This is a genomic window from Bradyrhizobium genosp. SA-4 str. CB756 (assembly GCF_000473125.1).
Classification (GTDB): domain Bacteria; phylum Pseudomonadota; class Alphaproteobacteria; order Rhizobiales; family Xanthobacteraceae; genus Bradyrhizobium; species Bradyrhizobium arachidis.
In genome coordinates this window covers 1,528,587-1,583,533 of record NZ_KI421499.1, presented here as the reverse complement: position 1 = coordinate 1,583,533, position 54,947 = coordinate 1,528,587, and the positions used below count along the sequence as shown (strand labels likewise).

Annotated in this window: 57 protein-coding genes (2 of these 57 cut by a window edge); 27 read left to right on the top strand and 30 right to left on the bottom strand. The window is 65.4% G+C overall.

The window, feature by feature from the left end:
* From adhP to BRAGE_RS0107610, 11 genes are all read right to left on the bottom strand, one after another.
* Positions 1-599, bottom strand: partial view of an alcohol dehydrogenase AdhP gene (adhP, locus tag BRAGE_RS0107660; RefSeq protein ID WP_027560179.1) — the 5' portion only. The gene continues 427 nt to the left of window position 1, outside the view; the window shows 599 of its 1,026 coding nt (coding positions 1-599); it begins with the start codon at positions 597-599; its stop codon lies beyond the left edge, outside the window.
* Positions 600-740: 141 nt separating this feature from the next.
* A complete protein-coding gene (locus BRAGE_RS0107655; RefSeq protein ID WP_027560180.1) occupies positions 741-1,151 on the bottom strand; it encodes a DUF2000 family protein in 411 nt (136 codons plus the stop codon).
* 119 nt (positions 1,152-1,270) lie between these two features.
* On the bottom strand, positions 1,271-1,660 hold the full coding sequence (locus BRAGE_RS0107650) for a DUF4189 domain-containing protein (protein ID WP_027560181.1): 390 nt from the start codon (positions 1,658-1,660) through the stop codon (positions 1,271-1,273).
* A gap of 226 nt (positions 1,661-1,886) precedes the next feature.
* Entirely contained in the window at positions 1,887-3,491 is a 1,605-nt protein-coding gene (locus tag BRAGE_RS0107645; RefSeq protein WP_027560182.1) for an NTP transferase domain-containing protein, read from the bottom strand.
* Positions 3,488-4,189 (bottom strand): XdhC family protein, encoded by a 702-nt coding sequence (locus BRAGE_RS0107640; protein WP_027560183.1) that lies wholly within the window; start codon positions 4,187-4,189, stop codon positions 3,488-3,490. Before BRAGE_RS0107640 ends, BRAGE_RS0107645 begins: the two co-directional genes overlap by 4 nt.
* Before the next feature lie 2 nt (positions 4,190-4,191).
* Positions 4,192-4,515, bottom strand: a complete 324-nt coding sequence (locus BRAGE_RS0107635) for an XdhC family protein (RefSeq protein WP_008564652.1) — start codon at positions 4,513-4,515, stop codon at positions 4,192-4,194.
* A 10-nt stretch (positions 4,516-4,525) separates the two neighbouring features.
* A complete protein-coding gene (locus BRAGE_RS0107630) occupies positions 4,526-5,728 on the bottom strand; it encodes a vWA domain-containing protein (protein WP_027560184.1) in 1,203 nt (400 codons plus the stop codon).
* A gap of 142 nt (positions 5,729-5,870) precedes the next feature.
* On the bottom strand, positions 5,871-6,794 hold the full coding sequence (locus BRAGE_RS0107625; protein WP_027560185.1) for an AAA family ATPase: 924 nt from the start codon (positions 6,792-6,794) through the stop codon (positions 5,871-5,873).
* A gap of 60 nt (positions 6,795-6,854) precedes the next feature.
* On the bottom strand, positions 6,855-7,661 hold the full coding sequence (locus BRAGE_RS0107620) for an FAD binding domain-containing protein (protein WP_027560186.1): 807 nt from the start codon (positions 7,659-7,661) through the stop codon (positions 6,855-6,857).
* Between the two features lie 29 nt (positions 7,662-7,690).
* Positions 7,691-8,176, bottom strand: a complete 486-nt coding sequence (locus BRAGE_RS0107615) for a (2Fe-2S)-binding protein (protein WP_027560187.1) — start codon at positions 8,174-8,176, stop codon at positions 7,691-7,693.
* A gap of 134 nt (positions 8,177-8,310) precedes the next feature.
* Positions 8,311-8,757: an SRPBCC family protein gene (locus tag BRAGE_RS0107610; protein ID WP_027560188.1), complete on the bottom strand. Its 447-nt coding sequence runs from the start codon at positions 8,755-8,757 to the stop codon at positions 8,311-8,313.
* A 184-nt stretch (positions 8,758-8,941) separates the two neighbouring features.
* Here BRAGE_RS0107610 and BRAGE_RS0107605 point away from each other — a divergent pair, with 184 nt between their 5' ends.
* The 3 genes from BRAGE_RS0107605 (at position 8,942) to BRAGE_RS0107595 (ending at position 11,636) form a co-directional block, all read left to right on the top strand.
* A complete protein-coding gene (locus BRAGE_RS0107605; protein ID WP_027560189.1) occupies positions 8,942-10,297 on the top strand; it encodes a 3-carboxy-cis,cis-muconate cycloisomerase in 1,356 nt (451 codons plus the stop codon).
* Positions 10,298-10,393: 96 nt separating this feature from the next.
* Complete coding sequence (gene pcaD, locus BRAGE_RS0107600; protein ID WP_027560190.1) at positions 10,394-11,176, top strand: 3-oxoadipate enol-lactonase; 783 nt, start codon at positions 10,394-10,396, stop codon at positions 11,174-11,176.
* 67 nt (positions 11,177-11,243) lie between these two features.
* Positions 11,244-11,636 (top strand): carboxymuconolactone decarboxylase family protein, encoded by a 393-nt coding sequence (locus BRAGE_RS0107595; RefSeq protein ID WP_027560191.1) that lies wholly within the window; start codon positions 11,244-11,246, stop codon positions 11,634-11,636.
* Here BRAGE_RS0107595 and BRAGE_RS0107590 read toward each other — a convergent pair.
* Together BRAGE_RS0107590 and BRAGE_RS55730 are read right to left on the bottom strand one after the other, a co-directional pair.
* Complete coding sequence (locus BRAGE_RS0107590; RefSeq protein WP_027560192.1) at positions 11,598-12,134, bottom strand: hypothetical protein; 537 nt, start codon at positions 12,132-12,134, stop codon at positions 11,598-11,600. The genes BRAGE_RS0107595 and BRAGE_RS0107590 overlap by 39 nt on opposite strands.
* Before the next feature lie 217 nt (positions 12,135-12,351).
* On the bottom strand, positions 12,352-12,519 hold the full coding sequence (locus tag BRAGE_RS55730; protein WP_167336489.1) for a hypothetical protein: 168 nt from the start codon (positions 12,517-12,519) through the stop codon (positions 12,352-12,354).
* Positions 12,520-12,796: 277 nt separating this feature from the next.
* On the opposite strand from BRAGE_RS55730, the gene BRAGE_RS0107580 reads away from it, so the two are divergent.
* The 5 genes from BRAGE_RS0107580 (at position 12,797) to BRAGE_RS0107560 (ending at position 17,894) form a co-directional block, all read left to right on the top strand.
* Positions 12,797-13,714, top strand: coding sequence for an ABC transporter permease subunit (locus BRAGE_RS0107580; protein ID WP_027560193.1), 918 nt, complete (start codon positions 12,797-12,799; stop codon positions 13,712-13,714).
* Positions 13,715-13,724: 10 nt separating this feature from the next.
* Positions 13,725-15,050 carry a high-affinity branched-chain amino acid ABC transporter permease LivM gene (livM, locus tag BRAGE_RS0107575; protein ID WP_027560194.1) on the top strand — a complete coding sequence of 442 codons (1,326 nt, stop codon included), beginning with the start codon at positions 13,725-13,727 and terminating at the stop codon, positions 15,048-15,050.
* Complete coding sequence (locus BRAGE_RS0107570; RefSeq protein ID WP_027560195.1) at positions 15,047-15,877, top strand: ABC transporter ATP-binding protein; 831 nt, start codon at positions 15,047-15,049, stop codon at positions 15,875-15,877. The genes livM and BRAGE_RS0107570 overlap by 4 nt, the downstream gene beginning before the upstream one ends.
* Positions 15,874-16,614: an ABC transporter ATP-binding protein gene (locus BRAGE_RS0107565; RefSeq protein WP_027560196.1), complete on the top strand. Its 741-nt coding sequence runs from the start codon at positions 15,874-15,876 to the stop codon at positions 16,612-16,614. The genes BRAGE_RS0107570 and BRAGE_RS0107565 overlap by 4 nt, the downstream gene beginning before the upstream one ends.
* A 161-nt stretch (positions 16,615-16,775) precedes the next feature.
* Entirely contained in the window at positions 16,776-17,894 is a 1,119-nt protein-coding gene (locus tag BRAGE_RS0107560) for a branched-chain amino acid ABC transporter substrate-binding protein (protein ID WP_027560197.1), read from the top strand.
* A 103-nt stretch (positions 17,895-17,997) separates the two neighbouring features.
* On the opposite strand, the gene BRAGE_RS0107555 is transcribed toward BRAGE_RS0107560, so the two are convergent.
* Positions 17,998-18,384 (bottom strand): response regulator, encoded by a 387-nt coding sequence (locus BRAGE_RS0107555; RefSeq protein WP_027560198.1) that lies wholly within the window; start codon positions 18,382-18,384, stop codon positions 17,998-18,000.
* A gap of 227 nt (positions 18,385-18,611) precedes the next feature.
* On the opposite strand from BRAGE_RS0107555, the gene BRAGE_RS0107550 reads away from it, so the two are divergent.
* Positions 18,612-21,437, top strand: a complete 2,826-nt coding sequence (locus BRAGE_RS0107550) for a PAS domain S-box protein (RefSeq protein WP_092213525.1) — start codon at positions 18,612-18,614, stop codon at positions 21,435-21,437.
* On the opposite strand, the gene BRAGE_RS0107545 is transcribed toward BRAGE_RS0107550, so the two are convergent.
* Positions 21,415-22,221: a hypothetical protein gene (locus tag BRAGE_RS0107545; protein ID WP_143130547.1), complete on the bottom strand. Its 807-nt coding sequence runs from the start codon at positions 22,219-22,221 to the stop codon at positions 21,415-21,417. The two genes, BRAGE_RS0107550 and BRAGE_RS0107545, sit on opposite strands and share 23 nt — an antisense overlap.
* Between BRAGE_RS0107545 and BRAGE_RS0107540 the strand changes: the two genes are divergently transcribed.
* Positions 22,214-23,212 carry a P1 family peptidase gene (locus tag BRAGE_RS0107540; RefSeq protein WP_027560201.1) on the top strand — a complete coding sequence of 333 codons (999 nt, stop codon included), beginning with the start codon at positions 22,214-22,216 and terminating at the stop codon, positions 23,210-23,212. The two genes, BRAGE_RS0107545 and BRAGE_RS0107540, sit on opposite strands and share 8 nt — an antisense overlap.
* Positions 23,213-23,389: 177 nt before the next feature.
* Here the strand turns inward: BRAGE_RS0107540 and BRAGE_RS0107535 are convergent, their stop codons facing one another.
* Positions 23,390-24,199 (bottom strand): EF-hand domain-containing protein, encoded by an 810-nt coding sequence (locus BRAGE_RS0107535; RefSeq protein WP_027560202.1) that lies wholly within the window; start codon positions 24,197-24,199, stop codon positions 23,390-23,392.
* A 253-nt stretch (positions 24,200-24,452) separates the two neighbouring features.
* Here BRAGE_RS0107535 and rpe point away from each other — a divergent pair, with 253 nt between their 5' ends.
* From rpe to BRAGE_RS0107520, 4 genes are all read left to right on the top strand, one after another.
* Positions 24,453-25,154: a ribulose-phosphate 3-epimerase gene (gene rpe / locus BRAGE_RS0107530; protein ID WP_027560203.1), complete on the top strand. Its 702-nt coding sequence runs from the start codon at positions 24,453-24,455 to the stop codon at positions 25,152-25,154.
* A gap of 164 nt (positions 25,155-25,318) precedes the next feature.
* The gene (locus tag BRAGE_RS55725; RefSeq protein WP_167336488.1) at positions 25,319-25,462 is read left to right on the top strand and encodes a hypothetical protein; all 144 of its coding nucleotides are present in this window, start codon (positions 25,319-25,321) and stop codon (positions 25,460-25,462) included.
* A gap of 5 nt (positions 25,463-25,467) precedes the next feature.
* Positions 25,468-25,632, top strand: coding sequence for a hypothetical protein (locus tag BRAGE_RS55720; RefSeq protein WP_167336487.1), 165 nt, complete (start codon positions 25,468-25,470; stop codon positions 25,630-25,632).
* Positions 25,633-25,656: 24 nt separating this feature from the next.
* The gene (locus BRAGE_RS0107520; protein ID WP_027560204.1) at positions 25,657-25,848 is read left to right on the top strand and encodes a hypothetical protein; all 192 of its coding nucleotides are present in this window, start codon (positions 25,657-25,659) and stop codon (positions 25,846-25,848) included.
* A 1-nt stretch (position 25,849) separates the two neighbouring features.
* Here BRAGE_RS0107520 and BRAGE_RS0107515 read toward each other — a convergent pair whose 3' ends face one another.
* The 5 genes from BRAGE_RS0107515 to BRAGE_RS0107495 form a co-directional block, all read right to left on the bottom strand.
* Positions 25,850-27,283 (bottom strand): serine/threonine protein kinase, encoded by a 1,434-nt coding sequence (locus BRAGE_RS0107515; RefSeq protein ID WP_027560205.1) that lies wholly within the window; start codon positions 27,281-27,283, stop codon positions 25,850-25,852.
* Between the two features lie 6 nt (positions 27,284-27,289).
* Complete coding sequence (locus tag BRAGE_RS0107510) at positions 27,290-28,030, bottom strand: metallophosphoesterase family protein (protein ID WP_027560206.1); 741 nt, start codon at positions 28,028-28,030, stop codon at positions 27,290-27,292.
* Between the two features lie 116 nt (positions 28,031-28,146).
* A complete protein-coding gene (locus BRAGE_RS0107505; RefSeq protein WP_027560207.1) occupies positions 28,147-28,752 on the bottom strand; it encodes a hypothetical protein in 606 nt (201 codons plus the stop codon).
* Complete coding sequence (locus tag BRAGE_RS0107500) at positions 28,745-29,416, bottom strand: hypothetical protein (RefSeq protein ID WP_027560208.1); 672 nt, start codon at positions 29,414-29,416, stop codon at positions 28,745-28,747. Before BRAGE_RS0107500 ends, BRAGE_RS0107505 begins: the two co-directional genes overlap by 8 nt.
* Positions 29,413-30,198 carry a MotA/TolQ/ExbB proton channel family protein gene (locus BRAGE_RS0107495; protein ID WP_027560209.1) on the bottom strand — a complete coding sequence of 262 codons (786 nt, stop codon included), beginning with the start codon at positions 30,196-30,198 and terminating at the stop codon, positions 29,413-29,415. Before BRAGE_RS0107495 ends, BRAGE_RS0107500 begins: the two co-directional genes overlap by 4 nt.
* A 199-nt stretch (positions 30,199-30,397) precedes the next feature.
* Between BRAGE_RS0107495 and BRAGE_RS0107490 the strand changes: the two genes are divergently transcribed.
* From BRAGE_RS0107490 to BRAGE_RS0107480, 3 genes are all read left to right on the top strand, one after another.
* Positions 30,398-31,768 carry a sensor histidine kinase gene (locus tag BRAGE_RS0107490; RefSeq protein ID WP_027560210.1) on the top strand — a complete coding sequence of 457 codons (1,371 nt, stop codon included), beginning with the start codon at positions 30,398-30,400 and terminating at the stop codon, positions 31,766-31,768.
* A 7-nt stretch (positions 31,769-31,775) separates the two neighbouring features.
* Positions 31,776-32,426: a response regulator gene (locus BRAGE_RS0107485; RefSeq protein WP_027560211.1), complete on the top strand. Its 651-nt coding sequence runs from the start codon at positions 31,776-31,778 to the stop codon at positions 32,424-32,426.
* A 110-nt stretch (positions 32,427-32,536) separates the two neighbouring features.
* Positions 32,537-32,842, top strand: coding sequence for a hypothetical protein (locus BRAGE_RS0107480; RefSeq protein ID WP_027560212.1), 306 nt, complete (start codon positions 32,537-32,539; stop codon positions 32,840-32,842).
* Positions 32,843-32,857: 15 nt separating this feature from the next.
* Here the strand turns inward: BRAGE_RS0107480 and BRAGE_RS0107475 are convergent, their stop codons facing one another.
* Positions 32,858-33,445: a TetR family transcriptional regulator gene (locus BRAGE_RS0107475; RefSeq protein ID WP_027560213.1), complete on the bottom strand. Its 588-nt coding sequence runs from the start codon at positions 33,443-33,445 to the stop codon at positions 32,858-32,860.
* A gap of 548 nt (positions 33,446-33,993) precedes the next feature.
* On the opposite strand from BRAGE_RS0107475, the gene BRAGE_RS0107465 reads away from it, so the two are divergent.
* Positions 33,994-35,166 (top strand): M20 aminoacylase family protein, encoded by a 1,173-nt coding sequence (locus BRAGE_RS0107465; protein ID WP_027560214.1) that lies wholly within the window; start codon positions 33,994-33,996, stop codon positions 35,164-35,166.
* 114 nt (positions 35,167-35,280) lie between these two features.
* On the opposite strand, the gene BRAGE_RS0107460 is transcribed toward BRAGE_RS0107465, so the two are convergent.
* Both BRAGE_RS0107460 and BRAGE_RS0107455 read right to left on the bottom strand, forming a co-directional pair.
* Positions 35,281-37,080: a caspase family protein gene (locus tag BRAGE_RS0107460; RefSeq protein ID WP_051377717.1), complete on the bottom strand. Its 1,800-nt coding sequence runs from the start codon at positions 37,078-37,080 to the stop codon at positions 35,281-35,283.
* 292 nt (positions 37,081-37,372) lie between these two features.
* On the bottom strand, positions 37,373-39,226 hold the full coding sequence (locus tag BRAGE_RS0107455) for an ATP-binding protein (protein ID WP_027560216.1): 1,854 nt from the start codon (positions 39,224-39,226) through the stop codon (positions 37,373-37,375).
* A gap of 217 nt (positions 39,227-39,443) precedes the next feature.
* On the opposite strand from BRAGE_RS0107455, the gene BRAGE_RS0107450 reads away from it, so the two are divergent.
* Positions 39,444-40,811: an ABC transporter substrate-binding protein gene (locus BRAGE_RS0107450; RefSeq protein WP_027560217.1), complete on the top strand. Its 1,368-nt coding sequence runs from the start codon at positions 39,444-39,446 to the stop codon at positions 40,809-40,811.
* Positions 40,812-40,880: 69 nt separating this feature from the next.
* On the opposite strand, the gene BRAGE_RS0107445 is transcribed toward BRAGE_RS0107450, so the two are convergent.
* Both BRAGE_RS0107445 and BRAGE_RS0107440 read right to left on the bottom strand, forming a co-directional pair.
* Positions 40,881-42,206, bottom strand: coding sequence for an LVIVD repeat-containing protein (locus BRAGE_RS0107445; protein WP_027560218.1), 1,326 nt, complete (start codon positions 42,204-42,206; stop codon positions 40,881-40,883).
* A 76-nt stretch (positions 42,207-42,282) separates the two neighbouring features.
* Positions 42,283-44,190 (bottom strand): acyl-CoA synthetase, encoded by a 1,908-nt coding sequence (locus tag BRAGE_RS0107440; RefSeq protein ID WP_027560219.1) that lies wholly within the window; start codon positions 44,188-44,190, stop codon positions 42,283-42,285.
* Positions 44,191-44,438: 248 nt separating this feature from the next.
* Between BRAGE_RS0107440 and BRAGE_RS0107435 the strand changes: the two genes are divergently transcribed.
* Together BRAGE_RS0107435 and BRAGE_RS0107430 are read left to right on the top strand one after the other, a co-directional pair.
* On the top strand, positions 44,439-45,536 hold the full coding sequence (locus BRAGE_RS0107435) for a SecDF P1 head subdomain-containing protein (protein WP_027560220.1): 1,098 nt from the start codon (positions 44,439-44,441) through the stop codon (positions 45,534-45,536).
* A 254-nt stretch (positions 45,537-45,790) separates the two neighbouring features.
* Complete coding sequence (locus BRAGE_RS0107430) at positions 45,791-46,597, top strand: Crp/Fnr family transcriptional regulator (RefSeq protein ID WP_027560221.1); 807 nt, start codon at positions 45,791-45,793, stop codon at positions 46,595-46,597.
* Between the two features lie 8 nt (positions 46,598-46,605).
* Here BRAGE_RS0107430 and BRAGE_RS0107425 read toward each other — a convergent pair whose 3' ends face one another.
* Together BRAGE_RS0107425 and BRAGE_RS0107420 are read right to left on the bottom strand one after the other, a co-directional pair.
* Positions 46,606-47,247, bottom strand: coding sequence for a glutathione S-transferase family protein (locus tag BRAGE_RS0107425; RefSeq protein ID WP_027560222.1), 642 nt, complete (start codon positions 47,245-47,247; stop codon positions 46,606-46,608).
* A gap of 247 nt (positions 47,248-47,494) precedes the next feature.
* Positions 47,495-48,046, bottom strand: a complete 552-nt coding sequence (locus tag BRAGE_RS0107420; protein WP_027560223.1) for a cytochrome b — start codon at positions 48,044-48,046, stop codon at positions 47,495-47,497.
* A 175-nt stretch (positions 48,047-48,221) separates the two neighbouring features.
* Here BRAGE_RS0107420 and murI point away from each other — a divergent pair, with 175 nt between their 5' ends.
* The 6 genes from murI to BRAGE_RS0107390 all read left to right on the top strand — a co-directional run bounded on the left by murI (position 48,222) and on the right by BRAGE_RS0107390 (position 53,249).
* On the top strand, positions 48,222-49,013 hold the full coding sequence (gene murI, locus BRAGE_RS0107415; RefSeq protein ID WP_027560224.1) for a glutamate racemase: 792 nt from the start codon (positions 48,222-48,224) through the stop codon (positions 49,011-49,013).
* A 61-nt stretch (positions 49,014-49,074) separates the two neighbouring features.
* Positions 49,075-49,848, top strand: a complete 774-nt coding sequence (locus tag BRAGE_RS0107410; protein ID WP_027560225.1) for an HpcH/HpaI aldolase family protein — start codon at positions 49,075-49,077, stop codon at positions 49,846-49,848.
* A 71-nt stretch (positions 49,849-49,919) separates the two neighbouring features.
* Positions 49,920-50,303, top strand: a complete 384-nt coding sequence (locus BRAGE_RS0107405; protein WP_027560226.1) for a cupin domain-containing protein — start codon at positions 49,920-49,922, stop codon at positions 50,301-50,303.
* 106 nt (positions 50,304-50,409) lie between these two features.
* Positions 50,410-51,177 carry an acyltransferase gene (locus tag BRAGE_RS0107400; protein WP_027560227.1) on the top strand — a complete coding sequence of 256 codons (768 nt, stop codon included), beginning with the start codon at positions 50,410-50,412 and terminating at the stop codon, positions 51,175-51,177.
* A 297-nt stretch (positions 51,178-51,474) separates the two neighbouring features.
* A complete protein-coding gene (gene rpsD / locus BRAGE_RS0107395; protein WP_027560228.1) occupies positions 51,475-52,092 on the top strand; it encodes a 30S ribosomal protein S4 in 618 nt (205 codons plus the stop codon).
* Between the two features lie 89 nt (positions 52,093-52,181).
* Entirely contained in the window at positions 52,182-53,249 is a 1,068-nt protein-coding gene (locus BRAGE_RS0107390) for a threonine aldolase family protein (RefSeq protein ID WP_027560229.1), read from the top strand.
* A gap of 59 nt (positions 53,250-53,308) precedes the next feature.
* On the opposite strand, the gene BRAGE_RS0107385 is transcribed toward BRAGE_RS0107390, so the two are convergent.
* Both BRAGE_RS0107385 and BRAGE_RS0107380 read right to left on the bottom strand, forming a co-directional pair.
* The gene (locus BRAGE_RS0107385; protein ID WP_027560230.1) at positions 53,309-54,592 is read right to left on the bottom strand and encodes a serine hydrolase domain-containing protein; all 1,284 of its coding nucleotides are present in this window, start codon (positions 54,590-54,592) and stop codon (positions 53,309-53,311) included.
* On the bottom strand, positions 54,573-54,947 hold the 3' portion of the coding sequence (locus tag BRAGE_RS0107380) for a serine hydrolase domain-containing protein (protein WP_027560231.1). Its footprint extends 912 nt past the window's final position; the window shows 375 of its 1,287 coding nt (coding positions 913-1,287); the start codon falls outside the window, past its right edge; the stop codon is at positions 54,573-54,575. The genes BRAGE_RS0107385 and BRAGE_RS0107380 overlap by 20 nt, the downstream gene beginning before the upstream one ends.

Sequence of the window (54,947 nt, the reverse complement as noted above, 5' to 3'; positions counted from 1 at the left end):
GCAATATCGATGGCGGCGATCTTGAACCCCATCGCCTTGGCGTACTGGACCGCGACATGACCAAGCCCGCCGACGCCTGAGATCGCGACCCACTCGCCGGGCCGCGCGTCGGTCTCCTTCAGTCCCTTGTAGGTGGTGACGCCGGCGCAGAGGATCGGCGCGATGGCGGCGAAGTCGATCGTCGCCGGCAGCTTGGCGGCGAAGGCGGCCGAGGCGATGACGTATTCGGCAAAGCCGCCATTCACGCTGTAGCCGGTGTTGTGCTGGTGCTCGCACAGCGTCTCCCAGCCGGTCTGGCAATATTCGCAAGCCATGCACGCATCGTGCAGCCAGGCGACGCCGACGGCATCGCCGACCTTGAGATTTTTCACGCCGGGCCCGAGCGCGGCCACGATGCCGGCGGCCTCATGGCCGGGAATGAAGGGCGGCGCCGGCTTCACCGGCCAGTCGCCGGCGGCGGCGTGCAAGTCGGTGTGGCAGACGCCGCACGCTTTCACCTTGACCAAGACCTCGCCGGGGCCGGGCTGCGGCACCGGCACGTCCTCGATCACCAGCGGCTTGCCGAATTGTTTGACGATGGCGGCTTTCATGGTCGGCATGGGTCTGCTCCGTTGCAAGGATTGGAGCAGACTAGCGATGCCGCGCGGCGTGCCCTTGATTGGAGTCAAACGGCGCAAATTTATGCGCCGCAGGCAGCATGATGACAGGGACGTGATGGCGCAGGCTAAGTGGACACCGCGTCAGCTATGGAACTTCAATCCATCGACGATCTTGTCGATCACCTTGCGCTCAGCGCGCATCGCGATCCCGACGAGGTTGAGATCGGTGCGCGCCACCACCCTCACCGCCTCGCGATTGGCGGCATCGTGCGTGGTCTTGAACATATCCTCGGTATAAACCGCCGGCTTCACGTTGCGCGTCAGCGCACGATCGAGCGCCCGCGACAGCGCGGGGCCGTCGGCGGCGTAGATCAGGATCGGCTGGCCGATCAGCGACTGATATTTTGTACCAGAGGCGTCCTCGTAGGGCTCACCGATGCATTCGGGAAATGCAGCGGCGATGCCGCTGGTGAGAAAGGACGCGACGTTGAGCTTCTGCCAGGCCTGAAGATCGGTGCGGATCACGACGGCGATCTTGGTATCGAATTGCATGCATCTCTCCACAAAATGTCATTCCGGGATGCGCCGTCAGGCGCAGACCCGGAATCTGGAGATTGTTGCACGAGATTCCGGGTTCGCGCTACGCGCGCCCCGGAATGACAGCGAGAGGATTACCCCTTGGCGTCGCAGGCCCAGGCGCGGATCACGCATTCCTTGCCGCCATATTTGTAGCATTCGCGCGTGGCGGCATTGAGCGAGGCGGAGATCTTCGGCTTGACGGCGTAGCCATAAGCGCCGCAGGGGTTGGCGAGATCGACCGACATCGCGGCGCAGGCGCGCTTCATCGTGACCGTTGTGCATTCACCCTTGCACTGCTTCTGCGCCGCGGCGCGCGCCTCGTGCTCGGCGCCGTAATCATAGGCCTGGCCATAGGCGCCACACTTGCCGACCGCAATGGCGCCGGCCGCGTGCGCATCCGTAATGTGGCGCGCGCCCGCGACACACACCGACAGCGCAAAGAAAAACATCGCGCAACGGCGCGCGACGGCATTCGAAGTCATGGAAAGCCCCTCCCCCCAAGGCAGGTGGAGGGGACTCTAAGCGGCGGTCGTTTCCACTTGGTGAACGAGTGGTTGAAATCCGCCACTTTGGAGGTGCCGTAGGGTAGGCAAAGGCGCGAAGCGCCGTGCCCACCATCCACATCGTCATTCAAGATCGGTGGGCACGCTTCCGCCGTCGCTCCTCGAGCTATGGCGGACAAGTCGCTTTGCCCACCCTACGGCAGCGTCATCCGCGGCGTGCCGCTTCCAGGGCCTGCGGCGTGTCGATGTCGAGGAAGGCGCTCTCGCCATCGACAGGCACTTCGGCGACCGCCTCGGTGTGCTTGGCGATCAGATGCCGCGCGCCGACATCGCCGTCGAGCGTCATCAGCTCCTTGAAGAAGCGGCGCGACCACAGCACAGGGTTGCCGCGGCGGCCTTCGCTCACGGGGACGACGATCAGGTTGCCGCGGTCCGGTGCAAAGCCGTCGATGAGGCGGTCGATCAGGCCGGCATCGATCAGCGGCATGTCGCCGAGACAGACGATCGCGCCGTCGCAGGTCTCCGGCACGGCGGCGATGCCGGCCTTGACCGAGCTTGCGATGCCGCCGGCAAAATCCGGATTCTTGACGAAGCGCACCTTCAGGCCTGCGAGCGCCTGCTCGACCAGCTCGGTCTGATGGCCGGTGACGACGATCACCTCGGATGCCTTGGACGCCAGCGCCTGCTCGGTGGCGATCCGCACCAGCTTCTTGCCGTCGAGCTCGGCGAGCAGCTTGTTCGGTCCGCCCATGCGCGTCGAGCGGCCCGCCGCGAGCACGATAGCCGCAACCTGGCTGTTGCCCTCGGTCTCGGGCTGGGCGCGCGGCTGCGGCCGCGTCACGATCTCCATCAGGAGGCCGCCAACGCCCATGCCCATCAGCTCGGGGCGTGTCACCTTGATGCCGGCGAGCAGCCGCATCAGCACCCAGTCAAAACCGTTCTCGACCGGCGAGCGGGCGCAGCCCGGCGCGCCCAGCACCGGCACGCCGCCGGCCCGCGCGATCAGCAGCAAATTGCCGGGATCGACCGGCATGCCGAAATGCTCGATTTCGCCGCCGATGCCGGTCACGGCCGCCGGAATGACGTCGCGACGATCGGCAATCGCGGACGCGCCGAACACGATGACGAGCTCGGCCCCTAAGCCAAGCAATTCCTTGATCGCCGCCGACAGCGCGTGTTCGTCGTGCTGGACCCGCCGCTCGGCGATGATGCTGGCGCCGGCCGGCGCGAGGCGCTCGGTGGTGACGCGCAGGGTCTTGTCGACGACCTTCGACGACAGGCCCGGCAGCAGCGTCGAGACCACGCCGACGCGCTTGATGACGTACGGCGCAACCTTCAGCACGTCCTTGCCGGCCGCCTTCACTGCGGCATCGCGCAAGGTCCCTTCGACGCCGAACGGGATGATCTTGACGGTGCCGACCATCTCGCCCTCGACCACGGGCTTGTAGGCGGTGAGCGTCGCGAAGGTGATGGCCTCGTCGATATTGTTGATGCGGTCGACCGCGGCGCGGTCGATCACCAGCACGCCGGGCTGGGCGGCGAACAGATTGGCGCGGCCGGTGAAGGCGCGCTCGACATGGATGCCCTCGCCGCCGACCGCAAGCGCGATGCTGGCGGCCGCGACGTCCTCGGAGACATCGCCCGCCTCCATTCGCACCACGACGATGTCCTTGATGCCGGCGCGCGTGAGCGACTCGACCTCGGCAGGCCCGATCGTCGTGCCCTTCTTCAGCACCAGCGGTCCCTGGCGCAGGGTGTGGACGGTCACCCCGCCGATCGCATCCTTGGGGCTCGCCGGTCCGAACTTCATGCCGCTTCTTCTTTTTCTTTGGGTGGCAGGCGGAGCACCGCCGTGATCTCGGCCATGATCGCTACCGCGATCTCGGACGGCGACACCGCGCCGATCGCAAGACCAATGGGCGCGTGGATGCGCGCGATGTCGCTGTCCTTGGCGCCCTGCGCCCGCAGCCGGTCGCCGCGCTTGGCGTGCGTCTTCCGTGAGCCGAGCGCGCCGATATAGAAGCAGTTGCGCTCGAAGGCGTGCAGCAGCGCGGGATCGTCGATCTTGGGATCGTGCGTCACCGCGACGAAGGCGGTGTAGGCATCGACATTGAGCGGCGGCAGCGCCGTGTCCGGCCATTCGGCGACGAGCGGGATGTCGGGGAATCGCTCGGGGCTCGCAAAGGCCGTGCGCGGATCGACCACAGTGACGTCGTAACCGAGCGAGCGCGCCAGCGGCGCCAGGGCCTGGCTGATATGGACCGCACCGATGATCACGAGCTTTGCGGTCGGCGCGTAGACGTTCAGGAACAGCTTCTTTCCGCCAGCCTCGACATTGGCGCTCTTGCCCATGCGAAGTTGCTTGTCCAGCTCAGCGCGCAGCGGGTCTTTTGCGAAGTCCGCAGCCTTCACCAGGCGCTGCTCGCCGCTCTCTGTGTCCGTCACCAAAATGACGGGCCGGCGCGCGGCGCGCTCGGCATTGAGTTCGTGCAGGATCGCGAGCTTCACGGCTAGCCGACCTTCTCGACGAAGACGCGGATGGTGCCGCCGCAGGACAGACCGACATTCCAGGCGGTCTCGTCGGCAACGCCGAATTCCAGCATCTTGGGCTTGCCGCTCTCGATCACGTCCATGGCCTCGGTCACCACGGCGCCCTCGACGCAGCCGCCGGAGACTGAGCCCAGGAACGTGCCCTCGTCGTTGATGACGAGGCTCGAGCCCGCCGGGCGCGGGGCCGAGCCCCAGGTCTCCACCACGGTCGCCAGCGCGACGCCACGGCCGGCCTTCTGCCAGTCCTCCGCCGCCTTCAGGATATCCTCGTCGCGATCGAGCATGGGTGGCCTCTCAAGCTGCGGAGCGGATCAGGCTGCGGTGATGCGGCGGCAGCGGCTGGGAGAGCGTGGTGATCAGCTCCTGGATCGAACTCAAATTATGTACCGGGCGGAATTCGTCAACGTGCGGGAGCATCATTTTGATGCCCTGGGCCTTGGCTTCGAAGCCCCCGAAGCGCAACAGGGGGTTCAGCCAGATCAGCCGCCGGCAGGAGCGGTGCAGCCGGTCCATCTCGAAGGCGAGCCTGGAATCGGCCTCGCGCTCCAGCCCGTCGGAGATCAGCAGCACGATGGCGCCCTGGCTCAGCACCCGCCGCGCCCACAATTTGTTGAAGTTGTGCAGCGAGGCCGAGATCCTCGTGCCGCCGGCCCAGTCCTCGACCGAGGCCGAGCAGCTCGCCAGCGCCTCGTCCGGATCGCGCTGGCGCAGCGCCCGTGTGACATTGGTGAGACGGGTGCCGAACAGAAACACCGACACGCGCTTGCGCGCGTCAGTGATGGCGTGGAGGAAGTGCAGGAACAGGCGAGTGTACTCGCTCATCGAGCCCGAGATATCGAGCAGCGCGACGATCGGCGCCGGCTTCTCGATCCGCCCGAGGCGATGGATGTCGATGATGTCGCCGCCGGTGCGTAAGGACGCGCGCAGCGTGCGGCGCAGGTCGAGGCGCAGCCCACGCGGATCGCGCTGGTGCCGGCGCGTCAGGAGCTCGGCCTGCGGCAGGTGCATCCGCTCGACCGCGCGCAGCGCCTCGCTGATCTCCGCCGCGCTCATCTGCGCAAAATCCTTCTTCTGAAGGATCTCCTTGTCGGAGACCGACAGGCGCAAATCCTGCTCCTGGTGCTGCGGCGTCTCGGTCGTGCGCGGCTGCGACATCGCCTCCTGCACGCGGCGGGCGCCGGCCTGCGGCTTCTTCTTGGCCTGCTCGGGCAGCGGTACCGAATCCAGCATGTGCTTCCATTCCTCGGAGGCACGGAAGAACAGGTTGAAGGCCTGCCTGAAGATCTGCGCATGCTCGTGGCGCTTGACGAAGATCGCCTCCAGCGTGGTGAAGACGTCGGACCGGTTGCCGATGTCGATCACCTGCAGCGCGCTCATGGCATCGATGACGGCGCCCGGCCCGACCGGCATTCCGGCCGCACGCAGCGCGCGGGCGAAGCCGACGATGTTGTCGGCGAACTGCTCGGTTTGCTCCGGGGCAAGGTGGTTGATGGCCATGGTTTCGTATCCATCCCCTCGTCATTCCGGGGCGCGCTTTCTTAGGCGCGAGCCCGGAATCCATACTCCCGATCGTGGTTATGGATTCCGGGCTCGCGACTTCGTCGCGCCCCGGAATGACGGGAGCAGTTATGGCGCGAGATCAATTCTCGCTCGTCGCGTCCTTCAGCACCTTCTGCAAGGCATCGCCCTGCATCCGTGTGATGTCGTCCTGGTACTTGAGCAGCGCGCCCAGCGTGTCGCCGACCACTTGCGGGGTCAGCGAGCGAGCATCGAGCTCCGACAAAGCGGTGGCCCAGTCGATGGTCTCGGCGACACCAGGCGACTTGTAGAAGTCCTGGTTGCGCAGGGCCTGCACGAAGCGCACGACCTGCTGCGAGAGTTTTGCCGAGATGCCGGGCACGCGCGTCTTGACGATGGCAAGCTCGCGCTCGGCGGCGGGATAATCGACCCAGTGGTAGAGGCAGCGCCGCTTCAGCGCGTCGTGGATCTCGCGGGTGCGATTGGAGGTGATGATGACGATTGGCGGATGCGGCGCCTTTACGGTGCCGAATTCAGGGATGGTCACCTGGAAGTCACTGAGGATCTCGAGCAGGTACGCCTCGAACGCCTCGTCGGCGCGGTCGAGCTCGTCGATCAAGAGCACCGGCGGACCGGCCACATCAGGCTCCAGCGCCTGGAGCAGCGGCCGCTTGATCATGTAGCGGTCGGCGAAGATGTCGCTCGAGAGCTGATCGCGATCGGTATCGCCGGCGGCTTCCGCCATCCGGATCGCGATCATCTGCGCGGCGCTGTTCCACTCATAGACCGCGGAGGAAACGTCGAGGCCCTCGTAGCACTGCAGACGGATCAGCTTCCGCCCCAGCGCCGCCGAGAGCACCTTTGCGATCTCGGTCTTGCCGACGCCGGCCTCGCCTTCGAGGAACAGCGGCCGGCCCATGCGCAGCGACAGGTAGGTCACTGTCGCCAGCGACCGCTCGGCGAGATAGCCGCGCGAGGTCAAGAGTTCGAGCATCGCATCGACCGATGCCGGCAAAGCACCGGAAGAATTGGCCGCTGAATTCATGAAAAAGCCAGTCTCGCTACGCCCCACCAGGGACAAGTTTGGCCGAGGCGTGAGGTTCACTCACGCCTTGGCGTTGGCGGCGTCGAGGGCACGCCTCGTCAGCACTCCGATGAGATGCGCCCGATATTCGGCGCTGCCGTGGATGTCGCTGTTGAGGCCGTCCGCCGGCACCTCGATGCCTTCGATCGCCTTCGACGCGAAGCGCTTCTTCAGGGCTTCCTCGAACGCGGTGACGCGGAACACGCCCTCGGAGCCGGCGCCGGTGACGGCGACCCGCACGTCCGACGGACGCCGGGCCACGAACACGCCGACGAGCGCATAGCGCGACGCCTGGTTGCGGAATTTGACGTAGGCCGCCTTCTTCGGCAGCGGGAACATCACCTTGGTGATGATCTCGTCCGCTTCCAGCGCGGTCGAGAACAGGCCCTGGAAATACTCTTCCGCCTTGAGGCGGCGCTTGTTGGTGACGATGGTCGCGCCCAGCGCGAGCACCGCGGCGGGATAGTCGGCGGTCGGATCGTTATTGGCAAGCGAGCCGCCGATCGTGCCCCGGTGGCGCACGGCGGGATCGCCGATCTGGCCGGCGAGATCCGCCAGCGCCGGAATGGCCTCGCCGACGATGGCGGAGGTCGCGACCTCGGCATGCTTGGCGGTGGCGCCGATCACGAGCGAGCGGCCCTTCATCTCGATCGTGTTGAGCCCCTCGATGTGGGAGAGGTCGACCAGATGCGGGGGGCTGGCGAGACGCTGCTTCATGACGGGAATCAGCGTATGGCCGCCGGCGATCACCTTGGCGTCTTCGTTCTTCACCAGGAGGTTGGCGGCCTGCCGCACGGTCCCGGGGCGATGATATTTGAATTCGTACATCTGAATGTCCTGATCGCGGGATGCGCGGGTTAGGCGAGATCGGATTTCGCCATCGCCTTGGCGCCGGCGGAGATCGAGGCGACGATGTTCTGGTAGCCGGTGCAGCGGCAAAGATTGCCTTCCAGTTCTTCCCGGATCGTATGGTCGTCGACCTCGTGGCCCTTGCGATGGACGATGTCGATCGCGGTCATGATCATGCCGGGCGTGCAGAAGCCGCACTGCAGGCCATGGTGCTCGCGGAAGGCCTCCTGCATCGGATGCAGCGGCGCGCCGTCGGCAGCGAGCCCCTCGATCGTCTTGACCTCATGGCCGTCGGCCATCACCGCAAGCGTGGTGCAGGACTTCACGGCCTTGCCGTCGAGATGCACGACGCAGGCGCCGCACTGCGAAGTGTCGCAGCCGACATGGGTGCCGGTCAGTCGCAGATTCTCGCGCAAAAACTGCACCAGGAGCGTGCGGGGATCGACATTGGCCGTTACAGGATTGCCGTTCACGATGAGGGAGATTTTTGCCATAAGCACTCTCTATCAGCACCCCGACGGGTCCCGTCGAAGCGTTCTTATAATTATTCCAACCCATCATATGGGCCATTGTCCCCTGGGGCAACATCGCCCCGGACGCAAGCCGCCATGCCGAAAGGCGATAGGTTTCAGCCCTGTACCGCCTTGGCGAAATTCGCGAAAAACTCGTCGGCCAGTTTCTTGGCGGTGCCGTTGATCAGGCGCTGGCCGAGCTGCGCCAACTTGCCGCCGATCTGCGCCTCGACATCGTAGGAGAGCAGCGTGCCGCCGTCCTTCTCCGCGAGCTTGACCGCCGCACCGCCCTTGGCGAATCCGGCCACGCCGCCCTCGCCTTCACCTGATATCTTGTAGCCGTTCGGCGGGTCGAGATCGCTCAGCATGACCTTGCCCTTGAAGCGCGCCGACACCGGCCCGACCTTCATTTTGGCCGTTGCACGGAAGCCGCCGTCCTCGGTCTTCTCCAGCTCCTCGCAGCCGGGGATGCAGGCCTTGAGCACCTCGGGATCGTTGAGCTTCTCCCAGACGGCCTCGCGCGGCGCCGCAAGCTGGACTTCGCCGTTCATCGTCATGGCCATGGGGCGCCTCCCGGGATATCAGACTTGGATCGCATCAGAATAATATTGCTCAAGTAACGCACGGAGGCCGCAAAGGAAAGGGTGGTCCCCGGTCACGTGCAATGCATATTCGCAACTGCAAAAGGCTTGCGCTGATGGTTGGGGATTGGCACAGGCGGGTCATGGTGGTTAGGTCCCGCATAATATGAGCACCTCCCTCTCCCCCCTGCTCGCGCCGATGCTGTCGAGCCCGGCCATGCGCGCGATCTGCGACGACCGGTCGACCCTCCAGAACATGCTCGATTTCGAGGCAGCCCTGGCACGCGCCGAGGCCGCGACAGGCGTGATCCCCGCATCCGCGGTGGGCCCGATCGAGGCGGCGTGCAAGGCTGATACCTTCGATATTGCCGCGCTGGCCGAGGCCGCGACACGATCCGGCAATCTCGCGATTCCCCTGGTCAAGGCGCTGACCGCCAATGTCGGCAAGGCCGATGCGGAGGCCGCCCGCTACGTCCATTGGGGCGCGACCAGCCAGGACGTCATCGACACCGCGACCATGCTCAGCTTGCGCGCCGGCATCGACGCGCTGGATGCCGACCTCAGCCGCGCCATCAAGGGCTTTGCCGCGCTGGCGCGCAAGCACCGCAACACCGCGATGGTGGCACGGACCTGGCTGCAGCACGCGCTGCCAATGCCGTTCGGACTGAAGGCCGCCGAATACGCATCAAGCCTTGCCCGCGCCCGCTGCCGCCTGCGGCGGCTCGCCCGCGAGGGCCTCGCGCTGCAATTCGGCGGTGCCGCCGGCACGCTCGCGGCGCTCGGCGACAAGGGGCTCGTCGTTGCGGAGCGATTGGCGCAGGAGCTGAACCTGCCGCTGCCGGAAGCGCCCTGGCACACCCATCGCGACCGAATCGCCGAGGCGGCTTCCAGCTTTGCGATTCTCGCCGGCAGCTGCGGCAAGATCGCGCGCGACGTCTCGCTGCTGATGCAGACCGATGTCGGCGAAGCGTTCGAGCCCGCCGGCGAAGGCCGCGGCGGCTCCTCGACCATGCCGCACAAGCGCAACCCGGTCGCCGCCGCAAGTGCGCTCGGCGCCGCCACCATGGCCCCGCAACTCGCCGCGACGATTTTTGCAGCCCAGGTGCAGGACCATGAGCGCAGCGCCGGTCCCTGGCACGCGGAATGGCCGACGCTGCCGCAACTGATCCTGGTCGCCTCGGGGGCGCTTGCCGCCATCGTCGACATCGCCGAAGGCCTCGACGTCGACGCCGCGCGCATGCGCAGCAATCTCGATGCGACGCATGGACTGATCATGGCCGAGGCCGTCACCTTCGCGCTCGCCGAGAAGATCGGCAAGAGCGACGCACATCATCTGATCGAGGCCGCCAGCAAGCGCGCGGTTGCGGAGAAGAAGCATCTGCGCGAGGTGCTGTCGGCCGATTCGCAGGTCACTGCGCATCTGGCGTCGGAAAAAATTGCGGCATTGTTCGAGCCGATGGCCTATCAAGGCGCATCGCAGGCCCTGATCGACCGGCTGCTAGCTTCGTTGGATCTCTCCTGATGTCATTGCCGGGCTTGACCCGGCAATCCATCATCGGAGAAACATGCATTCGAGATGGATGCGCGGGTCAAGCCCGCGCATGACGAGGAACATATCATGCCCATGATCGATGCCGCCGGTTGCCTGATCAACGTCTCCGTCGAGGGCCGCGACGGCGGGCCGACCCTGATGCTCTCCAATTCGCTCGGCTGCACGCTGCAGATGTGGGAGCCGCAGATGAAGGCGCTGACGCAGGTGTTCCGCGTCATCCGCTACGATCGCCGCGGCCACGGCAAGTCCAACGTTCCGCCCGGCCCCTACACGATGGAGCGCTTCGGCCGCGACGTGCTCGCAATCCTCGACGACCTCAACATCGAGAAGGTGCATTGGTGCGGCCTGTCGATGGGCGGCATGGTCGGGCAATGGCTGGGCGCCAATGCGCCGGAGCGCTTCGGCAAGCTTATCCTCGCCAACACCTCCTGCTATTATGCCGAGCCGACCAAATGGCTGGAGCGCATCGATGCCGTGAAGAAGGGCGGCATCGCGGCGGTCGCCGATGCCGTGGTCGCGGGCTGGCTCACGGCGGATTTTCGCGAGCGCGAGCCTGAGATCACCGCGAAGATGAAGTCGATGCTGCTCGCCACCCCTGTCGAGGGATATCTGGCCTGCTGCGAGGCGCTGTCGACGCTCGACCAGCGCGCGCTGCTGCCGAAGATCAAGAGCCCGACACTGGTGATCGCCGGCCGCCACGACATGGCGACGCCGATCTCCGCAGGCGAATTGATCCGCTCCAGCATTCCCGGCGCCAGCATGACCATCATCGACGCCGCGCACATTTCCAATGTCGAGCAGCCGCACGCGTTCACCGATGCGGTGGTGGGCTTTTTGACCCAGCGCTAGCTGCCCCCCGTCATCCCGGGGCGCCTCGAAGAGGCGAACCCGGAATGACTGATCCGGAGGAAACACCATGGACGACCAGAAGCGCCGCGATGCCGGCATGAACGTGCGCCGCAAGGTGCTGGGCGATGCCTGGGTCGACAAGTCGATCGCCAACCGCAACGCATTCAACACCGACTTCCAGGACATGATCACGCGCTATGCCTGGGGCGAGATCTGGACGCGGCCGCATTTCGACGAGCGGATGCGGCGGGTGCTCGTGATCGGCACCATGGTCGCGCTTGGGCAATGGGACGAATTCCGCCTGCATGTGCGCGCGGCGCTCGCGGAGGGCGGCTTCACGCCCGACGACATCAAGGAAATCCTGTTGCAGCAGGCGATCTATTGCGGCGTGCCGGCGGCGAACCACGCCGTCAAGGAAGCCTCAGCGATTGTGCAGGAGCTCGGCCTGCTCAAGAGCTAGCGGCGCGGGGGCCTCGGCGGCCTTCTGAACCATCTTGGGCGCTTCCGCCGGCTTCTCGATCACCACCACGATGGCGGCGCCGAGCAGGAGCAGGAGCTCGGTGGCGTGCAGCCGCAGCGCGGCCATCTCGCCGACCTTGGAGGCCATCACCATGCTGGCGAACGAGATCAGGCTGCCGATCGCAAGCGCGATCCCGAGCGCCTCGTCGCTGCTGCCGCTCTTGCGGGTGCGTGGAATGCTCAGCAGCACGAGATAGATCGCGAAGAACGCCACCACGGTCGCCCGGCCGAGCGCCAGCAGCCAGGCGGCGCGCACCGTCTCCATCCCCGCCATCTGGAGATGGTCGCTGAGGAACAGGGCGACCGCGACACTCGGCCGCTCGTAGAGGCCGTGCACCGGCGCCAGCATGATGTTGAAGGCGACGAGGGCCCAGGCCGGAATGAAATAGGCCGCCAGCAGCGCGCCGTTGACCGAGCCGATCCGCCAGTTCCTGAACATGCCGCTTCCCGCTTCGCCTGCCACGCGCCTTCACTGGGAAGGCTTTGCCGGGAGCTAACTCGCATCAGACTGTGGCGGCAATTTAAACCCTTTGTTTACCTTAACCGGCCCGGCGCACCGCCTGCCAAAAGAAAAAAGGCCCCGCCTTTCGGCGGGACCTCTCTTACTGCTCTTCGCTCCTGGACTCCCTAAGTGGACTCCCTTGGGCTCCCAAAATTTATTCCTGATCGCGCTGGCCGCTCTGCTGGCCGGGGTGCTCGCCCTGCCGCATCGGATCCTGCTGCTGCTGTCCGGGTTTCTGGCCGCCGCCCTGCTGCTGTTGCGGGTTGCGCTGGCCGGGGTTCTGACTCTGCTGGCCCGGATTCTGGTTCTGCTGCTTCGTCATTCGGGGAAACTCCCTTGTTGGACGTCAGAGCGGAGATAACGGGCCGCCCCCATTTTGGTTGCCCTGCGGAACCCGGTTCCTCGCACCTGCGGAACCGCCGAAATGACGTCCGTAGCCGAAATGACCTCTGTACAAGCCTTTATGCCGAGGCCTGGGCTGTTGCGGCGGCCAGTTCCCTCCTGTTAGAAAACGAGACGAACGCTCAAGGGCTGCCGGGGCCCAAGAACTCTCTCTCAAAGAGCTCCCTTTGAGCCGCCTCAGGTTGGTACGGCAGTCCATGGATTATTTCGCCCAGCAGCTCATCAACGGCCTCGTGCTCGGTTCGATCTACGGCCTGATCGCGATCGGCTACACGATGGTCTACGGCATCGTCGGCATGATCAATTTCGCCCATGGCGATATCTTCATGATCGGCGGCTTCATCGCCCTCATCACCTTCCTGATCCTGGTCTCGCTCGGCCTGACCGCGATCCCGGTCATCCTGCTCGTGGTGCTGCTGGTCTCGATGGCGATCACGGCGCTCTATGGCTGGACCATCGAGCGCATCGCCTACCGGCCGCTGCGCCATTCCTTCCGCCTCGCCCCGATGCTGTCGGCGATCGGCATGTCGTTCGTGCTGACCAACTATTCGCAAGTTGCGCAGGGCGCGCGCGTCAAGCCGATCCCGCCCTTCATCACCGGCGGCTACACCCTGCACGAGAGCGCGGACGGCTTCGTCATCCAGCTCTCCAACATCCAGATCATGGTGGTCGTCACCACCATCGTGCTGCTGGCGATCTTCACCTGGCTGGTCTCGCGCACGAGGCTCGGGCGCGACATGCGCGCCTGCGAGCAGGACCAGACCATGGCGGCGCTGCTCGGCGTCGACGTCGACCGCACCATCTCCATGACCTTCGTGATCGGTGCCGCGCTCGCCGCGGTCGCCGGCCTGATGTACCTGCTCTACTACGGGACGGTCGATTTCTTCATGGGCTTCGTCGCCGGCATCAAGGCGTTCACCGCAGCCGTGCTCGGCGGCATCGGCTCGCTGCCCGGTGCGATGCTCGGCGGCCTTGCGATCGGGCTGATCGAGACGTTCTGGTCCGCCTATTTCTCGGTCGGATACAAGGACGTCGCCGCGTTCTCGATCCTGATCGTCGTGCTGATCTTCATGCCGACCGGCCTGCTCGGCCGTCCCGAAGTCGAAAAAGTCTGACGGTCCGCGCGTGACAGCTCTCTCGCCAGCAACCGCATCCGCAAGTCGCTCCGCCGGCATCCTCCCCCTTCTGAAGACAGCCTTCGTCAATGCGCTGGTCGCGCTGGTTCTGTTCTCGCTGATGGTCGGCATCCGCACCGAGGCGGGCTCCGACGGCCAGCTCACCTACTGGACACGCTTCGGCGAGCTTGCATCCCTCGTTGCCGCGGTGTTCGGCGGCTCGATCGTGATCGAGCTGCTGCGGCAATGGATCGGTCCGACCGGCGCCGAGAAGCTGGTGCCGCCAGCCGTGCAGAGCGGAATGTCGTTCATCGGCCGCTATCTGGCGCCCGCGCTCTTGATCTTCACGCTGCTGGTGCCTGTCATCTTCTATAACCAGCGCTACATCCTCGACCTTGCCATCCTCGTGCTCACCTATGTCATGCTGGGCTGGGGATTGAACGTCGTGGTCGGCCTCGCCGGCCTGCTCGACCTCGGCTACGTCGCCTTCTATGCGGTCGGCGCCTATTCCTACGGGCTGCTCGCCACCAATTTCGGCTGGTCGTTCTGGATCTGCCTGCCGCTCGCCGGCATCCTCGCCGCGTTCTGGGGCGTGCTGCTGGGCTTCCCCGTACTGCGGCTGCGTGGCGACTATCTCGCCATCGTGACGCTCGCCTTCGGCGAGATCATCCGTCTCGTCATCATCAACTGGCAGGAGCTGACCGGCGGCCCCAACGGCGTCTCCGGCATTCCGCGTCCCTCCTTTTTCGGAATCCCGCTCGACAACAGCGACGACGGCTTGGCGGCCAAGCTCGGCATCGAGTACTCGCCGACCCACCGCATCGTCTTCCTGTTCTATCTGATCCTGGCGCTGGCCCTGCTCACCAACTGGGTGACGATCCGCCTGCGCCGCCTGCCGATCGGCCGGGCCTGGGAAGCATTGCGCGAGGACGAGGTCGCCTGCCGCGCGCTCGGCATCAACACCACGACCACCAAGCTCACGGCGTTCGCGACCGGCGCAATGTTCGGCGGCTTTGCCGGCGCGTTCTTTGCCACGCGCCAGGGCTTCATCAGCCCAGAATCCTTCACCTTCCAGGAATCGGCGCTGGTGCTCGCCATCGTCGTGCTCGGCGGCATGGGCTCGCAGCTCGGCGTTGCGCTCGCGGCGCTTGCCATGATCGGCGGCTTCGAGCTGTTCCGGAGCCTCGAGGGCTACCGCATGCTGGTGTTCGGCATGGCCATGGTGCTGATCATGATCTGGCGGCCGCGCGGGCTGATCGGCCATCGCGCCCCGACCGTGTACCTGACCAAGGCGCAGGCGATCTCCTCCGACCTCGTCAAGGAAGGGCACGGATGAGCGGCGACAAGATCCTCAGTGTCGACCGGCTCACCATGCGCTTCGGCGGCATCGTCGCCGTGCAGGACCTCTCTTTCGCCGCCGAGCGCAAGAGGATCACCGCTTTGATCGGGCCGAACGGCGCCGGCAAGACCACCGTGTTCAACTGCATCACCGGCTTCTACAAGCCGAGCGGCGGCGCCATCCGTCTCACCCATGACGACGGCAGGGTGATCGCGCTGGAGCGGCTGAACGATTTTCGCATCGCCAAGCAGGCCAAGGTGGCCCGCACCTTCCAGAACATCCGCCTGTTTCCCGGCATGACCGCGCTGGAGAACCTGATGGTGGCGCAGCACAACGCCTTGATGCGCGCCTCCGGCTTCACCTTGCTCGGCCTCGTCGGCGCTCCGGTCTACCGGGAGGCCGAAAAGCAGGCGATCGACCTCGCCACCGACTGGCTGAGGCGCGTCAACCTGCTCGACCGCGCCGATGACGCTGCCGGAAATCTCGCCTATGGCGACCAGCGCCGGCTCGAGATCGCGCGCGCGATGTGCACCGAGCCCGCGCTATTGTGCCTGGACGAGCCCGCCGCCGGCCTCAACGCGCGCGAGAGCGCCGCTCTCAGCGAGCTGCTGCTCTCGATCCGCAACGATGGCACCTCGATCCTGCTGATCGAGCACGACATGTCGGTGGTGATGGAGATCTCCGACCACATCGTGGTGATGGATCACGGCGTCAAGATCGCCGAAGGCTCGCCCCGCGAGGTCCGCGACGATCCCAAGGTGATCGCCGCCTATCTCGGCACCGACGAGGACGAGGCCGCGGCGGTGATGGAGAGCGGGTCGTGACGTCGTCCACTCCCCTGCTCGCGATCCGGTCCTTGCGCGCCGCCTACGGCAAGATCGAGGCGCTGAAGGGCGTCGATGTCGAGATCAATGCCGGCGAGATCGTGGCGCTGATCGGCGCCAACGGAGCCGGCAAGTCGACGCTGATGATGACGATCTTCGGCAAGCCGCGCGCCCGCTCAGGCCAGATCCTGTACGAAGGCCGCGACATCACCGGCGTTCCCACCCACGAGATCGCGCATTTGCGCATCGCACAGTCGCCGGAAGGACGCCGCATTTTCCCGCGCATGAGCGTCGCCGAGAACCTCCAGATGGGCGCGGACGCCACCGGATGCACGGACGCCGAACGCGAGACGACACTGCAACGCGTCTTCACGCTGTTCCCGCGGCTGAAGGAACGCTACGCCCAGCGCGGCGGAACCCTGTCCGGCGGCGAGCAGCAGATGCTGGCGATCGGCCGCGCCTTGATGAGCCGGCCGCGCCTGCTGCTGCTCGACGAGCCCTCGCTGGGGCTGGCGCCGCTGATCGCCCGCCAGATTTTCGATGCGATCCGCACCCTGAACCGGCAGGACGGGCTGACCGTGCTGATCGTCGAGCAGAACGCCAACCATGCGCTCAAGCTCGCCCATCGCGGCTATGTCATGGTCAATGGCCTGATCACGCTGGCTGGCAGCGGCGCCGAATTGTTGCAGCGCCCCGAGATCCGCGCCGCCTACCTCGAAGGCGGCCGGCACGGCTGACGGGTCCGGAATGCGACCGCGTGCGGCGGAATGTGGCGAGATATCTCCACACATGCCCGTATTTTGCCGGTGACTTCTCCTCGAATTCATTCAAGAATGGCGCCGGTTTGGACCGGGCATGCCCCGGCAACTTCCACAGGCGACCACCCGCGAGGTATCTCATGAAATCACTGAAGCTCATCGGTCTGGCATTCGGCGCATCGCTCGCGCTGTCGAGCGCGGCATTCGCGCAGGATGTCACCGTCGCAGTCGCAGGCCCGATGACCGGCGGCGAGTCCGCCTTCGGCCGCCAGATGAAGAACGGCGCCGAGATGGCCGTGGCCGATATCAACGCCGCCGGCGGCGTCAACGGCAAGAAGCTCGCGCTCGACGTCGAGGACGACGCCTGCGATCCGAAGCAGGCGCGCTCCGTCGCCGAGAAGATCGCCAGCGCCAAGATGCCGTTCGTCGCCGGGCATTACTGCTCCTCGTCGTCGATCCCGGCCTCGGAAGCCTATGCCGACGGCAACGTGCTCCAGATCACCCCTGCCTCGACCAACCCGACCTTCACCGAGCGCAAGCTCTGGAACGTGGCGCGCGTCTGCGGCCGCGACGATCAGCAGGGCCTGATCGCGGCGCAGTACATCGCCAAGAATTTCAAGGGCAAGAACATCGCCATCCTCAACGACAAGACCACCTACGGCAAGGGTCTTGCCGACGAGACCAAGAAGGCGCTCAACAAGGCCGGCATCACCGAGAAGATGTACGAGTCCTACAACAAGGGCGACAAGGACTTCAACGCGATCGTCTCGCGCCTGAAGCGCGACAACATCGATCTCGTCTATGTCGGCGGCTATCATCAGGAGAGCGGCCTGATCTTGCGTCAGATGCGCGACCAGGGCCTCAAGACGATCCTGATGGCCGGCGACGCGCTCGCCGACAAGGAGTACGCCTCCATCACCGGCCCGGCCGGCGAAGGCACGCTGTTCACCTTCGGCCCCGACCCGCGCAACAAGCCGACCGCCAAGAAGATCGTCGAAGCCTTCAAGGCCAAGGGCATCGATCCCGAAGGCTACACGCTCTACACCTATGCGGCGATGCAGGTCTGGTCGCAGGCGGCCAAGAAGGCCGGCACCACCGACGCCAAGAAGGTCATGGAAGCGATGAAGGCCGGCAAGTGGGACACCGTGATCGGCCCGATCGAGTATGACGCCAAGGGCGACATCAAGCAGATCGATTATGTCGTCTACAAATGGGACGCCAAGGGCGGCTACGCCGAGGTCAGCGGCCAGGGCACGTAAGCGCGCTTGCCGGGCCTCAAGGCCGCCATCACGATCATCAAAGCGCCCCGGCTCGCCCGGGGCGTTTCTTCTTGCGGCAAGCTCAGACGGCCTTGCGGCAAGCTCAGACGGCCGCGGGCAGCTCGCCGCCGGCCGCGGCCTGGGCCTTCCGCAGCGCTTGCAGCAGATCGTTCGGCCGAAACGGCTTTTGCAGGCAGACCACGTTGGCGAGGTGGGACGATTGTTCCATGAAGTCGAGTGCCGTCATCCCGGACACTGCGATGACGGGGAGCCCCGGCGCACGCTCGCGCAGGGTCGCGATCACCTCGACGCCGCTGGTGTCACCAAGGAAGATGTCCACGATCGCCGCGTCGAACGGCTCGTCCGCAAAGGCTTTCAGCCCCGCAGCGCCGCTCTCCGCCTCCACGACCTCGAAACGATTGACCCGCAGCACGATCGCGATCATCGCGCGGACATCCTTCTGGTCGTCGATGATGAGAACGCGGGGCATGGGGACCGACTCCCGACAGCAAGATCGAAATCGTCTGATTTAAACCTGGAACCCGCCGCAGCGGAGGGGCATTATGACACCGTTCAGTAAAGCGCATCTTACCCGCTGCCCATTCCGTGTTCCCATCCCCATTAAGTAAGCTCTAACCTTCGGTTGAGTCGCGGTCGCAAAGGCTCGGGATTCGAGCCCAGAACCCGCTACCATGGAGCAAGGCTGCGGGACTCCGGATGAAGTCGGCGAAGATGGCGAAGACCGGTCGGCGAGAGGTGGACGTGCCCGCAACGATAGACCGAAGCACATTCCTTTCGACCCTGCCGGCCACCTCGACTGACCGCAGCGCAGCATTGTGGATCGTCGGCGTGTCCTCGGTCCTGTTCGCGCTGGCTGTTCCTTTCGCGGGTATCCCGCTGCTGCCGGTCCCGGCTTTCGTGGCGAGTTACCAATCCGCCCTCGCCGTCAGCGATATCGTCACGGCCGTGCTGCTGCTGTCGCAGTTTGCGGTCTTGCGGACCCGCGCGCTGCAATGGCTCGCGACCGGCTACCTGTTCACCGCCGCAGCCGCGCTGGTCCATGCCCTCACCTTCCCGGGCCTGTTCGCCCCGGCCGGGCTTTTCGGCGCAGGCAGCCAGACCACGGTCTGGCTCTACATGATCTGGCACGGCGGCTTCCCGCTGTTCGTGCTGGGCTATGCCTGGCTGAAGGAAAAGGACGGCGGCCCCAGGATCCAGGGCACGATGAGTGCAGCGATCTACGCCTCCGTCTTCGGCGTCATCGCCGCGATGGGCGTGTTCGCCTGGATCGTCACCACTCAGCACGATCTGTTGCCGGTCCTGCTGCGCGATGGCCGCTACACGCCGACCATGATCGGCGTCGTGTCCTTCGTGTGGTCCTTGAGCTTCGCTGCGCTCGTCTCGCTCTGGTTCCGCAGGCCGCATTCGGTGATCGACGTCTGGCTCATGGTGGTCATGTGCGCCTGGCTGTTCGACATCGCGCTCTCGGCGATCGTCAACGTCGCCCGCTTCGATCTCGGCTTCTACGCCGGCCGCCTCTACGGCCTCTGCTCGGCGACCTTCGTTCTGGCCGTGCTGCTGGTTGAGAATGTCCGTCTCCAGGCGCAGACCGCGGGCATGGTCGACGCATTGAAGCGCCAATCGGATGAGGAGCGCAATTATCATGTCGAGCGCGAGCGGTTGTTCACCGCCGTCGTCGCATCCTCCAACGACGCCATCATCACCAAGTCGCTCGACGGCACTATCACGACCTGGAACAACGCGGCCGAGCGCGTCTTCGGCTACTCCGCCAACGAGGCGATCGGCCGTCCCATCGACATCATTATGCCGGAGGATCAGCGCGACGACGTCGCCGAGAACCTGGCCCGCACGCGCAACGGCGAGGTCATCGACCAGCAGGAGACGGTGCGGCTGCACAAGAGCGGCCAGCCGATCGACGTGGTGCTGAGCCAGGTCCCGCTGCGATCGACCGACGGCAAGATCATCGGCGCCTCCAAGGTGGCCCGCGACATCACCGAGCGGAAGCGGACCGAGACAGCGCTCAACCGCGAGATCGAGGAGCGCCAGCGCATCTTCGAGACCTCCCAGGACCTCATCCTGGTCACCGACGGTTTTGGCAATTTCATCCAGGTCAGCCCCAGCGTGAAGGCCATCCTGGGCTTCAGCCCGGAGGACATGGTCGGGCACAGCGCCGTCGAGTTCATCCACCCCGATGACCTCGAGAACACCCGGAACGAGATGCGGGCGGCCCGGCGCGGCGCAGTCAAGCGCAGCTTCGAGGCGCGCTACTATCACTATGACGGCCACGAGGTGACGCTGAACTGGATGGGCACCTGGTCCGAGCCGGTGAAACGCCATTTCTTCATCGGCCGCGACCTCACCGAAAAGCAGGCCGCCGAGGCCCAGCTCAGGCAGGTCCAGAAGATGGACTCCATCGGCCAATTGACCGGCGGCGTCGCCCACGACTTCAACAACGTGCTGACGGTCATCACCGGCACGATCGGAATCCTGGCCGACGCCGTCGCCGACCGACCCGAGCTTGCCGCCATCACCAAGCTGATCGACGATGCCGCCGAGCGCGGCGCGCAACTGACCAAGCATCTGCTCGCCTTCGCCCGCAAACAGCCGCTCCAGCCGCGCGAGATCGACGTCAACGCGCTGGCGCTCGAGGCGGCCAAGCTGCTGCATCCGACACTGGGCGAGCAGATCACGATCATGCCGCAGCTGACCGAGGATGCCTGGCCGACGCTGGTCGATCCGGGCCAGCTCTCCACCGCGATCCTCAATCTCGCGTTGAACGCGCGCGACGCCATGCCCGACGGCGGCACCCTGGTGCTGGAGACCCGCAACGTCTTCCTCGACGACGGCTATGCCAGCATGAATCCCGACGTCGCCGCCGGCAATTACGTGATGATCGCGGTCAGCGACACCGGCAGCGGAATTCCGGCTGAACTGATCGACCGCGTGTTCGATCCGTTCTTCACCACCAAGGAGGTCGGCAAGGGCACGGGCCTCGGGCTCAGCATGGTGTTCGGCTTCGTCAAGCAGTCCGGCGGCCACATCAAGATCTACAGCGAGGAAGGCCACGGCACCAGCGTGAAGATCTACCTGCCGCGATCGAGCGGCGTGCAGGAGACCGAGTACGAGGCGCTGCAGAACGTGCCCATCGCCGGCGGCGACGAGAAGATCCTGATCGTCGAGGACGACGCCTTGGTGCGGCAGTATGTCGTGACCCAGATCAAGAGCCTCGGCTATACCGCGCTCGAAGCCGGCAATGCGGCCGAAGCCCTCACCATCATCGACGCCGACGACAACATCGACCTGCTGTTCACCGACGTCATCATGCCCGGCAACATGAACGGGCGGCAGCTCGCCGACGAGGCGGCGCGGCGGCGACCCGACCTGAAGACGCTGTTCACCTCGGGCTATACCGAGAACGCCATCGTCCACCACGGCCGGCTCGATTCCGGCGTGCTGCTGCTGGCCAAGCCCTACCGCAAGTCCGAGCTCGCCAAGATGCTCAGGACGGCGCTGGTGAGTTGACCGGCGCGAACGTCTTGTGCGGCGTCAACAGGCTCAGCACGAAGAAGACCATCACACCGGCGACTGAAGCGGTGATGCTCACCATCTTGATCTGCGTCAGTACGCTCGCGATACGCACCTCGCCGGTGGAGATCCTATTTGCCGTGAAGAGCCGGGCGAGCATGACATCCTCCGTGACATCGGCGATGCCGTAAAGCACGCTGCTGGCGGCGAAGATGATGACGAGCAGGCGCGCAATGCCGGTGGGCTCGAACTGAAGCAGGACCCACAGCCACAGCGAGGCAGAGAACACAGCTATCGCCACCGCGAATACGATGTCGTTCCAGTACAGGACCGGGCTGACATAGACATCGAGCAGCGTCCGCCGATCGTCGACGAGCTCGCCGTGGAGGCGCTGTTTCACCTGCCGGACCTGATCCGCATTGTAGCCCCTCGGCAGCATTCGCTCCGGAGCTTTCAGATCGGGTTTGAGAGCATGGTCGATCTCGTCGCGATAAGGCTGGTTCGTGACGTAGGCGATACCCCCGACGATGAGGGCGATGAAACTGACCGCGGGCAAGACGTAGCGGAGCGCATCGGCCAGACAGCTCAGCATCTCCAATCTCCCATTCGATGGACGGTTGGCGCAGTCATCTCGCGACATCCCTAGATTGTTCGAGCGCGGCTGCACCGTCAAGCCGCGCGCGTTCGCCGCGCCACCGCGATTGACGGGTTCGTCCGCCGGCGGATAATGCCGCCCTTCGCATCGCAAAATCGAACGTGAGGGAATCGCCATCGTGAACAACCTTCTGACCGACATCGCCGGCGTCCGCGTCGGCCATGCCGAAGATGCGAAAATCGCCTCGGGCGTGACGGCGGTCGTGTTCGACCAGCCGGCCGTTGCGGCGATCGACGTGCGCGGCGGCGGCCCCGGCACCCGCGAGGATGCCCTGCTCGACCTCGCCAACACGGTCGAGCGCGTCGATGCAATCGCGCTGTCGGGCGGCTCGGCCTTCGGACTGGAGACCGGCGGGGGCGTCCAGGCCTGGCTCGCCGAGCAGGGCCGCGGTTTCCGCGTCCGCGAGGCGCTGATCCCGATTGTGCCGGGCGCAATCCTGTTCGATCTGCTCAATGGCGGCGACAAGGCCTGGGGGCGCTTTGCGCCCTATCGCGACCTTGGCTACGCCGCGGCAGCTTCGGCCGCCGCATCCGATTTTGCGCTCGGCAGCGTTGGCGCCGGTTTTGGCGCCACGACGGCGACCCTCAAGGGCGGGCTCGGCTCGGCGTCCGCCGTCACGAGCAGCGGCGCCAGGGTGGCGGCCATCATCGCCGTCAATGCGGTCGGCAGCGTCACCGTCGGCGACGGCCCATGGTTCTGGGCGGCGCCGTTCGAGGTGACGGGCGAGTTCGGCGGACGCGGCCTACCAAACAAGTTCACGGAGGACATGCTCCGGATGCGCATCAAGGGCGGCCCCGCCGCAGCCGAGCGCGAGAACACCACGATCGGGGTCGTCGTCACCGACGCCACGCTGACCAAACCCCAGGCCAAGCGCCTTGCCATGATCGCGCACACCGGTTTTGCCCGCGCGATCTATCCGGTGCATGCGCCGAACGACGGCGACGTGCTGTTCGCAGCCGCGACCTGCGAGAAGCCGGTCGAGCCGCTCGTCGGCCTCACCGAGCTCGGCATGGTCGCCGCCAACGTGGTCGCGCGCGCGATCGCCCGTGGCGTCTACAGCGCGACCGCACTGCCGTTCCCGGGCGCGCAGCCGGCGTGGAAGGATCGGTTCGGCTAACCGCCGTGGCCGCGACGTCGGTGCGCTCCCTCGCCCCGCTTGCGGGGAGAGGGTTGGGGTGAGGGGGACTCTCCGCGAGGAAGGTGAGAGTTGAACCCGTGGCGAATCCCCCTCACCCGGAATTCAAGCTCCGCTTGAATTCCGACCTCTCCCCGCAAGCGGGACGTGGTAAGAAGCTCACACGCTCATCGACATTGACGAAGCTGCGGACCCCGCCGCCGACTGCGCCTGGCGCTGCATCATCTGTCCGAACCAGTCATAGGGCGAGTTGCCGCCGCCGTTCGCATTGGACGAGCTGGAGGCGCCCGGCACCGTGGTCGACATCTTGAAGCCGTCGGCATAGGTGACGGTGGTAGTGGTCGAGCCGTCGGCATTGGTCGTCGTGGTCGAGGTCGATCCACCGCTCGACGAGGACGAGGAATCCGAGCCGCTGCCGGAGGCATCGCCTGAGCCACTCGCCCCATGCGCATGGTGGCCGTGATGGCTGCTCTTGAGCGCCTTCGACATCTCGTCCAGGCTGACGCTGCCGTCGGAATTCGTATCCATCTTCGAGAAGACGTCGTCGGCCTGCGCCAGATTGGTGCCGCCGGCTCCGAGCGCGTTCTCGAATTCCGACTGGGTGATGTTGCCATCGCCGTCCGCATCGATCTGCGAGAACAGGTCCTTCAGCGCCGCGTCCCGGCTCGTCGACGTCGAGGAGGTCGAGCTCGACGAGGTCGAGCTGGTCGCGCTGCCGGTCGTGTCCGACGACTGGCTCTGCGCCGCGATCAGCGCGCTCATCGTCTCCGGCGAGATCTGCGCGCAATTGCCCGCATTGACCGACGAGGTCGCGCCGCTGCTCGTGCTGTTGCCGCTGTCGATTGCGAACGGATTGGTCGCTGCGCCTTGCGAAGATCCGGTCTTCTGCGTCGAGGAGGACGATTTCGAGTTCGTCAGCGATTGGATCGCGTCGAGCGCGCTCGATACGGCACCAAGGGCGAACAACATTGCACAACTCCAACCGATGCGGCATGCCGCGGCCAATGTTCTGGACGTGAAGTCAGCAAGCGTCGTGCCAGCGCGAAAAGCTCAATGAAATCCGCCCTCGCCGCGCCTGGCGGGGGGCGGGAACACCGGCAATTCATGCCGGTCGAGGCAGAAATTTCCGCCCACAGGAAGCACGCCTCCCCTGCATTGCCCGGCCGAGATGCCCATGTTAGGCGGGGCCTGATCTTCCTACGGCCGCCACGGAAACCGCGCCATGACCCAAGCTTTCGCCCCCCGCCCCCTGGCCATCGCGCCCTCGATCCTGGCTTCGGATTTCTCCAGGCTCGGCGAAGAGGTGCGCGCGGTGGACGCTGCCGGCGCCGACTGGATCCATCTCGACGTGATGGACGGGCACTTCGTTCCCAACATCTCCTACGGCCCCGACGTCATCAAGGCGATGCGCCCGCACACCAAGAAGGTGTTCGACGCTCATCTGATGATCTCGCCCTGCGATCCCTATCTCGAGGCCTTTGCGAAGGCCGGCTGCGACCACATCACCGTGCATGCGGAGGCCGGTCCCCATCTGCACCGTTCGCTCCAGGCGATCCGCGCGCTCGGCAAGAAGGCCGGCGTCTCGCTGAATCCGGGCACGCCGATCGGGGTGCTCGAATACGTCCTCGACCTCGTCGACCTCGTGCTGGTGATGTCGGTCAATCCCGGCTTCGGCGGTCAGGCCTTCATCCCCTCCGCGATCGGCAAGATCCGCGACATCCGCGCGATGACGGCGGGCCGTCCGATCGACATCGAGGTCGATGGCGGCGTCGGCCCGGACGTTGCGGGCGCGCTGGCAGCAGCCGGTGCCAACGCCTTCGTCGCCGGCACCTCCGTGTTCAAGGGCGGCACGCAGGACGCCTACAAGACCAACATCGCCGCGATCCGCAACGCCGCGCTCGGGGCCCGCGGCGAAGCGATCTGAGCTGCACTCAAAAGCTTGACGCGACAGTGCAAACGTTGCGGCTCTTGCCGCAGTGCAGCGCGCAATTCGTCAAATTTACAACCAAATTCCGTACTCCTCCGGACTTCCCTGATTCGCGCAAATCACCGCAAGTGACTTCTGTCTGCTTTTGACGGGAGCACATCATGACGACGACCCTGGTTTGGACTGGCGTGGCGTTGTGGCTCGGGTTCAATGCTGCGATTGCGGCTCGCTGCATCTACGTGACGCGACCGGTGAAGGTCGCGGCTTCCGCCCGCATCATCCACCTTCATCGTCGCCGGGGCTGAGCGCCATGCAGATCGCACTCGTGAAACGCCAGCCGAAGCGCAGGTGCCGGATCCCACGTCGCCCGCATCCGGGCCTCGACTATTTCTTCGGCCGCCTCGAACGCACCGATGCCACGCTGGATGACGATGCCGGGCTCGACAATCCGGATCTGGACCAACGCCGCCACTGAGACTTCCTCTTCCGGAACGCCACCATGAAGCCGCACTGCCCGAACTGCCTGAAGGAAATGACCAAGGCGTCCGCGTCGCGTAACCTGTTCAATTGCGAGCCCTGCCGCGAGATCATCCAGTATTTTGGCGGCAGCGCAGATCACGGCGAACCGGGCCCGCATTTCTCGTGGCCGATCCGCCGCAAGCGCGCCGCCCACACCGCGCACGCGGCGTGATCTAGCCCCACACCACGCCGGCCTCTGGTTTCGCCGCGGCCATCCGCGGCGGCCGCACCACGGTCACCGTACAGGTCGCCTCCGCAGCCACCTTGGCCGAGACGCTGCCGAGCCAGGTACGCCTGAACGAATTCTGCCGCGCCCCGATGATGAGATGGTCGACCGAATTCACCTCGGCGAATTCCAGCAGCGCGGTAGCAGGGTCGACCGCCTCCAGCACGTGAACCGACAGTCGGCTCTCGTCGAGCTTCAGCGGCGTGGCCCAATGCCGGAGCGCAACCAGGCGGTCGATGTGCTTGTTGGAGCCCTGCTCGTCCAGCGTCTTGTCAATGGCGATGCGGTTGAGCTTGAGGACATTGACGCAGGCAAGTCGCGCCGAAGGTAACGTGGCCAGAATGCGCTCTGTGGTAATGCGCAGCGCCTCGTTCAGCTCGGGGGCGCCTTCGACGGTATCGAGCGCGACCGCAAGGATCGGGCTCGATGCGATCTGTTCCGCGACGTCGGATTTGGCGCGCGGCCGCATCACGCCCTGATTGAAGCGGCGCCGCCAGGCGACGCTGAGCGGATCGCGCTTCAACCGCTCCGAGCGCGCGGTGAGCTTGACCTGGTCCGGATGAGCGAGATCGAAGGCGAGCTGGGACGCGGTCGGATAGCGCCACACCGGCTCGATCTCCAGACACCGCAGCACCACCTCCTGGAGCCAGGGCGGATAGTCGGCGCGCAGTGCCCGCGGCGGATGCGGATCGCGCCACAGCCTGCGCCGCATCGCGCGCAGCGTCTCGCCCTCGCCGAACGGACGCTCGCCCGTGGTGAAGAAATAGAGCAGCACGCCGAGCGAGAACAGATCACTGCGCGGATCGTCGCGCACACCCAACAGCCGCTCCGGCGCCATATAGGGCGCAGTGCCGTAAGGCAGGCGGAACTCCTCCTGCAACAGGTCAGGCAGATGGTCATGGTGCGACAGGCCGTAGTCGATCAGCACCGCCTCGCCGCTCTCGCGGAACATGATGCTGCTCGGCTTGATGTCGTGATGGATCACGTTCTGCCGGTGCAGGTCGGCGAGTGCGGTCGCGACCTTGGCGACGAGCTGCCGCGCCTCATCGTAGGGCAGCGGCAAATCGGGCAACCGCTTGTAGAGCGTGGTGCCGGCGATGCGCTCGATCACGACATAGGCCTGATGCGCGAAATCGCCGGTGCCGAAGCACGAGGGCACGTGCGGGCCCGCGAGCCGCGGCAGGATCATCATCTCCATCTCGAAGGAGACGATCGCGGCGGGGTCCTCGCCCTCCGACACCCGCGGGATCTTCATCAGCAGCGGCACGTCGATATCGGGATGGGTGACCGTCCACAGCGTCGCCATGCCGCCGGCATGGACGCATTCGCCGATGGTGTAGCCGTCGATGACGGCGCCTGACTTGACCAGGGGTTGGGGCATCGGCCGCTAGCGCCCCTGCGACAGCCGGTCGGCCAGCCAGTGCGGCAGGCCGTTGTCGCGGATCCGGCTCGCGGCCGCCTCGATGTCGTAAGGCGCGCGGCAATAGGTGATCACGCAGGAGACCGTGTCGAACAGCACGAAGGCCGCGGAGGGATCGCCGTCGCGGGGCTGGCCAACCGAGCCGATCACGGCGAGCCATTGCCGTCCGCGCAGCAGCGGCACGGGGACATCGGTCTTGGGCACGAGGCTCGTCATCTTCGCCGTTACCGACATCGAATAGAGCGCCGGACGGTGGATGTGGCCGCAGAACGTGACATGGGCGGGCGTCGCGATCAGGCTCTTGGCCGCATCCGCCGTCGAGCGGACATAGTGCCAGCGCTGCGGGCTGGAGGCTTCCGAGTGGACGTAAAGGCGCTCCTTCTCGTCGACCGCCATCGGCAGCCCGGCCAGGAACCGCCGCTGCACCACGTCGAGGCGGCCGCGTGTCCATTCGATCGCGATCTGCGCCTCGGCATTCATGGTCTCGGTCTTGGTGTTGACGGCCTCGTCATGATTGCCGCGGACGGCGATGGCGCCCTCCGCGACCAGCGCCATCGCGGTTTCCACGACCCATTCCGGATCGGCGCCATAGCCGACGAAATCGCCGAGCAGCACGAACCGCTCCGCGCCCCGCGCACGGGCCGCTTTCAGGCAGGCCTCGAACGCCTGCCTGTTGCCGTGGATATCCGAGAAGACAGCGAGAAGCACGCACCCTCCAGCCTCAAACCTTATTGGTAGCCGATAAGGCCAAATTGAGGGAGGTCAACAGGATGCGCCAGCTGGGTGCGGTTTTCCAGGGCGGCCGTGACGCGATGGTGAAGGACCTATTGCTCGTCTTTCGGCGGCATCCGGGGCGGCGGAATCGGGGTGAACACGGCGCCTTGCGCGCCGGCCGGCGGGGCATTGAACTCGCCGGTCGAGGAATCGCCGCCGCTGGTCTCCATGATGGTCTTGGGCGTCACATATTCCCGAACCATGTCGATCAGGCTGCCATCGCCGCCGCCGAAATCGGCGGCGCGGCCGCCCTGCGGATGCCCAGCCGCGATCTCGTTCTCCGCCGCGTGGGTCTTGTCGGCGAGCCGGTCATTGTAGGGCACGCGAAAGGCGCGCGGGATGCCGCTCGGGCGATTGTCCTCATCGAGCTGCTCGACCCAGAGGTAGATCGAACCGGGATCGCCTTCCAGCGAATGCGGCTCGACAATGCGCGCCTTCAGCAGCTTGAAAGTGGCGGGCAGCCGGTCCGTGCTGGCCCAGCCGAGCAGCCCGCGCATCTCGGTGAAGCTGACGACATAGAACGCGCTGGTCACGACCACCGCGACCGCCTTGAACGACCAGTGCAGCCGCGCATAGACCAGCACGACCAGCAGCAGCGCCCCGATGACGGCGTAGGCGATCGACAGCGTCAGGATCACCGTCTGCAGATCACTCACGGCGCACCCTCACCCGGGTCTTCGGATCGACATCGGCGCCGTTGCGCCAGCTGCTGCGGAACGTCTCCAGCAGCGATTTCGGCCGCTGGTCCACATTGACGACCTTGCCCTCGGAGTCGAGCCGGAACCGCACCGCGGTCTTCTCGTCGCCGGTGTGGTCGAGCGTGAACTTGTTGTCGAAGATCACCTGCGCGGTCGGATTGAGCTTCTGCACCTTCACATTAGCGGTGACAGGCTCACCGGTCGTGGCGACGAAATGCGAGACATTCACCGTATATTCGCCGGCGAGGATGCCGCGCACGGTGACGATCTCCTCGCGGATCGGCGAAGCGATCTTCTTGCCGGCGACCATGATGAAGTCGTTGGCGCCGCCGCGGTCGTCGCGGTCGAGCGTGAGGAAGCCGGCCTCGCGGTGGCGATACCAGGCGATGTTGCCGGCGGGATCCTGCACGAACAGGTCGAGATCGTCGGGGTGGTTGTCCGGCCAGTCCAGCGTGATCATGAACTCGGCCTTGGAGTCGATCTTGCCGTCCTTGGCATCGGGCGAGATCGCGAGCAGCGCCAGAAAGAACAGGAACGCGATCACCTGGAGCGCCTTGAACAGCATCACGCCGAGCGGATCGAACGGCTCCTCGCGCGGATAGAGACCAAAGTCATCCATCATGACGAGGTTCCAGCGCCTCTGATTCCAGCGCCTTGGCGCTCGAGCACCGGCGTCACATAGGTCTCGGTCAGCACAACCGCGTCCGAGAACACCCGCTGGGTCGCGGCATCCAGCATGTAGTACTGGATGCGGACCAGGATCGAGCCGACCAGGCCGGCAAGCGTCGTGTACATCGCGACCGCCATGCCGTCGCTCATCAGCCCCATGGAGGAGCGCATCGCGACCTTGTCGGCGGCATCCAATCCCGCGATCGGCGCCAGCATGATGATGAAGCCGATGATGGTGCCGAGCAGGCCGAGCTTCATCAGCGTGTCCGAGACGAAGGCGCCGAACCCGTTGGAGCCGCGCAGCCGGTCGGCGAGCGTCCGCAGCAAGAGCGTCTGGTCGACCGGACGGTAGTCCTGTGCCGCGGCCTTTGTGACGAGGCTTTCGATGTGATCGCGCACCAGCCCGCGCGGCAGCGCCGCCGCGCGCGCATCGAGCACCTTGCTGCCGTCAGGCGCTGCGAGCGCCGCCCGGCAGCGCCGGGCCGCCGCGCCCTCCCGCGCGATCGCCCGTGTGCGCAGGAAGCAATGGCCGCAGGTCAGGACATAGAGCACCGCGATGACGCTGGAAATGTAGGTGCGGTCCGAGGTCAGCATCAGATGGATCAGGCCGAACCGCCACAGCAGCACGACCGCGAAGACCGAAAGCCCGGTGAAGATCATCCAGAACAGCAGCGCGCTGCGTTCGGACGGGTCGGCAGCAGACCCTGCAATCGGTCCAATCGTCATCGAACTCATGCTGCACCGCTCCTCGCCCGCAACGACGGGCTGCAAAGATTCCATCCCGATTAGATCAAAGCCGCCGCGCCCGGTCCAAAGAGCCATGCCCAATCAGGATTGGGAAATTTGCCCGAGCTACGATCCGGTCCAAACCCTGCAATTGGCAAGGCGCGGCGGCATTGTTAGGCTGAGCTTACCAAACGTCGGGGATGATCGCATGCGCCTCGTGCTTCAGCTTGTCGCCCGTCTGCTTCTCATCGTGGTGCTGTGCCTGGGAGCGGCGACCGTGTGGGCCACGTTCGATGCCTATCGCAGCGTCGACCGGGCGACTGCGGCATCCGCCCAGCGGGTCGCGCAGGCGCTGCAGGCACTGTACTGGCACGAGTTCTTGTTGCGTAGCAGCAGAACGCGCGAGCAGCTTCTGCCGGTTCCGGAGTGGCGCACGCTGGAGACGATGAAGTTGATCTCGCCCGGCGTCTGCGTCGAGTTCCAGCCGGCCATCGCATTCGAAAAGCCGCTCTGCGGCCAGAGTCAGGGCATCGGTAAGACGCCGCCGCGCTGGTTCGCCTCGATCGTGCCGACCTTCCTCGGCAGCCATGCCGAGGTGGTGCGGCCGGTCAGCCCCCGCGCCGCGTCGGCCGGCACGGTCGTCGCGACGCCCGACGCTGCGGCGGCGATCTCGCTGGCCTGGGAGTACATCCTCAACGTGATCGACGTCGCGCTGCTGATGGCGGCGGCGATCGCGATCCTGGCCTCGCTTGCGATCGCGCATGCGCTGGCGCCGGCGCGTGCGATCGTCACCGCGCTCCAGCGCATGGCACGCGGCCAATATCGCACCAGGCTGCCGCGCTTCCGTTCGATGGAGCTGGCGATGATCGGCAGTGCCGTCGGCGAGCTCGGCGGCCGGCTGGAGGAGGCCACCGAACAGCGCGCGGCGCTGACGCGGCGCCTGATCGAGATCCGCGACGACGAGCGCCGGGCGCTTGCCCGCGAGCTGCATGACGAGTTCGGGCAGAACCTGTCCGCGATCCTCGCCTTCGCCAACACCATCGAAACGGCCAGCGCAAAGGACAGCAAGGACAACACCATCGCGCAGGACGCGCGCATGATCTCGCAGGCCACCCATCATCTGATGGCATCATTGCGCGATGCCTTGAAGCGGCTGCGCAATCCCCTGCCCGAGGAACTTGGGCTGGAAGCAAGCCTCGTCAATCTCGTCGACAGCTGGCGCTCGCAGAGCGCGGCGCGGCCGACGATCCAGCTCGATGTCAAAGGCGATCTCACCGACATCAGCGGCCCGGCCGCCACCACCGCCTATCGCGTCGCCCAGGAATGCCTGACCAACGCGCTGCGTCATAGCTCGGCGCGCGAGATCTCCTTGCGTGTCGAGCGCCGCGCCGGCGAGGACGATGCGCTGCTGATCCGGGTCGAGGACGATGGCGGCGGCGATGCGGAACGTGTCGCGCAGTCGGCCGGCTTCGGCCTCACCGGCATCCGCGAGCGCGTCACGGCGGCCGGCGGATCGCTGTCGATCCTGCCTGCGCGCGGCGGCCTCAGCGTCGCCGCGACTATCCCGCTCGCCGCATGAGGCCGGGATGAGCGAAGTCGCGACAACAGGAATCTCCGTGCTGCTGGTCGACGATCATCCGATCGTCCGCCAAGGCTACCGGCGGGTGCTGGAGAGCCAGGGGGACCTGCATGTCGTGGCGGAGGCCGACAACGCCGCGGATGCCTACGGCGCCTTCAAGGCGCACGACCCCGACGTCATCGTGCTCGACATCTCGATGCCCGGCGCGAGCGGCCTCGAAGCCATCCGCAACATCCGCGCCCGCAATCCGCGCGCGCGCATCCTCGTCTTCACCATGCATAACGAGGCCGTGCTGGTCAAAGCCGCCTTTGCCGCCGGTGCGAGCGGCTTCGTCACCAAGAGCAGCGAGCCGTCCGCCGTCGTCACCGCGATCCGCAGCGTCGCCCGCGGCGAGCGCGCCATGAGCGACGACATCGCGCACATCCTCGCCGAGGACAGCCTGTCGTCGGGCTCGGTGCTCGATCAGCTTGGCGAGCGTGAGATCGAGATCCTGCGCCAGTTCGCCGGCGGCGCCACTACCGAGCAGATCGCGGCGCATCTCAATCTCAGTGTGAAGACGGTCCAGAACTATCACTATCTGATCAAGACCAAGACCGGCGCGCGCACGGATGCGCAGCTCGTGCGGCTGGCGGCAAGTTGCGGGCTGACGAAAATCTAGCAGCGGGGCTGCCGCTTTCCCCGCTCGCTTGAAGATCTGGAATCTGCCGAGCGGGATGGAACGCAGGCCATCCAGCTCCTGTTAGTAGTGGAGTGGAGGAGTAAATCGCCATGCGGAAGGCTCATCACAAGGCAATCGACCATCCCCCGATCATCACTGTAGGCGAGCTCATCGACGAACTTTGCCGCCTGCCCGATACGGCCGTCGTCCACTTTCGCTGCCCCATGCTCGAGCAGGAGCTGACATTCTACCGCCTTCGGAAGCGATCAAAGGATGCCGTCGAGATCGCGGTCAATGTATATCCGGAGAGCCCGCCGGTCGTACCAGCGGCCAACGGCGGGATGCACCCGCGCAGGCACGCGACTGCCTCGCCCACCATTCCGGAGAGCGCGCTTCTTCACAAGGCAAGAGGGTAAGTCAGGCGTCGCAGTCTAGCAGGCCTTCAACCCGCGCAGCACCAGCGCCAGCGTCGCATCGACGCGCGCGGGAAGCTCGGCGTCCTTCCATTCGTCCGCATGGGCCGGATGGTGGAAGCGGCAGGTCGCATCGAACAGCGCGCGTGCCGTCGTCTTGACGTCGTCCACGGCAAACTCGCCCCGCTTGACGCCGTCGGACAGGATCGCCGCGATCTGGTCGATCATAGTGTCCTTGTGGCACTTGACGGCCGCGCAGGCCTCGCGCGCCAGCGTCAGGTAGGTCTCGAACATCTCGGGGTCGTCGAGCACGCGCGAACGCTTGGCGGCGAACAGCGTGCGCAGCCAGCGGTCGAGCCTATCGGGCGCAGGGCCCTGCTCCCTGGCGATCGCCAGCAGCGGCGCGTCGATGCGATCGAGCCAGCGTTTGGCAACGGCCTCGCGCAGCGATGCCTTGCTTGGGAAATGGCGATAGACGCTGCCGTGGCTCACATCGAGCGCACGGGCAACGTCAACCACGGTGGCCTTGGCAAGTCCGTAGCGCCGCAAGACATCCTCGGTGACTTCGAGGATCCGCTCCGGCGTCAAGACAACCGCTTCATTCATGCCAGCACCTTGTTCCCGTTCAGGGTTCGTCCGGCGATAGGGCTGCTTCCGAAGCGCCCGTGCCGGTCGTTTCGGAAAGCTCTCGCCTTAATGAGGCAGTTTTGCAGCCTGCGCCGCGATCTGGCGCGCCACCAGCAAATTGAGCCAATGCCCAATCGTGCCAGTGAAATTGAGGATTTCGGTCGTCATTTTCTTAAGTCTCCATTCGTCCGCGGTCCCCACCCCCAAATTACGCCCCTCGATCCGGTATTTTGGACCTCGGGCCCCCGGGACGGGATAACCACGGGACGCCCAATCGGAGCGTCCGAGAACGGATATACACGTCTCGCTGACAGATTTCAATATCTGTCAGTCAATGATCCGTGATTGACAGTTAATTTTTGCCGGCGCCGTGGCCATGGCCGGGACTGGCAGGTCGGCCCGCCGGCCCACGCATCCCCGGCAAACCTCGTCCCGCCATCCGTTTCGCCCTCCCCCTCCGCCAAATCCGGGCGTAGAAAGCCGCTTCGCTCATCCGGGCGCCAAGACCACAGAAACGGACCCCTCCCATGCCCATCGTCAACCGCGTTGCCGCCCTCACCGACGACATGGCCGCCTGGCGCCATGACTTCCACGAGAACCCCGAGCTGCTCTACGAAGTCCACCGCACCGCCGGCATCGTCGCGGACAAGCTGCGCGAGTTCGGCTGCGACGAGGTGGCGACGGGCGTCGGCCGCACTGGCGTCGTCGGCGTGATCCGCGGCCGCAAATCCGCCTCCGGCAAGACCATTGGCCTTCGCGCCGACATGGACGCGCTGCCTATCATGGAGACGTCGGGCGTGCCTTACGCATCGAAAGTCCCCGGCAAGATGCACGCCTGCGGCCATGACGGCCACACCGCGATGCTGCTCGGCGCGGCCAAATATCTCACCGAGACGCGCAATTTCGACGGCACCGCGGTTCTGATCTTCCAGCCGGCCGAGGAAGGCGGCGGCGGCGGCAAGGCCATGGTCGAGGACGGGCTGATGACGCGCTGGAACATCGAGGAGGTCTACGGCATGCACAACATGCCCGGCCTGCCCGAAGGCCATTTCGCCACGACGGCGGGCGCGATGCTCGCCTCCTCCGACAACATCCAGATCACGGTTCACGGCAAGGGCGGCCACGCCGGTGCGGGTCCGCACAAGGCGGTCGACAGCGTGCTGATCGGCGCGCAGATCGTCGGCGCGCTGCAATCGATCGTCGCGCGCAACATCGATCCGCTCAAATCGGCGGTGATCTCGATCACCATGTTCAATGCCGGCACCGCGACCAACATCATCCCTGAGACCGCCGAGCTGAAGGGCACCGTGCGCACGCTCGACCCCGAGGTGCGCGATCTCGTCGAGCGCCGCATCAGCGAGGTCGCCGACAGCGTCGCGCGCGCCTATGGCGGCTCGGCGGAGACGAAATACATGCGGATGTATCCGGTGACAATGAACCATCCGCGCGAGGCCGGCCTCGCCGCCGACGTCGCCCGCGACATCGTCGGCGCCGAGCGCGTCAACGACAGGTTCGTCCCCATGATGGGCGCAGAGGACTTCTCGTTCATGCTGGAAGCGCGCCCCGGCGCGATGGTGCTGGTCGGCATGGGCGACGGCAACGAGTGCCACCATCCGGCCTATGTCTTCAACGACAACATTCTGGGCCACGGCGCATCGTTCTGGGCCCGCCTGGTCGAGACGCGGATGCCGGCGGGTTAGCGTAAGCCTCGATCTCGTAGGGTGGGCAAAGCGAAGCGTGCCCACCACAACGATCTCAACTGGAAAAGGTGGGCACGGCGCTTTGCGCCTTTGCCCACCCTGCAAGCTTCGTCTTCAGTTGCATATTTCGGCTGGTATTTTAGCCGCGGGATTGGAGGGATGATTGGCTGTTCCGAGCCGGCACCCCTTGGCGATCGGCCTGCAACCGGCGCTGTTGCAGATCACCTGCCCCGACGCCTGCGGCGCTGATGGCGCGGCCTCCGTTTGTTTTCGATCGGTGTCACGCCTCCGCGAATCCTCGCGCGTGGCAGCGGGCTTTCTCTCGGGAATCTTCTCGCACTCGTTGTCGTCACCGACGTGATAGCCGGCGCGGCAGGTGATCTTCACGCATTGATCGCCGTCGGCCTTGAAGCCGAAATTGCACACCAGCGGGCAGACCCGTCCCGGCTTCGCCTTCAGCGCATCGAGTGCATCGACGCTGGCAAGCTTCACGTCGAACTGGGTGCCGGCATATTTGTTGAACAGCGTCAGCGAACGCTGCGCGGCCGAGGTCCACTCGCCTTCCGCAGCCGAGGTGAGGCAGCCGACACGGCGCAACTCGCTCTGCACGGATTTCGCAAGGTCGGCCGCGGGCAATGGCGATGTCGATCCGGGCGCCAGCGCCGCGACTTTTTGCTCGACCTCGGGCATCTGCCGATCGGCCGCCGGCTTTGCAGCCTGCTCGGCTCTCTCCGCCGCCTGCCTTGCGGCGAGCTCGGCCCTGGCCTTCTCCGCCGCCTGCTTCTCGGCCAGCGCTTTCGCAGCCGCCGCCTCCGCCGCCTTGCGCTCACGTTCGGCCGCTTCAGCCTTCGCCTGTTCGATCTCCTTCTTCCTTTCAGCCGCGATCCGGGCGTCCTCGGCCGCCTTGGCCGCGGCGGCCGCCTTCTCCTGCTCCGCCTTCTGGGCGCGCTCGGCAATGAGCCTTGTCTTTTCCTGCTCGGCCGCCCTGGCCTTTTGCTCCGCCGTCACGCGCGTTTCTTCGGCGCCGATCTTGTTCAACTGGCCCTTGGCGAGGTTGGCGTAGAACCCATCCGGGTAGGCCGCCAGAAACGCTTCCCAGCCGTCGCGCGTGGCAAGTTGGAGCGCGAGCTCATAGTCCCGGCGAATGGCCTCCTGCGGGTTGGCCTGTGGACCGGTTGCCGCTGGTTTCACGACGAGGGGCACGTCGTCGCCGCCGAGCGAGCCGTAGACATAGGGCTCCTGCTTGTAGCTGGTCGCCTTGAGCACGTCGTCGCGCACGAAGCCGAAGGCCTTGCGCAGATCGAGTCCGGGTTTCGGCAGGTGCTCGACCAGCGCAGCTGCGAACGGGCTGTTTCTGGCATCGCCGTCCGACGCGGTCGATCCCGCCTTGGCGGCGAAGGCAATCATGGTGTTCGGGCTGGTCGGCTCGACCTTGGCGAGGCCGCGTCCGATCGCGCGCGAAGCCAGCGTGCGCTTCATCGTCTTCGCGAATGGGTTGTCGCGGCAGGCGTCCAGGATGATCAAGCGCAGCTGCTTGGCCGGCTCGACTGCGAACAGCGCACGCTCGACCGGAATGGTCTCGTCGAGAACGTCGCCGTCGGTCTCCAGCGTGGCGTCGATCGGAATGAGATAGTTGTTGCCGTCGAGCTCGATGCCGTGACCGGCGTAATAGATCACCGCCATGTCCGCATCGCGCGTCCTGCCGGCAAACTCTCGCAACATGCGCCGCATCTCGCTGGCGCTGAGATCCAGCCTGACGTCGACGGAATCGAAGCCGGCCTTCTTGAACATGCCGCCGACCAGCGTGGCATCGTTCACGGGATTGCCGAGCTTGGGCGCGCTCTTGTAGGCGGAATTGCCGATGATGAGCGCGACCCGCCGGTCGGCATGCGCCGGTCCGCAGGCAAGGCTCATCGCAAAAATCACAAAAGCAAATAGCCGAACCGGAATCACTTGCGTCCCCCCGGATGCAATTCCATGAGACTATTCGGAGTATGGCCGAATGCCAATTCTTCCCTATGTGACAGTCATCACACAAGGTGTTCGGACAGCTTGCCGATCGTGCGGCGAAGCGTCGCTCTTTCCAGTCCGGCCGGGCCGAGCTCTGATGCCGCCTCATCTCCTGCGGTTGCACCAGGGCCGGATCACCAAAGGGCGCGTGCAGCGTGGCCGGGTAACCGCAAAAGAATAAGTTGCGCGGCCCCCGTCAGCGGGCAACAGAGCGCAGGCCCGTTGGCTCGTCCGCCTCCAACAGGCGCGATGTGGTTTCGTCTGACGCGAGAGGCAGGGTGAACTGAAAGATGGCGCCCCGAGGCTCGTTTGCGCCGGCCCACATCCGCCCGCCATGCGCCTCGATGATCGAGCGGCAGATGGCGAGGCCCATCCCCATGCCCGTTGGCTTGGTGGTGTAGAAGGCATCGAACAGGGACTCGACATTCTTCGGATCCAGTCCCGGACCAGAATCCCGCAACGCGACGTGAACGCCGTTCGATGCATCCCTTTCGGTGCTGATCAGCAACTCGCGTCCTCCCTCGCCGACTGCAGCCATCGCCTCGATCGCGTTGACAATCAGGTTCAGCAACACTTGCTGAAGTTGAACCCGATCTGCCTGAATAGGCGGCAAGCCTTCGGCAAGCTGCGTTCGCACCGAGACTTCGTGCTTGAACGCCTCGCTGCGTGTCAGCGCGATGACCTCAAGTACCGCCTGGTTGATCTCCATATTCTCCTTTTGCGGGGGCGCGTTCCTGATCATCGCCCGGATCCGGCCGATGATGTCGCCGGCGCGCATGCCGTCGCCGGCGATGCGGTCGAACGTCTGTCGAACCCGCTCCAGATTTGGCGGTTGAGCCTGCAGCCAATTCAACCCGGCCTCGGCGTTCGCCACGATTGCGCCAATCGGCTGGTTGACTTCATGGGCTATCGAAGCGGTGAGTTGCCCCATCGTGGTGACGCGACTGGTGTGCGCTAGCTCCATCAGGACCTCACGGTAGCGCCGCTCGTGCTCGCGGCCTTCGGCCTCCGCCCGCTTGAGAGCCGTCAGATCGAGGACAAAGCCGACCCCTTGATCCCCGCCTTCTGCAAACATCGTCCCGCCGATCAGCACAGGCACACGGCTTCCGTCCTTCCGCACATACTCCTTCTCGAATGGGTGGGCCGTCCCGACCCGCTTCAATTCTGCCACGGTTTGTACGTCGCGGTTGCGCCATTCCGGCGGCGTGAGGTCGAACCGATGCAGGCGCCCAGAGGTGAGATCATCCCGGTCGTATCCCACGATGCGCAGGAATGCATCATTGGCCTCGAGAATGCGCCCTTCGACTTCCCAGATGATGATGCCGATGATGTTGGCGTCGAACAGGCGTCGGATCTTGATATCCCGCGCTGCAAGATCGCTTTGGAGTTGAATGTTCTCCTCGGTCGCCTGTCTGCGCCGCTTCGCTTCGAGCCGCGCGAGCGCCAACGCCGCTCCGGCCAGCGCGACGACGAGGACGACGGCGCCCGCGATCAGCCAGGTCCAGCGTTGCTCGAATGCTTCGGCGTGCGTCTCCCGGTCGGCGAGCCGAAAGCGCTCGTGATCCACCATCTGGTCGATCTGCGAGCGGATCTCATCCATGCTGCGGATCATCGCCAGCGCCGCCTGCCCGGACGTGCCGGCGGTCCTCACCATCTCGTCGATCTCGCGCAGCTTGGCCGAAACGGTCAGCGCCAGATGTTGAGCGCGCAGACTCTGCAACGGATCGTCCGCAACCAGCACCTGCAGCGCCTGCGCCTCGCGCCGCACACCTTCGTCGGAGATGCCGTAGGCCTTGAGGTAGGTGGGGTCGAGGGTCATTAGATACCCGCGCCGTTCGGTCTCCAGCTCGGCGGTGAGCGCGCGCAACCGATCGAGCGTTTCGAGCACCTGGCGGCTATGCCCGAGCAGGTCATGGGCCGCCTGCCGCTCCTGCCGATATTGCAGGCCGAGAAACGCGGTCGCGGCAAACAGCGTCAACAGCGCCACGACCGCCACGATCAGCGGACGAGCAAGCCATCGCAAAGACGGGACCCGAGCACGGACTGACATTGGCCTTGGGTCTTCGGTGTCCGTGTGACCGCGCGTCTTCTGGTGTCGACGCCAGAGCATGATAGAATAATAGCATGGTTAGGTGGGTCGCGAACCCGACATTCTCGACCCCAAGGTTACACCGGTTTGGGAGCCCATCAGTCGTCGCGCGAGGGCCGCAACATCACCGGTAAGGCTAGCTCGCGTGTTGCGAATGATTGCCCTTCGCGAGGAGAGCATGACGTACGCACAGAGCGGTCGAACGCCGACCAGCCGTCGCAACTTCGTCAAGGGACTGGGGGCCGCGGGCGCAGTCTTGCCGGCCCTGGCCGCGCTGCCGCGGTGGAGCTTTGCCGAGGATCGCGCTGCGACGTACGCCAACGCGAACATCGATTGGAAGCAGTTTGCGGGACAGACGATCACCCTGGCGGGCGCGATCCATCCCTGGTCGAATGCGATCACGCCGCTGCTGCCGGAGTTCACCAGACTCACCGGCATCAGCGTCACCATCGATTTCCAACTCGAAACCACATATCTCGGCGCCTTACCGATCAGGCTCGCCCGCGGCAGCACAACGCCCGACGTCTTCATGTTCACGACCTATGGCCAGGGCATCTCAGGAGGATGGCTCGAGCCGCTGAACGGCTATTATTCCAACAGATCGCTGACCGATCTCGGATGGTACGACGAGAACGACCTGCTCAAGACGGCCCGGGCCTTCCCGCTGTGGTCTGACGGCGAACGGTACGCCTTCCCGATCACCTCCGAAGCGATGACCATGTTCATCAACGGGGACGCGCTGGCAGCCAAGAATCTGCCGGTTCCACAGACGTTCGAAGAGCTGCTTGTGACTGCCAAGGCGGTCAAGTCCAGCGAGATGTCGGGGATCGCTATGCGAGCCCAAGCCGGCGGCAATTCTTCCCCGCCGGCGATGGGCTTCGTATTCTCTTACGGCGGCGCCATGGTCAAGGACAACAAGGCCGTTTTCGCAAGCTCCGAGGCGATCGCGGCCGTCGAGATGTACGGACAGCTGCTCAGCCAGGCCGGACCTGTCGGCGTCGGCAGCTACGAATGGTACCACGTGCTGGACGACTTCCTGCAGGGGCGGGCTGCACTCGCGATCGACAGCAGCAATTTCGCGACCGACATCTCCAATCCAGCCAGGAGTCGCGTCACGAAGCAGGCCCAGTTTGCGGTCTTTCCGCGTGTCCCTGGTCGCACACCCGTGCCCTTCATGTCGCACTGGCAGGCCTGCATCAATTCCAAATCACGAAACAAACGGGCGGCTTTCCTGTTCCTGATCTGGGCGACGAGCAAGGCGACCTCGCTGCAGACTGCTGCAGCGGGGCTGGCGACGACACGCGTCTCGGCCTGGTCGAGCGACGGCTTCAAGAAGGCGTTCGGCTCGCAAGCCGCCGAGGCCGCGCTGACCAACTTGCAGAATGCCGACGTCGATCGTGCCAAGGCTATTCTTTTCCATCCGCAATCGAGACCGATCCTCGACGCCTTCATGATCGGCGTCAATGAAGTGGTCAACGGTGAGAAATCGGCGAAGGATGCGATGACGGGCGCAGCCGAAAGGGCCAATGCGGCGATCCGCGGGTAGCGGCGAGGCGTTGTCCAATCGGAAGAGCTGGCCACGGCAGAAAAGCCGCCAACCCACCTTGTGCGGTGTTCACCCCTGATATTGCAGCACGTGCATGCCGGCGTTCCAGTCGGAGACGAACATCAGCCCGTCGGGCCGGACATAGGCATCACAGGTCTTGGCTGCGAGCGCGACGTTCGGGCGCGGATCGACCAGCTTCTTCGGCGTCGGCGGCACCCAGTAGGCGATCTCCTTCGGCGCGAAAGCGTCCTTGATGTCGAACACCCTGACGCCGGCATTGTTGTAGGTCGCGAAGATCGTCTCCTCGCTCTGGAACGAGCCCGGGCGGTTCTCGTGCAGATTATGCGGGCCGAAGGTGCCGTTGCTGCAGAAGTCGCGGTCGCGCGGCGTCGGCAGGGTCGCGATCGGCACCGGATTTTGGGGCGCGCGCACGTCGAGCACGAAGGTGTGGAACAGGCCCTTGGCACACTGGTCCGCATTGGCTTCGTCCGCGACGACCGCGAGCTGACGCTTCGGCAGCGGCAGTGGCGTATGCGTGCCGCCGGCAAAGGGCGGCGACCAGTTGATGTGCGACAGCAATTTGGGACCCGCGGGATCGCTGATGTCATGGATGGTGAAGCCGCCATCGCGCCAGGCAGCATAGCCGCGATCGCCTGCCGTGATCATGTGATGCAGCGCAAAGCGCTTGCCCTTCGGCGTCGCCGGCTCGCCGGCCGCGCGGTTCATGCCCGGCAGCCACCATTTTGCGATGATCTCCGGCTTCGTGATGGTCTTGAGATCGACGATGCACAGGATGTGGTCGGTGAAGCCGTCGAAATGCGCCGACACATAGGCATAGCGGCCGCCCGGCCACCACAGCCGGTTGATGCCGAAGCCCGGCATTTCCAGGAACGCGATCTCGCGCATCTCGCCCGGCTTCGAGATGTCGTGGATCGAGAGGCCGGAGCGGAATTTCTTGGCCTTGGTGATGCTGTCGGCCAGCGTGTTCTCGAAATAGCCGCGCATGTTGTCATAGGACTGCATCGCGACGATGTTGGCGCCGTTCGCAAGCAGCAACATGTCTTCCGCCACCTGGAGATGGTGGGTGCGGGTGTATTGTCCGGCGGTGAAGAAATTGACCGGCTTGAGCGCACGCGGATCGGACGCATCCAGGATGGTCACACCGTCGCTGAACATGTGCCCGACATAGACGTGCTGGCGGTTGAACATCACCTGCACGCTATCGGGCCGCCCGCCAATGTCGCTGTAGGAGATGTGCTTGATGCCCTTGCCGATGCCCTCGGGCGGGATGTCCGGCTCTGAAGCCCATGCCGGCCTCGACCATGTGGGCAGCACGGCGGATCCGACCACGGCCGACAATTGCTGAAGGTGCCGGCGGCGCGAGAGTTGAGGCATCGTTTTCCCCCCAAGTTTTTTGGGGATGATGCGCGCTTGCGGCGAGGCGCGCAAGCCTCGCCGCGCGCGCCCTCACCTAGGTATGCACCACCTCGTGCCGCATCACGAATGGGGCGAGCAGCGTGTGCACCTCGCCGGCGACGATTTCGCGCTGGCCGGCCGGCAGCCCGGCGAGCGTCACGGTCGCGATCGAGCCGTGGCTGCCGTGCGCGCCGACCTTCACCTTGCAGTCGATGCCGCGCTCGGTGAGCGGCGTCAGCACCTTGGTGAACACGCGTTGCGCCGCGTCCCAGCGCAGCTGCGGCTTGAACACCTTGCCGACGCCGGTGACCGGCATCGGATCGATCGGGATGACCTGCACCGGAACGGCAGCACGCTCAGGCGTGCGCTCGCGCACCCAAGTCTCGAGCTCACCCGGCTCGACGCTCGCGCCCGGCTTCAGCTGCACATAACCCACCGGAAGCTCGCCGGCATAGGCGTCGGGCTGTCCGACCACCGCGGCGAAGCCGACGGCGGGATGGCGGAACATGATCTCCTCGATCGGCGCCGGATCGATGTTATGCCCGCCGCGGATCACGAGATCCTTGGCGCGGCCGGTGATCCAGAGATAGCCGTCGGCATCGAGCCGCCCGAGATCGCCCGAATTGACCCAGACCTCGTCGACGAAGGCGCCCTTGTTGTGCTCGTCGTTGAGATAGCCGCCGAACACGCCGGGCCCGGCCATGATGACGACGCCGATCTCGTCGGGCTTGCAGTCGCGGATCAGGTGGCCGTCAGCATCCAGCTGCACGATGCGCACGCGCGCGTAAGGCATGGGAAGGCCGACCGAGCCGAGCCGGATCGGCCGTGACGGATAAGCGAGCGTGTGCACGCTCGAGGTCTCGGTCATGCCGTAGACCTCGACAACCGGCAGCTTGAGCTTGTCCTGGATCGCAGAGCCCACCGCGACGGGGATCGCGGAGCCGCCGCCGGCGGCATATTTCAGGCTGGAGATGTCGGCATTGCCGGGTGGCACCCCGAGCGCTGCCGCGAGCACCGTCGGCACGCTCGACAGCGCCTCCGGCCTATAGCGCTCGACCAGCCCCCAGATGTTCTTGACCGAATTCGGATTGCGCCAGCCGCTCGGCGACAGCACGACCAGCGAGCCGCCGCTCGACAGCATCAGCAGCACCTGCGTCAACGATCCTCCGACGTGAAACAGCGGCATGCCGAACAGCAGATTGGCGCCGGGCTTCCCCTTCAGCAGAAGGTTGAGCGCCCAGGCCTGATAGACCTGGTTGGCGTGGGTGTGCCGCACCAGTTTTGGCGTGCCGGTGGTGCCGCCGGTGTGGAAATAGGCGGCGATGTCGGTGCCCGAAATCTTGCGCCCGCTGACAAGCCGGTCGGAGGGCTGCTGCTTGATCAGATCGTTGAACGCAAAGATGCCCTTGTCGGGATCGCCGCCGCCGAACACCTGCACGATCGCCTTGAGGTGCTTGAGCTGCGGGCGGATCTGCTCGACCTTCTGCCAGATGTCGGTGCCCGGCATCGGCCCGAGCGCCACCAGGACCTTGGTGTTCGCAGCTTCCAGGATTTCCGCGATCTGATGCGGCTCGAGCAGCGGATTGACGGGATTGGCGATGCCGGCCGCCTCGGCACCGAGCAGCGTCACGAAGGCATCGGGCACCAGCGGCAGCATGAAGCTGACGACGTCGTCTTTTTCGACGCCGAGCGCGTGAAACATGTTGGCCGCCTGGGTCACGCGTGCGATCAGATCGCGATACGTGACCACCACCGGCGTATCGGCCGGATCCGCATTTTGCAGGAACTGGATCGCCGCACCGTCGGGATTGAGCGCCGCGCCGAGCCTGACGGCATCATAGGTGCTCGCGGCGGCGACGCGATCGGCATAAGGGACCTGCTCGAAAGCCCGAACCTCTGCGTCCGTGAAAAAGTCGGGGTAGTCGTCGCCGATGAATCGATCGAGCGCGTGGATGCCCGCCATGGAATTCCGTCCTCCCTCAGATGCATGTCCCCGCCCGCTGTCTTTTGACGTTTGGTTCAGGCGGAGCCTCAACCGATGGCCGGTCGAGCGCGGACAGAATGATGGATGATTTGGCGTTCGTCCATGGCTTAGCGGCTACGGTCGTAGCACTCGGGTTCACGGCGTTTGAACCTTCGCTGCCGATCGGGGCACCAAGAACAAGCATTGGATTCGTCTGTCAGCGTCCTGCCGCAAGACTCGAGGTGATCATGACCACGCCCCTGCGGGACCGCATCGCCCGGCTGTTCGCTGCGCTCGCCATGACATCGATGATCACGGCGTCGGCGATCGCCCTGCCCCGCGCGGCGCTCGCCGAGGACAGCCAGTTCGACAAGATGCGCACCAGGATCGCGGCGTTCGTCGGCGACAAGATGCAGAAGCTCGGCGGCTCGCGCATCGTCTACAAGGTCGACACCGACGGCCTGCGCGAGAGCGTAGTCACGGACTTGCGCGACGACGTCTACAAGATCCTGCGCGAGGGCAAGATCGCGTTCTCCGGCCTCGCGATCCGCGATGGCGGCGTCGAGGCGAAGATTGCCGATGCCAAGGGCCGCGACGAGCTGAAGCGCAAGCTCGCCGCAGTCGCGGAAGGATTGCCGTCGCATGCACTCGCCGTGACCGGCGTCGGCGACGGGCTGATCAGGCTCGCGCCGACCGATGCCGCCTCCGCCGCACGGCTGCGCGAGCTGGTCGAGGATTCCATCGCCATGATTGAGCAGCGCCTCAAGGACGCCGACATCAAGCTCGCGAGCGTCCAGCCCGACGGGACCGACCGCATCCGCATCTTCATCCCGGGAATGATGGAACCGGAGCGCGTGACCGCGATCTTCGCGACCAAGGTCAAGGTCAGCTTCCGCATGGTCGACATCTCGATGTCGGCAGAGCAGGCGCAGTCGGGCACGCCGCCTGCGGGCACGGAAGTCCTGCTCGGTTTCAAGGACAAGCGCCCCTATCTGGTTGCCAAGGACAGCGCGATCGACGGCGACGACATCAGCTATGCCGGCCCGGGATTTGCCAGCGGCACGAAGGACCCGATCGCCTCGTTCCGCTTCAACGGCCGCGGCACGCGCCGCTTCGCACACGTCACCGAGGAGAACATCGGAAAGCCCTTCGCCATCGTGCTCGACGGCAAGGTGATCTCCGCCCCCGTGATCCGCGAACCCATCACCGGCGGCTCGGGCCAGATCTCCGGCAATTTCACGCTGGAGGAAGCGAGCAGCGTCGCCATGCTGCTGCGCGCCGGCGCGCTGCCGGGGCACCTTGCCCTGGTCGAGCAGCAGGTCGTGCAGCCCGCCGCCAAGCCGTAACGCCAAGATCGCCTCGCGCCCGCCTCGCCGAGGCGCCCAGGATCGACCACGCCGGCGCCCGTTCCGGCTCCCGAATCACGGGCACTTCAAATACGCCCAACCAAGGGGCAATTGCCGAAACGCCCGATCAGGCTAAAATTTGCCTCTTGCGGCAGGGCGACCGAAGGCTTCATTTCAAGCGGTCGTCATTCGATTTCGGCTATAGCTGTCGCGAATACCGACCAGGACTGAAGGCCTTACGCGGGGTTAGTACCATGCCGTCCGGCAGCGCAGACATTTCGTCGATCCTCGACCGCATCCTCGACGCGGCGACGGATAACCTCAGGATCGCGAAGATCCTGGTCCAGATGGGCCTCGATCCGAACAACGTCACCTACGACGCGATCTTCAACCGGTTGCTGGAGATCTTCGTCCACAACATCACGCTCGCCAATCTGTTTGCCGCGGTCGGCGCCGGCTTCTTCGTCGCCACCCTCTTGATGCGGACGATGGTGCCCTTGCGCGTCGCCAACATGATCGGCTGCGCGTTCTTCGCCGTTTTCGGCGCGCTCTCGGCCAACGTCTCGACGTTCCTGCTGTATCTGCTGCTGCTTCCGATCAACGCCCTGCGCCTGCGGCAGATGCTCAAGCTGGTCAAGAAAGCGCGTCATGCCGCCGAAGGCGACATGTCGATCGAGTGGCTGAAGCCGTTCATGACCGAGCGCAAATATCGCCGCGGCGACACGCTGTTCAAGCTGGGCGATCCGGCCAAGGAGATGCTCCTCACCGTCACCGGCAAGTTCCTGGTCAAGGAGATTAGCGTCGAGATCGGGCCAGGCGCGCTGATGGGCGAGCTCGGCTTCCTCACGCCGGACAACCGCCGCACCGGAACGATCGAATGCATCGAGGACGGCCAGGTGCTGACGATCACCTATGACCGCCTGCTCGAGATCTACTTCCAGGATCCGCAGTTCGGCTATTACTTCCTGGTGCTGACCAGCCAGCGCCTGTTGCAAAACATCGATCGTTTGCAGAAGCAGCTGGCCAGCGCGCGGGCGACCACCACCAACAGGATCGCCTGACCCGCCGCTCAGCTCAGGAGCAGCGCCATGCCCGGATCGCCCTTCTCCATCGCGCGCCGGTAGGCCGGCCTCGCACTGACCCGGCCGAGATATTTGACCACGTTCGGGCAGCGCTGGAGATCATAAGGCTGGAAGTAGCGCATCGTGGTGAGCGAGAAGCCGATCATGATGTCGGCGGCGGTGAAGGCCTTGCCCGCCAGATATTCGGCATCGCGCACGCGCGCATCGACCAGATCGAACGCGCGATCGACCCGCGCCCTGGTCGCGGCCAGCATCGGATTGTCGTCGGCAAGCTTGAGCCGGTTCAGCATCATCAGCCGGCCCATGCCGGCCTGCAGCGTGCCGTTGGCGAAGTGAAACCAGTACAGGAACTGCGCGAAGTCGGGATCGTCAGGGCGGAGCGCGAGACGGCCGTTGCCATGCTTGGCCATGATGTAATCGACGATGGCGCCGGATTCGGCGAGCACGAGATCGCCATCATGAATGACCGGCGCCGCTCCGATCGGGTGCAGCGCCTTGTAATCAGGTGGCGCGAGCATGGTGACGGGATCGCGGGTGTAGCGCTTCAGCTCGTAGGCAAGTTCGAGCTCCTCGCAGAGCCACACGATGCGCTCGGACTGCGACTTGCCGAGATGATGGACGGTGAGCATGGGGTCTTCCTGAGACTGTTGGATCAGTCGTGACGCGACATCATAGCATCACCGTCACCCTGAGGTGGCCGCTTCTTCAGCGGCCCTCGAAGGGCGACGGCCCGGCTCTCTCTGCGCGGCTGCAGCGGTGGCCGCTCATCCTTCGAGGCTCCCCATGGGACGCTCTGCGTCCCACGTCTCGCACCTCCAGCGACATCCGCTTCGCGGTTGCGCAGGGATGACGGATTGAGCACACACTATGCCCGCCCTACCTCGCCTCGTCCGCCACCATCCGCGCTACGACGCGGTCGCGGCGGATGAAGTGGTGCCAGAGGGCGGCGACCACGTGAAGCGTGATCAGCGCGAGCAGCACATAGGCAAACAGGATGTGGCGGTCCTCATAGGCGTTCGCCGCCGTACGATCCGGCGTGGTGAATTGCGGCACGTGAAACAGGCCGAAGAAGTCCGAATAGTCCGGCGAGTGCGCGCCGGAATGCGCCCAGCCGAGCATGATGACGACGATCACGGCGAGATAGAGCGCGCCGTGGCTGATGCGGGCGGCGAGCTTCTGCCAGGGCTGGCTGTCGGCCGGCAGTGTCGGCGTCGGGTTGATGACGCGCCAGACCAGGCGCAGCAGCGTGAGCAGCAGGATCACATAGCCGATGTCGGCATGGATCGAGCGATAGAAGAAGCGGTCCGGCCGCGCCGGGATGTGGTTCATCCACCAGCCGAAGCCGATCATGCCGACGATGGCCAGCGCCAGGATCCAGTGCAGCCACCGGGAAACGCTGCCCCAGCCGGCATTTGTGTTTCTGATCATGTCAGCCCCCGGAATTTTGCGGATATGCCCCCGATCCGCAGTGCAATATCGCTGCCTGATAGCGGGACAATGCGGCAAACGCGAAATTGAATCGTTCCAAATTGCCGGCGGGGCCGGCCCGCCGCAAAACCGCCCCAAAAACCGAATGGTAACCATGGCGGGCTAGGGTAAAGCTGTGACCAATTCCTCGACGATCCTGGTGTTCGATTCCGGCCTTGGCGGGCTCACGGTGCTGCGTGAGGTCGTGGCCGCGCGCCCGGACGCGCATTACGTCTACGTCGCCGACGACGCCTTCTTCCCCTACGGCCACCACAGCGAGGACGAGCTCGTCGCCCGCGTCGTGCCGCTGATGGGGGAGCTGATCGGCACCCATGATCCTGACCTCGTCGTCATCGCCTGCAACACGGCGTCCACCCTGGTCCTATCGCATTTGCGCGCCGCTTATTCCCTGCCCTTCGTCGGCACCGTGCCGGCGATCAAGCCCGCCTGCGCGCAGTCGAAGACCCGCCGCGTCTCGGTGCTCGGCACCAAGGGCACCGTGAAGCGCGAATACACCAAGGCGCTGATCCGCGATTTCGCGCAAGGCTGCGAGGTGACGCTGGTCGGCTCGCCCGAACTCGCTTCGCTCGCCGAAGCCGAGCTGAGCGGTCATCCGATCAGTGACGACGCCATCTGCGCCGAGCTCGCGCCCTGCTTCGTCGGCGCGGAGGCGGGCGCGCGCACCGATACGGTCGTGCTGGCATGCACCCATTACCCGCTGTTGCTCGACCGGCTGAAGAAGCTCGCGCCCTGGCCCGTCGACTGGATCGACCCGGCCCCCGCCATTGCCCGCCGCGTCTCCGACCTGCTCGGCGCGAGCGTCAGCGGCATCGCGCAGTCCGGCGCCGAGATGATCTTCACCTCGAACCGCGTGCATGGCCTTTCCGCCACCTTGACGCCGTTCTTCGGCGGGCGTGCGGTGGCCTGACTTTTCGCAGACACGGCGCGCTGCTAGGCTTTGCCGTCGTCATCTCTGCGCAGGTCATCCCATGCCGGTCCCCGCAAAGCCGCTCAATCGCCTCCGCCAATTGTGGAGCGAGGGCCGTCCCGCCTTCGGCGCGATCGCGACCATCCCCAGTGTGCAGATGGTGCAGATCATGGCGCGCTCGCTCGACTGGATCATCGTCGATCTCGAGCACGGCCCGATCGGCCTCACCGAAGCGCATGCGATGATCGCGGCGACGACAGGCACGCCGTGCACGCCCCTGGTGCGGATTGCGGCGAACGAGCCGTGGCTTGCGAAAGCGCCGATGGACATCGGCGCCTTCGGCATCAATTTCCCGATGATCACCAATCGCGACGAGGCCGAGAAGGCGGTGCGTAGCGTACGCTACCCGCCGCGCGGCGATCGGCTCTGGGGTCCATTCCACGCACCGTTCCGCTGGGGCCAGTCGATGCCTGATTATATGGCTTCTGCCGACGACGAGATGATCTGCATGGTCACCATCGAGCATGTCGATGCCGTCAACCGCATCGACGAGATCATGGCGACGCCCGGCATCGACGTCGCCGTGATCGGGCCCGGCGATCTCGCCACCTCCATCAACAAGCGCGGCCGGGTGGACGATCCGGAATTGCTGGAGCTGGTCGCCCGCGCGGAAGCTGGCATCCTCAGAAGCGGCGTGCCGATCGGCGGCGTCGCCCGCACCGCCGACCAGGCCAACGAGCTGATCGACCGCGGCTACCGCGCGATCGCGCTCGGCTTCGACTGGTCCCTCTTCCAGCGCGGCATCATGGCGGCGTTCGACGGGATCAGGCGCTGAGCAGCCGATTACCACCTTGCCGGGAACTGCCGCGCTGCTAGGGTCGGCGGCTCCAGGGAGGAAAAACAACCATGCTCAAGAAGACTTTGCTCGCTCTGTCCTTCGCAGGCCTTGCCTTTGCGGCCTTTGCCCAGCAGCCCGGCATCAAGCGCACCCCGCTCCAGAAGGTGGAATTTCCAGACGGCTACAACACCATCACCGCGATCGCGGAAGTCCCGGCGGGCGGCGCGGCCGGACGCCATACCCATCCGGGGATCGAGACCGGCTACGTGCTCGAAGGCGAGTTGACCCTCCTCATCGATGGTCAGCCGGACAAGACCCTGAAAGCCGGCGATTCCTACCAGATCCCGGCAGGCGTCGTGCACGACGCCAAGGCTCATGGCGATAAGTCCATGAAAGTGCTTGGAGTTTACGTCGTCGACAAGACCAAGCCGTTGGCCTCGCCGGCGCCCTGATGCGGCGAACCGACTGCTCCCGAGCGGGTTGGTTCGTGCTAGAGCAGGCGGCGAGCGGGACCCCGCTCGCTGCCCAAATTTTCATCCACAGGAACCGAAAGAGCCGATGCGCGGGACGCCCAAGACCATTTCGCTGCGCCGCCGCCTGATTTGCGACCTCATGCACGCCTCGATGGACGTGCCGTTCGTCTCGCTCTCCCGTTCGCTCAATGTCCGCCCCCTGCTGGAGGCCCGCGCGGGGGCGATGGCGCCCGCCGGCTGGGCCGCGATGTTCGTGAAAGCCTTTGCCCTAGTCGCCAGGAACGAGCCGGTCCTGCGCACCGTCTATGCCAAATGGCCCCGGCCGACGCTCTACGAGCTCCCTCATAGCGTCGCGTCGGTGGCGATCGCCCGGGTCGATAACGGTGAGGAATGCGTGATGCCGCAGCGGATCGCGGCTCCCGAGGCCATGACGCTGGCGGCGGTCGATGCCGAGATCCGGCGCGCCAAGACGGCCCCGGTCGACGATGTTCCGATGTTCCGCAAGATCATGCGCGCCACCCGCCTGCCGCTGCCATTGCGGCGGCTGTGCTGGGCCGTGGGCCTCAATTTCGGCCGGCAGCGCGGCAACTGGTTCGGCAGCTTCGCCGTGAGCTCGGTGGCCGCCTATGGCGGCGGCGAGCTCCACCCGATCACGCCCGGCCCCTTCATCGTCAGCTATGGGGTGGTCGAGGGCGACCAGACCATCCATGTCGTGATCCGCTGGGACCACCGGGTGACCGACGCGGCCCCCGTCGCCCGGGTCCTGACCCGGCTGGAACAGGTCCTGAACACTGAAATCGCTGCCGAATTACGGTCGGCCGGGCCAAAGCCGATCCGGGCGGTCGGGACATAAGTACCGTCGTTCCGGGGCGGCTCGCAGAGCCGAACCCGGAACCTCGAGATTCCCAGGTGCGCAATTGCGCACCATAGTTCGCTCTACGAGCGCCCCGGAATGACGGGCTAAAGAATTGACAGCGAACCCCGAACTCCCCTAAAAGCCGCCTGCTCGCGGGCCGATTTCGGCCCGCGAAGCGTTTCGCGACCCGTGGTCGGCTCCCTCTAGCTTTGGGGATCGGACCTGTCGGTGCCGGGATCATCCCGGCACACAGGAGGGCGCGTTTCCTCAAACCATGCAACCGAAGAGGACGCGATGACTAAGCGCAGTGAGGCGAAGTACAAGATCGATCGCCGTATGGGCCAGAACATCTGGGGCCGCCCGAAGAGCCCCGTGAACCGCCGCGAATACGGCCCCGGCCAGCACGGCCAGCGCCGCAAGGGCAAGCTCTCCGACTTCGGCGTGCAGCTGCGCGCCAAGCAGAAGCTGAAGGGCTACTACGCCAACATCAGCGAGCGCCAGTTCCACGGCATCTATGTCGAGGCGAGCCGCCTCAAGGGTGACACCGGCGAGAACCTGATCGGCCTGCTGGAGCGTCGTCTCGACGCGGTCGTGTACCGCGCCAAGTTCGTCTCCACGATCTTCGCCGCCCGCCAGTTCATCAACCACGGCCACGTCAAGGTGAACGGCCGCAAGGTCAACATCTCGAGCTACCAGCTCAAGGTCGGCGACGTGATCGAGGTCAAGGAAGCCTCCAAGCAGCTCACCCACGTGCTCGAAGCCAGCCAGCTGCCCGAGCGCGAGGTCCCCGACTATCTCGAAGTCGACCACGGCAAGATGACCGCCAAGTATGTGCGCATCCCCGGCCTCTCCGACGTGCCGTTCCCGGTGCAGATGGAGCCGCATCTGGTCGTCGAATTCTATTCGCGCTAAGATCTGAATATCGAAAGGCCCCGGTTCGCCGGGGCCTTTTTGCTTAAGAGCCACACTTCAGTGGCCGTTATGCCTTCAGGAGGCGTCGCATGCTCTACACCCCTCCCCCGATCGATCCCAAGGCGCCGCCGGTGCGCATCAATCTGCTCTCGGATACGCAGACCAAGCCGACGGCTGCGATGCGCGAGGCGATGGCGCGGGCGGAGGTCGGTGACGAGCAGGTCGGCGACGATCCGACCGTGAATGCGCTGTGCGAGCGCGTTGCGGATCTGCTCGGCAAGGAAGCGGCGGTCTACATGCCCTCGGGCACAATGTGCAACGTCACCGCGACGCTGGTGCATTGCCGTCCCGGCGACGAGATTCTGGCGCATGAGACCGCGCACATCATCGCCCGCGAAGGCGGCGCGCATGCCGCGATCGGCGGTTTTCAAGTGACGCAGCTCAAGGGCCCCGACGGCCAGTTCACGCCGGAGACCTTTCGCAAGGCGCTGCATCCGCGCACACGCTACCAGCCGCCGCAGACCGTCGTCAGCGTCGAGCAGACCGCCAATATCGGCGGCGGCACGATCTGGAAGAAGGCCGCGCTCGACGAGATCGTCGCGATCGCGAAACAGCACGGCCTCGTCACCCACATGGACGGCGCGCGCCTCCTCAACGCCACCGTCGCGAGCGGCATCTCCCCGCGCGACATGACCGCGGGCTGGGATTCGGCCTGGATCGATTTCTCCAAGGGCCTCGGTGCGCCGATCGGCGGCGTGCTCGCAGGCACGCGCGCCTTCATCGACGCGGTCTGGCAGTGGAAGCAGCGCCTCGGCGGCTCGATGCGGCAGGCCGGCGTTTGCGCGGCCGCCTGCATCTACGCGCTCGACCATCACGTCGACCGCCTCGCCGACGACCACGCCAATGCGCGCGCGCTTGCCCGCGGTCTGTCGCAGATATCAGGCATCGAGGTGCAGGAGCCCGAGACCAATCTCGTGTTCTTCAAGCCGGACGGCGCCGGCGTTGCCGGCGACAAGATGGTCGCGGCGCTGCGCCAGCGCGGCGTCACGCTCGCGATGATGGACGGCCGCATCCGCGCCTGCACCCATCTCGACGTCAATGCGAGCCAGGTCGAGGAGACGATCGGGTACGTGCGCGAGATCGTGCGCGGTGCATGAGTCCCGTAGCCCGGATGGAGCGCAGCGAAATCCGGGGCTACAAGGCAGCACCTTCGCGCTCACCGCCCCATCGCCTGATAGATCAGCGTCTTCAGCGCCAGCTGAATCCGGCCGCGCTGCGACGGCGTCTGCACCATGAAGATCCCGAACAGATCGTCCTCGGGATCGATGAAGAAGAACGTGCCGCCGACGCCGTCCCAGCGATATTCGCCGAGCGGCCATGAGGTGCCTGATGGCACCGAAGTACGGACGGCGAAGCCGAGGCCGAAGCCGCTCGTCCCGCCCGGATAATAGTTCTGGTCGTGCCCGATCCTGGTCTCGGGCCCGATATGGTCCGACGCCATCAGCGCGATGGTCTCGGGCTTGAGATAGCGGCGGCCGTCATACGTGCCGCCGTTCAGCAGCATCTGCGCGAAACGGGCGTAGTCGCCGATCGTGCCGACCATGCCGCCGCCGCCCGACTCCCATTTCAGCGGCAGCCTGATGTCGCGCACCTGCGTCGTCGGATTGATGTTGCGATCCGCCGGCATCGGCTCGGCAATACGCGCGAACTTTTTGGGATCGGCGACGAAGAACGCGGTCTCGCTCATGCCGAGCGGATCGAGCAGCCGCTCCTTCTCGAACTGGAGCAGCGTCTTCCCCGAGACCACCTCGACGACGCGGCCGAGCACGTCGGTGGAATAGCCGTAATCCCACATCGTGCCGGGCTGCTCGACCAGCGGCAGCGTGGCGATCTTCGCGGCGAACTCGGCATTGCTGAGATTGCTGTTGAAGAGATTGGCCTCGGCATAGAGCTCGCGCACCATGCCACCCCCGACATAGCCGTAAGGCAGCCCGGAGGTGTGGCGCATCAAATCCTTGATCGTGACCGGACGATTCACCGGCTCCTGCACCAGCGAAACCTTGCCGTCCTCGGCCTTCGTCTCGACGCCGACCTTCATCGTGCCAAAGGCCGGAATGTACTTGGCGACGGGATCGTCGAGCGAGAGCTTGCCCTCCTCGACCAGCATCATCGCCATCACGGATGTGATCGGCTTCGACATCGAATAGAGGCGGAAGATCGTGTCCGCGCTCATCGACAGCTCGGTCGCAACGTCGCGGACGCCGAAATTCTCGTAATAGACCGGCTTGCCATGCTGCTGGAGCAGCAGGATCGCGCCTGGAAACGTGCCGGCGGCGATCTCGCTCCGGATGTAATCCGAGACCTTTGCCAAACGTTCGGGCGAGAGATTGTGCGCGCCGCGCCCCTCCGAGCCCGCCTGCGCACCGACTGCACCCAACAAAAGGACGAGCGCCGCAATCAGCGTGCGGCGCCCGAACCTGTCAATTCTCCATGGCTTCATAGACCAACTGCTTCAATGTCCGCTGCACGCGCTGGCGCTCGGTGGGGGTCTGTTCGAGCAGGACGAAGAACATGTCCTGCTTGGGGTCGATCACGAAATAGCAGCCGGAGGCGCCGTCCCACTTCAATTCCCCGAGATCGCCGGGCGGCGGCGGCTTTGCGTTGCCGGGATCGGTGCGGACCGCGAGCCCAAGGCCGAAGCCGAAACCATCGCCGGGGAAGTAGAAATAGTCGCGATCGACGCCTGATTTCGGCCCGATCTGGTCGGTCACCATCAGCTTGAACGTCTCGGGCTTGAGGATGGTCTTGCCGTCCAGACTGCCGCCGTTGAGCAGCATCCGCGCAAAGCGCTCATA

What these genes read in the sequence shown, in the direction of transcription:
- BRAGE_RS0107425 (WP_027560222.1), bottom strand. Translation starts at nt 47,247, where the DNA reads ATGCTCACCGTCCATCATCTCGGCAAGTCGCAGTCCGAGCGCATCGTG.
- BRAGE_RS0107645 (WP_027560182.1), bottom strand. Translation starts at nt 3,491, where the DNA reads ATGAAGTTCGGACCGGCGAGCCCCAAGGATGCGATCGGCGGGGTGACC.
- rpe (WP_027560203.1), top strand. Translation starts at nt 24,453, where the DNA reads ATGACCCAAGCTTTCGCCCCCCGCCCCCTGGCCATCGCGCCCTCGATC.
- BRAGE_RS0107445 (WP_027560218.1), bottom strand. Translation starts at nt 42,206, where the DNA reads ATGCCTCAACTCTCGCGCCGCCGGCACCTTCAGCAATTGTCGGCCGTG.
- BRAGE_RS0107535 (WP_027560202.1), bottom strand. Translation starts at nt 24,199, where the DNA reads ATGTTGTTCGCCCTTGGTGCCGTATCGAGCGCGCTCGACGCGATCCAA.
- BRAGE_RS0107595 (WP_027560191.1), top strand. Translation starts at nt 11,244, where the DNA reads ATGGACGACCAGAAGCGCCGCGATGCCGGCATGAACGTGCGCCGCAAG.
- BRAGE_RS55730 (WP_167336489.1), bottom strand. Translation starts at nt 12,519, where the DNA reads ATGACGAAGCAGCAGAACCAGAATCCGGGCCAGCAGAGTCAGAACCCC.
- BRAGE_RS0107390 (WP_027560229.1), top strand. Translation starts at nt 52,182, where the DNA reads ATGCTCTACACCCCTCCCCCGATCGATCCCAAGGCGCCGCCGGTGCGC.
- BRAGE_RS0107465 (WP_027560214.1), top strand. Translation starts at nt 33,994, where the DNA reads ATGCCCATCGTCAACCGCGTTGCCGCCCTCACCGACGACATGGCCGCC.
- BRAGE_RS0107400 (WP_027560227.1), top strand. Translation starts at nt 50,410, where the DNA reads ATGCGCGGGACGCCCAAGACCATTTCGCTGCGCCGCCGCCTGATTTGC.
- BRAGE_RS0107460 (WP_051377717.1), bottom strand. Translation starts at nt 37,080, where the DNA reads ATGAGCCTTGCCTGCGGACCGGCGCATGCCGACCGGCGGGTCGCGCTC.
- BRAGE_RS0107520 (WP_027560204.1), top strand. Translation starts at nt 25,657, where the DNA reads ATGAAGCCGCACTGCCCGAACTGCCTGAAGGAAATGACCAAGGCGTCC.
- BRAGE_RS0107555 (WP_027560198.1), bottom strand. Translation starts at nt 18,384, where the DNA reads ATGCCCCGCGTTCTCATCATCGACGACCAGAAGGATGTCCGCGCGATG.
- BRAGE_RS0107420 (WP_027560223.1), bottom strand. Translation starts at nt 48,046, where the DNA reads ATGATCAGAAACACAAATGCCGGCTGGGGCAGCGTTTCCCGGTGGCTG.
- BRAGE_RS0107450 (WP_027560217.1), top strand. Translation starts at nt 39,444, where the DNA reads ATGACGTACGCACAGAGCGGTCGAACGCCGACCAGCCGTCGCAACTTC.
- BRAGE_RS0107590 (WP_027560192.1), bottom strand. Translation starts at nt 12,134, where the DNA reads ATGTTCAGGAACTGGCGGATCGGCTCGGTCAACGGCGCGCTGCTGGCG.
- BRAGE_RS0107440 (WP_027560219.1), bottom strand. Translation starts at nt 44,190, where the DNA reads ATGGCGGGCATCCACGCGCTCGATCGATTCATCGGCGACGACTACCCC.
- BRAGE_RS0107480 (WP_027560212.1), top strand. Translation starts at nt 32,537, where the DNA reads ATGCGGAAGGCTCATCACAAGGCAATCGACCATCCCCCGATCATCACT.
- BRAGE_RS0107615 (WP_027560187.1), bottom strand. Translation starts at nt 8,176, where the DNA reads ATGGCAAAAATCTCCCTCATCGTGAACGGCAATCCTGTAACGGCCAAT.
- BRAGE_RS0107560 (WP_027560197.1), top strand. Translation starts at nt 16,776, where the DNA reads ATGAAATCACTGAAGCTCATCGGTCTGGCATTCGGCGCATCGCTCGCG.
- rpsD (WP_027560228.1), top strand. Translation starts at nt 51,475, where the DNA reads ATGACTAAGCGCAGTGAGGCGAAGTACAAGATCGATCGCCGTATGGGC.
- BRAGE_RS0107385 (WP_027560230.1), bottom strand. Translation starts at nt 54,592, where the DNA reads ATGAAGCCATGGAGAATTGACAGGTTCGGGCGCCGCACGCTGATTGCG.
- BRAGE_RS0107620 (WP_027560186.1), bottom strand. Translation starts at nt 7,661, where the DNA reads ATGTACGAATTCAAATATCATCGCCCCGGGACCGTGCGGCAGGCCGCC.
- BRAGE_RS0107610 (WP_027560188.1), bottom strand. Translation starts at nt 8,757, where the DNA reads ATGGCCATGACGATGAACGGCGAAGTCCAGCTTGCGGCGCCGCGCGAG.
- BRAGE_RS0107455 (WP_027560216.1), bottom strand. Translation starts at nt 39,226, where the DNA reads ATGTCAGTCCGTGCTCGGGTCCCGTCTTTGCGATGGCTTGCTCGTCCG.
- BRAGE_RS0107435 (WP_027560220.1), top strand. Translation starts at nt 44,439, where the DNA reads ATGACCACGCCCCTGCGGGACCGCATCGCCCGGCTGTTCGCTGCGCTC.
- BRAGE_RS0107405 (WP_027560226.1), top strand. Translation starts at nt 49,920, where the DNA reads ATGCTCAAGAAGACTTTGCTCGCTCTGTCCTTCGCAGGCCTTGCCTTT.
- BRAGE_RS0107515 (WP_027560205.1), bottom strand. Translation starts at nt 27,283, where the DNA reads ATGCCCCAACCCCTGGTCAAGTCAGGCGCCGTCATCGACGGCTACACC.
- BRAGE_RS55725 (WP_167336488.1), top strand. Translation starts at nt 25,319, where the DNA reads ATGACGACGACCCTGGTTTGGACTGGCGTGGCGTTGTGGCTCGGGTTC.
- BRAGE_RS0107500 (WP_027560208.1), bottom strand. Translation starts at nt 29,416, where the DNA reads ATGATGGATGACTTTGGTCTCTATCCGCGCGAGGAGCCGTTCGATCCG.
- BRAGE_RS0107475 (WP_027560213.1), bottom strand. Translation starts at nt 33,445, where the DNA reads ATGAATGAAGCGGTTGTCTTGACGCCGGAGCGGATCCTCGAAGTCACC.
- BRAGE_RS0107605 (WP_027560189.1), top strand. Translation starts at nt 8,942, where the DNA reads ATGAGCACCTCCCTCTCCCCCCTGCTCGCGCCGATGCTGTCGAGCCCG.
- BRAGE_RS0107630 (WP_027560184.1), bottom strand. Translation starts at nt 5,728, where the DNA reads ATGGCCATCAACCACCTTGCCCCGGAGCAAACCGAGCAGTTCGCCGAC.
- BRAGE_RS0107580 (WP_027560193.1), top strand. Translation starts at nt 12,797, where the DNA reads ATGGATTATTTCGCCCAGCAGCTCATCAACGGCCTCGTGCTCGGTTCG.
- BRAGE_RS0107635 (WP_008564652.1), bottom strand. Translation starts at nt 4,515, where the DNA reads ATGCTCGATCGCGACGAGGATATCCTGAAGGCGGCGGAGGACTGGCAG.
- BRAGE_RS0107490 (WP_027560210.1), top strand. Translation starts at nt 30,398, where the DNA reads ATGCGCCTCGTGCTTCAGCTTGTCGCCCGTCTGCTTCTCATCGTGGTG.
- BRAGE_RS0107485 (WP_027560211.1), top strand. Translation starts at nt 31,776, where the DNA reads ATGAGCGAAGTCGCGACAACAGGAATCTCCGTGCTGCTGGTCGACGAT.
- BRAGE_RS55720 (WP_167336487.1), top strand. Translation starts at nt 25,468, where the DNA reads ATGCAGATCGCACTCGTGAAACGCCAGCCGAAGCGCAGGTGCCGGATC.
- BRAGE_RS0107570 (WP_027560195.1), top strand. Translation starts at nt 15,047, where the DNA reads ATGAGCGGCGACAAGATCCTCAGTGTCGACCGGCTCACCATGCGCTTC.
- BRAGE_RS0107410 (WP_027560225.1), top strand. Translation starts at nt 49,075, where the DNA reads ATGCCGGTCCCCGCAAAGCCGCTCAATCGCCTCCGCCAATTGTGGAGC.
- BRAGE_RS0107650 (WP_027560181.1), bottom strand. Translation starts at nt 1,660, where the DNA reads ATGACTTCGAATGCCGTCGCGCGCCGTTGCGCGATGTTTTTCTTTGCG.
- BRAGE_RS0107430 (WP_027560221.1), top strand. Translation starts at nt 45,791, where the DNA reads ATGCCGTCCGGCAGCGCAGACATTTCGTCGATCCTCGACCGCATCCTC.
- BRAGE_RS0107495 (WP_027560209.1), bottom strand. Translation starts at nt 30,198, where the DNA reads ATGAGTTCGATGACGATTGGACCGATTGCAGGGTCTGCTGCCGACCCG.
- BRAGE_RS0107655 (WP_027560180.1), bottom strand. Translation starts at nt 1,151, where the DNA reads ATGCAATTCGATACCAAGATCGCCGTCGTGATCCGCACCGATCTTCAG.
- BRAGE_RS0107550 (WP_092213525.1), top strand. Translation starts at nt 18,612, where the DNA reads ATGAAGTCGGCGAAGATGGCGAAGACCGGTCGGCGAGAGGTGGACGTG.
- BRAGE_RS0107625 (WP_027560185.1), bottom strand. Translation starts at nt 6,794, where the DNA reads ATGAATTCAGCGGCCAATTCTTCCGGTGCTTTGCCGGCATCGGTCGAT.
- pcaD (WP_027560190.1), top strand. Translation starts at nt 10,394, where the DNA reads ATGCCCATGATCGATGCCGCCGGTTGCCTGATCAACGTCTCCGTCGAG.